The sequence below is a fragment of the Streptomyces sp. WAC05374 genome, from assembly GCF_004353505.1.
Lineage (GTDB): Bacteria > Actinomycetota > Actinomycetes > Streptomycetales > Streptomycetaceae > Streptomyces.
This window is the reverse complement of record NZ_SMNQ01000030.1, coordinates 1-55,005: the sequence shown is the minus strand read 5'-3', so window position 1 is coordinate 55,005 and position 55,005 is coordinate 1. Positions and strand designations below refer to the sequence as shown.

Below are 55,005 nucleotides of genomic sequence, written 5' to 3'. Positions count from 1 at the left end.
GCGCCCGCCGGCCCCAGGGCGGCGACGTGGGCCGCCACCGCCGCGCGCAGGGGGGCCAGCCGGGCGGTCAGCGACGGGTGCGCGGCGAGCACCCGGTCGTACCGGGCCAGCAGCGCCGCGCTCGTCGCGGCCGACCGGCGCCGCAGGGCCGCCTCGGCGCGCGCCGCGCGCTCGGCCGCCGGCACCGCCCCCGTACCGCCCGGGCCGTCCTGCGTGCACGCGCCCAGCGCACCGGCCGCGGCCACCGCGCCGGTGGCCAGGAGCGCGCGTCTGCGTGTCGTTCCCGTACGCCCCACGCGTCACTCCCTCCACCCGGCCCAAGATCACCGCAGGCGAGCGTACCCGCGGCTCGTCGCGAGGTGGACGGCAACACCCCCCGCGACCGGATACCCTTTGATCTGACACGCGACGATCCCACAACAGCACACGCGGCCGAGGAGTCACCCGGATGAGCACCACCCAGAGCGAAAGGCTGCGCGGGCTGCTGGAACCGCTGGTCAGCGCCAAGGACCTGGACCTCGAGGAGATCGAGGTGTCCCGGGCGGGCCGGCGGCGGATGCTGAGGATCATCGTCGACTCGGACGAGGGCGTGGAACTCGACGCCTGTGCCGAGCTGAGCCGCGCCATCTCCGACAAGCTCGACGAGACGGACGCGATGGGCGACGAGGAGTACGTCCTCGAAGTCAGCTCGCCGGGCGCGGACCGCCCGCTGACCGAGCACCGCCACTACGTACGCGCCACCGGCCGCCTGGTGAAGTTCCAGCTCCACGAGGCCGGCGACCTGGTGGCCCGCATCCTCTCCGTGGACGACGAGGGCCTCGATCTCGAGGTGCCGGGCGTGAAGGGGCGCAAGCCCACCGCCCGCCGCGTGACGTTCGGGGACATCGCGAAGGCGCGCGTGGAGATCGAGTTCAACCGCAAGGACAAGAAGGAAGAGGAGGCGTAGCCGTGGACATCGACGTGAAGCTCCTGAGGGGCTTGGCACAGGAGAAGGAGATTCCCTTCGACCTGCTGGTCGAGGCGATCGAGTCGGCCCTCCTCATCGCCTACCACCGCACCGAGGGAGCCCGTCGTCACGCCCGTGTCGTGCTGGACCGGCAGACCGGCCACGTGACGGTGTGGGCGAAGGAGGACCCGGCCGACCTGGAGGAGGGGCAGGAGCCCAAGGAGTTCGACGACACGCCGTCGGACTTCGGCCGCATCGCGGCGAGCACCGCCCGCCAGGTCATCCAGCAGCGGCTGCGGGACGCCGAGAACGACGTCACCTTCGGCGAGTACGCCCGCCGCGAGGGCGACATCGTCGCCGGCATGGTGCAGCAGGGCAAGGACCCCAAGAACGTCCTGGTCAAGCTGGACGACAAGCTCGAAGCGATCCTGCCGGTGCAGGAGCAGGTGCCGGGCGAGGACTACACGCACGGCCTGCGCCTGCGGACCTACGTGGTCCGCGTGGCCAAGGGCGTGCGCGGTCCGTCCGTGACCCTGTCGCGCACCCACCCCAATCTGGTGAAGAAGCTCTTCGCGCTGGAGGTCCCGGAGATCGCCGACGGCTCGGTCGAGATCGCCGCGATCGCCCGCGAGGCCGGCCACCGGACCAAGATCGCGGTGCGGTCCACCCGTTCGGGTCTGAACGCCAAGGGCGCCTGCATCGGCCCGATGGGCAGCCGTGTGCGCAATGTCATGGCCGAGCTGCACGGCGAGAAGATCGACATCGTGGACTGGTCGGACGACCCGGCCGAGATGGTGGCGAACGCCCTGTCCCCGGCCCGCGTCTCCAAGGTGGAGGTCGTCGACCTGGCCGCCCGGTCCGCCCGTGTCACCGTGCCGGACTACCAGCTCTCGCTGGCGATCGGCAAGGAGGGGCAGAACGCCCGTCTGGCCGCGCGGCTCACCGGATGGCGTATCGACATCCGTCCGGACACGGAGCAGCAGCAGCCCGCCGAGCGCGAGGGCTGACGCCGGCCCGCCCGGCCGCCCGGGCGGGGCCCTGCGGCCCCGTCCGGCCCGGGACGGCCCGGGACGGCCCCGCAACGGTGCGGAAACCGGTGCCGGAGGCGGTGCCGTGGCCCGCGACGGGGAATAGAACTCGCCATGGTCACGTTCTGCTATGGCGAGATCACGACAACAACCGTTCGATTCTTGCCCCAAAGGGGTGAGGTCGGTGCGGGGAGGTAGACTTAACCGTGTCTGGCCGGACGCACACCCGCGCCTGCCCTGAGCGAACCTGTGTGGGATGCCGGGAGCGAGCGGCCAAGCGCGATCTGCTGCGCATCGTGGTGATCAAGGGCGACTGCGCCCCCGATCCACGCGGTACGCTGCCCGGCCGGGGTGCTTATGTGCATCCCGCCTTGGTCTGTCTCGACCTGGCGGTCCGCCGCCGGGCGTTCCCGAGGGCCTTCCGGGTCCCGGGGCCGCTCGACACCGCGGGCGTCCGCCAGTACGTCGAGCAGTCGGCACCGTAAGAAGAAGTACGGCACGGAACCCCGTGCGGTCAGGTACCTCGCGAGTTGGAAGTAGGTCGAGATTGCGATGAGCACTCGATGAGTACGCGATGAGTACGCCCATGAAGTAGCGACGGTCCGGCGGTAACCCGGACCTAAAAGGAGCGAAGTGGCTAAGGTCCGGGTATACGAACTCGCCAAGGAGTTCGGTGTGGAGAGCAAGGTCGTCATGGCCAAGCTCCAGGAACTCGGTGAATTCGTCCGTTCGGCGTCTTCGACGATCGAAGCGCCGGTTGTACGCAAGTTGACTGACGCGCTGCAGGGGCCCGGCACCGCCGGCAAGTCCGCAGCCAAGCCCGGCGCGCCCCGCAAGGCCGCGCCTGCCAAGCCGTCCCCCGCGCCCTCCCCGGCGCAGGCGGCCCGTCCCGCTGCCCCGAAGCCCGGCGCCCCCGCGCCGAAGCCCGCGGCGGCCGAGAAGCCCGCGGTGGCGGAGAAGCCGGCCACGCCGGCCCCCGGCCCGCGTCCCACCCCGGGTCCGAAGCCCGCGGCGGCGCCCAAGCCGGCGCCCGCCTCGCCGGCCCCGGCGAACCCGGAGTTCACCGCGCCCCCGTCGGCCCCGGCCGCCGGTCCCCGGCCCGGTGCCACTCCCGGCCCGCGTCCCGCCGGCCGCCCCGGTCAGGGCGAGCGCGGCCAGGGCGGTGCCCGTCCCGGTGCCCCGCGCCCCGGCGGCGAGCGTCAGGCCCCCCGTCCGGGTGCCCCGCGTCCCGCGGGCCCGCGTCCGGGCAACAACCCGTTCACCTCTGGCGGCTCCACCGGCATGGCGCGCCCGCAGGCGCCCCGTCCGGGCGGCGCCCCGCGTCCCGGTGGCCCCGGTGCCCCGGGCGGTCCGCGTCCGCAGGGCGCCGGTCAGGGCGGTCCCCGTCCGCAGGCCGGCCCCGGTGGCCCGCGGCCCACTCCCGGCGGCATGCCCCGTCCCCAGGCCCCGCGCCCGGGCGGCGGCCCCGCCGGTAACCGCCCGAACCCGGGCATGATGCCGCAGCGTCCGGCTGCCGGTCCCCGCCCCGGCGGTGGCCCCGGCGGTGGCCGTGGTCCCGCGGGCGGCGGTCGTCCCGGCGGTGCCGGTGGCGGTCGTCCCGGCTTCGCCGGCCGTCCGGCCGGTCCCGGCGGCGGTGGCGGCGGCTTCGCCGGCCGTCCCGGCGGCGGCGGTGGCGGCGGTCGTCCCGGTGGTCCCGGTGGCGGTGGCGGCGGCTTCGGCGGTCGTCCCGGCTTCGGTGGCCGTCCCGGCGGCCCCGGTGGCCGTGGTGGCACGCAGGGCGCGTTCGGCCGTCCCGGCGGTCCGGCCCGTCGTGGCCGCAAGTCGAAGCGGCAGAGGCGCCAGGAGTACGAGGCCATGCAGGCCCCGTCGGTCGGCGGCGTGATGCTGCCTCGCGGCAACGGCGAGACCGTTCGCCTGTCGCGCGGTGCGTCCCTCACCGACTTCGCGGAGAAGATCAACGCCAACCCGGCGTCGCTCGTCGCGGTCATGATGAACCTCGGCGAGATGGTCACCGCCACGCAGTCCGTCTCCGACGAGACGCTGCAGCTCCTCGGCGACGAGATGAACTACCAGGTTCAGATCGTCAGCCCCGAGGAGGAGGACCGCGAGCTGCTCGAGTCGTTCGACCTCGAGTGGGGCGAGGACGAGGGCGGCGAGGAGAACCTCGAGTCCCGTCCGCCGGTCGTGACCGTCATGGGTCACGTCGACCACGGTAAGACCCGACTGCTGGACGCGATCCGCAAGACGAACGTCGTCGCGGGCGAGGCCGGCGGTATCACGCAGCACATCGGTGCGTACCAGGTCGCCACCGAGGTCAACGGCGAGGACCGCAAGATCACCTTCATCGACACCCCGGGTCACGAGGCGTTCACCGCCATGCGTGCCCGTGGTGCGAAGTCCACCGACATCGCGATCCTCGTGGTCGCGGCCAATGACGGTGTGATGCCCCAGACGATCGAGGCGCTGAACCACGCCAAGGCGGCCGACGTGCCGATCGTGGTCGCGGTCAACAAGATCGACGTCGAGGGTGCCGACCCGGTCAAGGTGCGCGGTCAGCTCACCGAGTACGGCCTGGTGGCCGAGGAGTACGGCGGCGACACCATGTTCGTCGACATCTCCGCCAAGCAGGGCCTGCATATCGACGAGCTGCTGGAGGCCGTGATCCTCACGGCCGACGCCTCGCTCGACCTCCGGGCCAACCCGGAGCAGGACGCGCAGGGTATTGCCATCGAGGCCCACCTGGACAAGGGCCGCGGCGCCGTCGCGACCGTCCTGGTCCAGCGAGGCACCCTGCGGGTCGGCGACACGATGGTCGCGGGCGACGCCTACGGCCGCGTCCGCGCCATGCTCGACGACAAGGGCGAGAACGTGGAGGAGGCGGGTCCCTCGACCCCGGTCCTCGTCCTCGGTCTCACCAACGTCCCGGGCGCCGGCGACAACTTCCTGGTGGTCGACGAGGACCGTACGGCCCGTCAGATCGCTGAGAAGCGTGCCGCCCGTGAGCGCAACGCCGCGTTCGCCAAGCGCGTGCGCCGCGTCTCCCTCGAGGACCTGGACAAGGTGCTCAAGGCCGGCGAGATCCAGCAGCTCAACCTCATCATCAAGGGTGACGCTTCCGGTTCCGTCGAGGCGCTCGAGTCGTCGCTGCTCCAGCTCGACGTCGGCGAAGAGGTCGACATCCGCGTCCTGCACCGCGGTGTCGGTGCGGTCACGGAGTCGGACATCGACCTGGCGATGGGCTCCGACGCCATCGTCATCGGCTTCAACGTCCGCGCGGCCGGCCGTGCCGCGCAGATGGCGGAGCGCGAGGGCGTCGACGTCCGGTACTACTCGGTGATCTACCAGGCCATCGAGGAGATCGAGGCGGCCCTCAAGGGCATGCTCAAGCCCGAGTACGAAGAGGTCGAGCTCGGTACGGCGGAGATCCGCGAGGTCTTCCGCTCGTCCAAGCTGGGCAACATCGCCGGTGTCCTCATCCGCTCCGGCGAGGTCAAGCGCAACACCAAGGCGCGCCTCATCCGCGACGGCAAGGTCATCGCGGAGAACCTCAACATCGAGGGTCTGCGTCGCTTCAAGGACGACGTCACCGAGATCCGCGAAGGCTTCGAGGGCGGTATCAACCTCGGAAACTTCAACGACATCAAGATCGACGACGTCATCGCGACGTACGAGATGCGCGAGAAGCCGCGCGGCTGATCGCGGGTACGGCAGCCGGGGCCGGTCGGCGGAGATATTTCCGTCGATCGGCCCCGGCCGTTCCGTGTACGGTTCTTGGTGTCCCTGCCAAGCGGTTGGCGGGGCACTGAACCCGAACCGGCGGGACATCCGGGCACACATGTATGTGGGGACTCTCTCCTTCGACCTGCTTCTCGGCGACGTACGGTCGTTGAAGGAGAAGCGCTCCGTCGTCCGCCCGATCATCGCGGAGCTGCAACGCAAGTTCGCGGTGAGCGTGGCGGAGACCGGATCCCAGAACCTCCACCGCAGGGCCCAGATCGGCCTCGCGATGGTGTCCGGGGACGTCGGGCACCTGACGGAGGTGCTGGACCGGTGCGAACGCATGGTCGCGGGCCGGCCCGAGGTGGAGCTGCTGTCGGTGCGACGGCGCATGCACACCGATGAAGACTGAACGTGCCGCACGGCGGCAACGTGCCGTACAGCGGTACGACGAACGTAGGACGAAAGAGGAGAAGGACCGGTGGCCGACAACGCGCGGGCCCGCAAGCTGGCCGATCGCATCCAGGTCGTGGTCGCGGAGACCCTGGACCGGCGTATCAAGGATCCGCGACTGGGCTTCGTGACCATCACGGACGCCCGGGTCACCGGTGACCTGCGGGAGGCCACGGTCTTCTACACGGTCTACGGCGACGAGGAGGAGCGGGCGGCGTCCGCGGCGGCCCTGGAGTCCGCCAAGGGCATCCTGCGCTCCGAGGTGGGCCGGCAGACCGGTGTCCGCTTCACGCCCACCCTGACCTTCGTGCCGGACGCCCTGCCGGACAACGCCCGCACCATCGAGGACCTCCTCCACAAGGCGCGGGCCAAGGACGCGGAGGTGCGCGAGGTGTCGACCGGCAAGACCTACGCCGGCGAGGCCGACCCGTACCGCAAGCCCGAGGACGAGGACGAGGGCGAAGCCCCGTAATGACACAGCACAACAAGACGCCCGACGGGCTTGTCATCGTCGACAAGCCGTCGGGCTTCACTTCGCACGACGTCGTCGCCAAGATGCGCGGGATCGCCAGGACCCGCCGCGTCGGACACGCGGGGACGCTCGACCCGATGGCGACCGGCGTGCTGGTCCTCGGCGTCGAGAAGGCCACCAAGCTCCTCGGTCACCTCGCGCTGACCGAGAAGGAGTACGTGGGCACCATCCGCCTCGGGCAGAACACCGTCACCGACGACGCGGAGGGCGACATCACCTCGTCCACCGACGCCTCCGGGGTCACCCGCGAGGCCGTCGACGGGGAGGTCGCCAAGCTCACCGGCGACATCATGCAGGTGCCGTCCAAGGTCAGCGCCATCAAGATCGACGGCAAGCGGTCGTACGCCCGCGTGCGGGGCGGCGAGGAGTTCGACATCCCGGCCCGGCCGGTGACCGTCTCCTCGTTCCAGGTGTACGACATGCGCGACGCCGTCGCCGAGGACGGCACGCCCGTCGTCGACCTGGTCGTCTCGGTCGTCTGCTCCTCCGGTACGTACATCCGCGCCCTCGCCCGCGACGTGGGCGCCGGGCTCGGCGTCGGCGGCCACCTCACGGCGCTGCGCCGCACCCGCGTCGGCCCGTACAAGCTGGACGCGGCCCGGACGCTGGACCAGCTCCAGGAGGACCTCACCGTCATGCCGATCGCCGACGCCGCCGCGGCAGCGTTCCCCCGCTGGGACGTGGACGAGCGCCGGGCCAAGCTGCTGCTGAACGGCGTACGGCTGGACATGCCGGCGTACGACCGGGCGCCCGTGGCGGTCTTCGGGCCGCAGGGGCGGTTCCTGGCGCTCGTCGAGGAGAAGAACGGCAAGGCCAAGAGCCTGGCCGTCTTCGGCTGACGGCCCCCATCGTGGAGCGGGCGGAGCCCGGGCGCCCGCTCCACGATCCCCCTCCCACACGGTCTATCCGCCCCGCACCCGGGATTCACCCGGTTGGCCAGGCGCTCGGAGTGAATGGCGGGGGCACTCGGGGGCGCTTTCGAAACGCGTCCTTCTCGCAGTGATCAACACCGCCCTACCGTCGAACCATGGAACGCGCGGATCGGGCGGATCGGGCGGAGCTGGTACGGATCGGTGATCCGGCGGGCCGGACCCGGGGGGTCGGCTTCGTCGCCGACGACGAGGGAACGGTCGTGACCAGCCACGAAGCCGTGGACGGGCTGGTACGCGTCGTGGTGCGCGCACCCGGCGACGAGCGCGCCTTCGTGGCCGGGGCGGAGGCGATCACCCCGCTGCCCGAGGCCGACCTGGCGCTCGTGCGCACCGAGGGGCTCGGGGTCGCCCCGCTGCCCGTCGCCGCACGCGGGCGGATCGAGCCGGGAACGTACGTACGGATCGCCGCGCACGGCTGGCGCGAGGCGCGGGTGCTCGGCACCGCCCACGTCACCTACACGGCCGCCGACCGGTTCCACCTGCTCGGCGACGCCATCGAACTCGCCATCGGGACGGAGGGCCGCGACGCCCTGCGGCGCGGCGGCGAGGCCGCGGGCGGGCCCGTCGTGGACGCCGCCACCGGCACGGTGCTGGGCGTGCTCGGCACGGCGCTCCACGCGGGGCACCGGGCGGCCGGGCTCGCCGTGCCGCTCACCCGGGTCGCCGCCGCGGCGCCCGACGGGCCGCTGGCCGAACTGCTGCGGCGCAACGCCGCCACCGTCCCCGCCTACGGCGCCGACCTCAACCTCGCGGGCGTGCTCCGGCTCACCGCCACGACCCTCGGCCCCGGCCGGGTCACCGGCCTCGTCGAGCGGCGCGCCGTCACCCGCGAGCTGGCGTCCTTCGCGGCGTCCGACGCCGTGGTCTTCGCCCTCGTCGGCGACCCCGGAACCGGCCGCACCACCGAACTGCGCGCCCACGCCGCCCGCCGCGCCCTCGGCGACGCCCCCGCGCCGACCCTCCGGCTGCGCGGCGCCGACCTGCGCGCGGACGACACGTCCCTGGCCGACGCCATCACCCGGGCCCTCCGTCAGGCCGGCCGGATCGTGGCCTGCGCCGACGGCCTCGGCGACCTCGGCACCGCCACGCCCGAGCGGGTCGCCCGGCTCGCCCACGACTGGGGACGCCCCCTGCACGTCCTCCTCGACGCCCCGGAGGAGATGCCGCCCGCCCTCGCCCACCGGCTGGCCGAGTGGACCACCGGCACCGTCGCCTGGCTGCGCGCCCACCACACCCGGCTCGTCGTCGCCTGCCGGCCCGAGCACTGGGAGCACGCGGGCGCCCTCCACCCCTCCGGAGCGCTGTACCGGCCCGGGCGGCCCGCCTGGCGGCTGCCGGACGCGCTGCGGATCGGCGACCTCTCCGGGCGGGAGGCCAAACGGGCGCGGGAACGGTACGGGCTGCCCGCCGACGCCGTCGCCCCGGACGACGAACGGCACCCGCTGGCCCTGCGGCTCCTCGCCGAAGTACGGGACGCCGTGCCCGGCACCGTGCCGGGGCGGCCCGGCCGGCACGAGATCTTCGCCGCCCACCTGGCCCTCGTCTGCCTGCGGGCCGCCACGCGGATCGCGGCGGGGTCGGGTGGGGGGCCGGGCGCGGCCGGGGGTGGGTCCAGGGCGGTGCCCGGGGTCGCGTCCGGGGCGGTGTCCGGTGTCGCGGCCGGGTTGGTGTCCGGCGGGTCGGGTGGGGGGCCTGGTGCGGTGTCCGGGGGGTCGGGGGCTGCGGCCGGCCCGGTGCCTGCGGCACCCGGTGGCGGGCCTGCCGCGGGGGAGGTCCGGCGTCTCGCGGCCAGGGTCGCGGGCCGCGTGCACGAGGCGGCACGACGCTGCCTGGGGCCCGGGCAGGGAGCACTGGCCCGCGAGTCCTTCGAGGAGCTGTTCCCCTGGACGACCGGCTGGGCGGCGGCCGTCCTGACCGAGGGCCTGCTGGTCCCGGCGGGCGCCGGCTACCGCTTCGCCCACGAGGAGGTCGCCGACTGGCTCCAGGGCACCCACCTCGACCTCGACGCGGCGCTGGACGCGCTGGTCCACCGCGACCCGGCCGAGGACCCCGCGGCCGGCCGGCCCGTGCCCCGCCACCGGCTCGGGCCCGTCGTCCAGGCGCTCCTGCTGCTGGACCGCGTCCGGGGGCCGGCCGCGCTGGCCCGGCGGCTGGAGGCGCTGGTCGACGCCCCGGCCGCGGCGCGCGACGAGGACGCCGCCTGGTGGGGCGCCCGGCTGCTCGGCGAGACACTGCTGCGGCTGCCGGACCTCCGGCCGTACCTCGGCGTGCTGCGGCAGCTCGCCGACCACCTCGCACTGGAGCACGGACCCGTACCCGCCCCCGGTTCCGGCGAGTTCGGGCCCTGGTTCTGGGAGCGGCTGCGGATCGGCGAGGACGACCGCGTCGACCTGCTGCGCCGCCTCGTGCCCGCGGACGCGGCGCCGGGGACCCGGGACGAGCCGCGCTACCTGGACGCCGTCGCCGTACGGCTGGCCGCCGACCCCCGTGGCGTACAGCCGCTGCTGTGCCGCTGGTTCACCGACGAGCGGACGCTGCCCGTCCCGCCCGGCGCCCGGGTGCGGCCCACCGTCGCCGGGGCCGCGCAGGCCCTGCTGTACGCCCACCGCGACCTGGCCGTCGACGACCTGTGCGAGGCGCTCGTCAGCACCGCGCACCGCCGCGCCGACGAACTGCTCGCCACCCTCGCCGAGGACGAGGCGGCCGCGCTGTGCCGGGCCGTCGACCGCTGGGCCCACGACGACACCCGGCCCGGCCGGCGCGTGGCCGCCGCCGCGTACGGCCAGCTCCTCGCCGCGCACGTCACCGAAGCCGCGGACCGCGAGCTGCTCCGGTACGCCGCCCGCGCGCTCCTCGCCCGCCCCGACGACGCCGCCCTGCACGGGCCGGCGCTCGACCTGCTCGTCCGCGACCCGCACAGCCGGAACCAGTACCTGGCCCAGGCCCTCGCGGCCTTCCGGGCCGGCGCCCCCGGGCTGCCCGCGAGCGCGCTCGCCACCGCCCTGCACACCCACCCCGAGCCGGTCCTCGGCGCGTTCCGGGCACGGCTCCTGGACGGCCGCGCCGGACCGGGCGCCGCCGCCGTGCTCGACGCCCTCGCCGGCCTGCGCACGCCCGCGCTCGCCCGCCGCGCCGCCGAACTGGTCCGCGCCTACGTCCACCGCCACCCCGAGGGCGCCGTCCACGCGGCCGCGTACGTCGACCGGCGCCTGGAGCAGGGCCCGGCCGCCCGCGGTGTGCTCTTCCCGCTGGTCACCGGCCTGCTGCGGGGCTGCCCCGTGGAGGTGCGCGGCGCCCTCGCCCCCGTCCTCGCCGCGCCCGGCACGCCCGCGTCGCGCCCCCTGCGCGACGAGCTCCTCGACGTACTCCTGGAGTGCGAGCGGTACGAGAGCCACGACGGCCGTGACCTCGCCGTTCTCGACGCGCTGCTGCGGGCCGCCGCGCTGGGCGCCGGGCGGCGGCCCGAGGAACGCACCCGGGAACTCGTCCACCGCACCGGGCTGCTCCTCGTCCGCACGCCCGAGGGCGCCACCTGCTTCGACCGGCGACTCGTCGAGCTCGCCGGAGAGCTGCCGGGGTTCGCGGCCCTGGTCGCGGGCTGGTTCCGCCAGGCGCCGACGGACTGGGCGTTCGTCGTCGGGCCCAGCGCACGCCTGACCGTCGAGCGCCTGGGCGGACCGGTCCACCCGATGCCGATGCGGGCCGCGAGCCGTGGGCATGGCAGTCTTAGACCTGCGTAAGCGGTCAATGACGTACACGGGTTACACGGGTTCGGGCGAGGAGCGGTCACAGTGCAGCGCTGGCGTGGCTTGGAGGACATCCCCCAGGACTGGGGGCGCAGCGTCGTCACCATCGGCTCCTACGACGGGGTGCACCGCGGTCACCAGCTCATCATCGGGCGTGCCGTCGCCCGCGCCCGGGAACTGGGCATCCCCGCGGTCGTCGTCACCTTCGACCCGCACCCCTCCGAGGTCGTCCGCCCCGGCAGCCACCCGCCGCTGCTCGCCCCGCACCACCGGCGCGCCGAGCTGATGGCCGAGCTGGGCGTCGACGCCGTGCTGGTCCTGCCGTTCACGGCCGAATTCTCGCAGCTCTCGCCGGCCGACTTCATCGTCAAGGTCCTCGTCGACAAGCTGCACGCCCGCGCCGTCATCGAGGGCCCGAACTTCCGCTTCGGCCACAGGGCGGCCGGGAACGTCGACTTCCTGCGGGAGATGGGCGCGACGTACGACTACGAGGTCGAGGTCGTGGACCTGTACGTCCGGGGCGAGGCGGGCGGCGGCGAACCGTTCTCCTCCACCCTGACCCGGCGCCTGGTCGCCGAGGGCGACGTCGCGGGCGCCGCCGAGATCCTGGGCCGGCCCCACCGGGTCGAGGGCGTCGTGGTGCGCGGCGCCCAGCGCGGCCGCGAGCTGGGCTACCCGACGGCGAACGTCGAAACCCTGCCGCACACCGCCGTCCCGGCCGACGGCGTCTACGCCGGCTGGCTCACGGCGGCGGGCGAGCGGATGCCGGCGGCGATCTCCGTCGGCACGAACCCGCAGTTCAACGGCACGGAGCGGACGGTCGAGGCGTACGCCATCGACCGCGTCGGCCTCGACCTGTACGGCCTGCACGTGGCGGTCGACTTCCTGGCGTACGTGCGGGGCCAGGAGAAGTTCGCGTCGATCGAGGCGCTGCTGGAAGCGATCGCGGCGGACGTCAAGCGCTGCCGCGACCTCACCTCCGGCCGGTAGGCCCGGCCCTCCGGGCGACATTGCCCCGCCCCAGAGCGCACCGGGAACAGGCACCGTCCCGTTGTGCCCGCCCGTCCCTCCCCCCAGGACTCGTCCTGGGGGGACCCCCAGGCGGGACGACTGCCCACAACGGGGGGCGACGCCCCCACGGAGAAGCGACGCGCCCCCGCGGCGGCTGTCCGGTGGGTGGGGGCCGCGGCCCCTCCGGGCTCGCCTCCTCGAGGCCGGCGGTTTTGGGTGACGGCAAAGGGAGCCCGGCCTTCGCCGCCGACCTCTGCGGGTGCGACCCTGCACGGCCCCACCCCGGCCGACGCCGGGTGCGGGTCGTGGGTGGTGCGTCAGGGCGGCCCGCCATGCACGTGGCACGCCGCCGCGCGGCCGCGTCCGGCCAGGACCGGCAGGTCCCGCGTACGGCATGCGCCCGCCAGGCCCGCCCGGTCCGCCTCGCCGGACGCCAGCACCTGGCACCGCGCGTGGAAGCGGCACCCGGCCGGGATCCGGGACGGGTCGGGGGGTTCACCCGCGAGGACCACCGGATCGGTGGGGGACTCCGGGAGGACGGAGAGCAGCGCCCGGGTGTACGGGTGACGAGGGGCCGACAGGACCTCTTCGACCGTGCCCGTCTCCACCACGCGCCCCAGGTACATCACCGCCACCCGGTCGGCGATGTTCCACGCCAGCCCCAGGTCGTGCGTCACGACCAGCGCGGACAGGCCGAGTTCGGTACGCAGGCGCAGCAGGAGCGCCAGGACCTCGCCGCGTACCGAGGCGTCCAGGGAGGCGACCGGCTCGTCCGCGACGATGAGTTCGGGTTCGAGGACGAGGGCGCCCGCGATGACGACCCGCTGGCGCTGACCGCCCGACAGTTCGTGCGGGTAGCGCAGGAAGAACCGCTCCGGCGGCCGCAGCCCGGCACGCGAGAGCGCGGAGGCGACCGCGGCACGCTCGTCGCCCGGCACACCGTGGATGCGCAGGCCCTCGGCGACCGCGTCGTACACGGTGTGCCGCGGGTTGAGCGAGCCGCTCGGGTCCTGGAGCACGAGCTGCACGCGCCGCCGGTACGCCTTGAGCTCGGCGCTCCGGTACGTCAGCGGCGCACCGGCGAACGTGACGGAGCCGGACGTGGGGCGGACCAGGCCCAGCAGCGAGCGGGCCAGTGTCGTCTTGCCGCAGCCGGACTCGCCGACGAGCGCGACGATCTCGCCGGCGCCGATGTCCAGGTCGACGCCGTCCACGGCGCGGGCCGGGGGGTCACCGCGCCGGCCGGGGAACGTGACGTGCAGGCCGGTGGCGGACAGCAGGGCGTTCACGTGGGGCTCCCGTTCGTCAGGACGCAGGCCGCGCGGTGTCCGGGCGCCGCCTCCCGTACCGGCGGGTCCTCGGAGGCGCACGAGTCCAGCGCCACCGGGCAGCGCGGGTGGAACGTGCAGCCGGACGGCAGCGCGGCAGGGTCGGGCGGGTCACCGGGCAGGCCGCGCGGGGCGAGCCGGGAGGCCGGGTCGCCGATGCGCGGGAAGGCGGCGGACAGGGCGCGCCCGTAGGGGTGCCGGGCCGCGTCGTACACGTCCCGCGCGGGGCCCTCCTCGACGATCCGGCCCGCGTACATCACCGCCAGCCGGTCGCACGTGTCGGCGAGCACCGCCAGGTCGTGACTGATCATCACCAGGCTGATGCCCTCCTCGCCGACCAGCCGCTCGATCAGCCGGAGGATCTGCGCCTGGATCATCACGTCGAGGGCGGTCGTCGGCTCGTCGGCGACGATCAGGCGGGGGTCGCACGCCAGCGCCATGGCGATCATCACGCGCTGCCGCTGCCCGCCGGACAGCTCGTGCGGGTACGCGGTGGCCCGCGCGGCCGGCAGCCCCACGTGTTCCAGCAGTTCGCCCACGCGCGTGCGGGCCGCCCCGGGGGTGGCCCGACGGTGGACGAGCAGGGGTTCGGCGATCTGGTCGCCGATCCGGTGCACGGCGTTGAGCGAGTGCATGGCGCCCTGGAAGACGATCGACGCGCCCGCCCACCGTACGGCCCTCAGACGGCCCCACCGCATGGTCAGGACGTCCTCGCCGTCCAGCAGGACCTCACCGGTGATCCGCGCGGAGGCGGGCAGCAGCCGCAGCAGCGCCAGCGCCAGCGTCGACTTGCCGCACCCCGACTCGCCCGCCACGCCGAGCTTCTGCCCCGCCCCGACGGTCAGGTCCACCCCGCGTACGGCGGGCACGGCGTCCGGTCCTGATCCGTAGGTGACGTGCAGGTTACTGATCGCGAGGAGGGTCAACGCCCCACCCCCAGCTTCGGGTTGAGTACCGACTCGATCGCCCGCCCGCACAGGGTGAAGGCGAGGGCGACGACGGCGATGGCGATGCCGGGCGGCGCCAGGTACCACCAGTGCCCGGACGAGACCGCACCCGCCTCCCGCGCGTCCTGGAGCATGCCGCCCCAGGAGACGACCGTCGGATCGCCCAGGCCGAGGAAGGCGAGCGTGGCCTCGGTGAGGATGGCGGTGGAGATGCACAGGGTGGTCTGCGCCAGCACCAGGGGCATCACGTTGGGCAGGACGTGGCGGCCCATGATGTGTCCGTGGCCGCCGCCGAGCGCCCGCGCGCGCTCGATGTACGGCCGGGACTCGACCGCGATGGTCTGGGCGCGGACGAGGCGGGCGGTGGTGGGCCAGCTCGCGATCCCGATGGCCAGGACCACCGTCCACATGCTCCGTGACATCACCGTGGCCAGCACGATCGCCAGCACCAGTGACGGCATCACCAGGAACCAGTCGGTGACGCGCATGGACAGCGTGGCGAACCAGCCGCCGAAGTGGCCCGCGACGATGCCGACGAGCGTGCCGATGGCGACCGACAGCGCCGCCGCGAGCAGCCCGACCGTGAGCGAGACACGCGCCCCCCACACCAGCAGACCGAGCAGCGACCTCCCGAACTGATCGGTACCGAGCGGGAACCGGGCGCTCGGCGACTCCAGGGCCGTGCCGGGCGCGCCGGTCACGCTCTGCACGTCGCCGCCGACGAGCCACGGCGCCGTGAGCGCGGCGAGGCCGATCAGGGCGAGGGCACCGAGCCCGTACAGCCCGGCGCGCTGCCTGCGGTACTGGTTCCAGAAGCGCGCCGCCGAGGCGCGTCGCCTGGCCCATGTCAGAGAAGTCATCGGCCCACCCGGGGATCGAGCAGCGGGTACAGGAGGTCCGCGAGCAGGTTCGTCACGATCATCGCGCCCGCGAAGACGACGAACAGGCCCTGGACGAGCGGCAGATCGGGCACGGACAGCGCCTGGTAGAACAGGCCTCCCAGCCCGGGCCAGGAGAACACCGTCTCGACGAGGATCGATCCGGCGGCCACGTGCCCCAGGTTGATGAAGATCATCGTCACGGTCGGCAGCAGGGCGTTCGGCACGGCGTGCCGGCGGCGCACCACGTCGTCCCGCAGCCCCTTCGCCCGCGCGGTGGTCAGGTAGTCGCCGCCCATCTCGTCGAGCAGCGAGGCGCGCATCACCAGCAGCGTCTGCGCGTACCCGACGGCGACCAGCGTGAGGACGGGCAGCACCATGTGGTGGGCGACGTCGAGGACGTACGCGAGGCCCGTCTCGTCACCGGACTGCATGCCGCCCGTCGGGAACATGCCGGGGACCGGTCCGATGCCCACCGAGAAGACGATGATGAGCAGCAGCCCCAGCCAGAACGACGGCACCGACCAGAGTGTGAGCGCGATACCGGTGCTGAGCCGGTCGCCGGGGCTGCCGTGGCGCCAGGCCGAGCGGGTCCCGAGCCACAGCCCGAGCGCCGAGTAGACGACGACGGCGACACCGGTGAGGAGCAGGGTCGCGGGGAACTTGGCGGCGATCAGCTCGCCGACCGGCGCGCGGAACTGGTACGACATGCCGAGGTCGCCGGTCAGCGCCTTGGCGCAGTAGTCCGTGAACTGCTGCCACAGCGGCTGGTCCAGCCCGAACTGGCGTCGCAGCGTGGCCATCTGCTCGGCGGACGTCGGTACGCCGTGCGTCATCGCCCTGACCGGGTCGCCGGGGATGATCCGGAAGAGGAAGAAGCTGGTGACGAGCACGGCGAGGAGGGAGACGGCCGCGCCGCCCAGCTTGCCCGCCAGGTAGCGCGGATACGCGGTGGTGGTGATCCCGCCGGGGCGCTTGGCCACCGCCCCGGCGGTCGTGCCGGCTGTCGTCATGGCTACTCGCGGTCGTCGGCGGTGGAGCGGCGGCGTGCGGCGGTCCACACGCCCACGGCGAGGAGGACGGCCGCGGCGGCGCCCACCCCGATCCACATGCCGGCCGGCGAGCCGGAGTCGTCGTCGGCGCCGCCGTCGGCGGCCGGCCGCGCGGACCACCAGCTCCAGTAGCCGTCCTGGCCGTAGATGTTGCCGCCGTCGGACGGCATGGTGGTGATCGACGCGATGTGGTCGGTGCGGTACGCCTCGACCGCGTTGGGGTACGCCATGACGTTCATGTAACCGGTGTCGTACAGCCGCGACTGCAACTGCCGCACCAGAGCGGCGCGTTGGGCGGTGTCGTACTCGACCGCCTGCTTGGCGTACAGCTCGTCGTACCGCTTGTCGCAGATGAAGTTGTCGGTCGCGCCCGTGTCCTTGGGGGTGGCGGGCAGCGCCGCGCAGGTGTGGATGGACAGGACGAAGTCGGGGTCGGGGTTGACCGACCAGCCGTCGAAGGCGAGGTCGTAGTCACCCTTGAGCCATGGGTCGGAGACGTTGTCGAGGCAGTCGACCTTCAGTCCGATGCCCAGCTCGCCCCACCACTCCTGGAGGTACTTGCCGACCGCCTTGTCGTGGGGGTCCGTGGCGTGGCACAGGATGCGGAAGTCGAGCGGCTTCCCGTCCTTGCCGACGCGCTTGCCGCTGCTGTTCTTGCGGTATCCGGCCCGTTCGAGGATCTGCTCGGCCTTGGAGGGGTCGTAGGCGATCTTCTGCGCGGTCGCCGGCTTCCAGAAGTACGTGTCGAAGCGGGGCGGGATGTAGCCCTCGCCCTCCACGGCGTGGCCCTGGAAGACCTTGTCGACGATCGTCCTGCGGTCGACGGCGTGGAACAGCGCCTTGCGCACCGCCGGGTCGAGCAGCGCCGGGTGGCCGTTGCCGAACTTCCTGCCGTCCTTGGCGCGGGCGCCGGGGTTGGTGGCGAGGGCGAAGAAGCGGCGGCCGGGCGCGTCGTTGACCTTGATGTTCTCGGCGGACTTCAGGGACGCGGCCTGGGCGGGGGTGAGGTTCGGTACGAAGGACACCTCGCCCTTGCGGAGGGCGGCCACGGCGGCGTCACCGTCCTTGTAGTAGCGCAGCACCAGCTCGTCGAACTTCGGCGCCCCGCGCCAGAAGTCCTTGTTCGGCTTGAGCTTCACGTACTGGTCGACCTTGTAGTCGGTGATCACGAAGGGGCCGTTGCCGACGATCGGGAACTGCTTGTCGTTGTTGAACTTCGAGAAGTCCCCGACCTTCTCCCAGACGTGCTTGGGCACGATCGGCACGTCCAGGGCCGTCATGGTGGCCTGGGGCTTCTTCAGCCTGATGACCAGCGTCCTCGGGTCGGGCGCGGTGACCTTCTCGAAGTTGGCGGTGAAGCTGCCGTTGGCGGTGGCCGCGTTCTCGTCCGTCATCATCGTGTTGAAGGTCCAGGCGGCGTCCTCGGCGGTGGCCTGCTTGCCGTCCGACCACATCGAGTCGGACCGGATGGTGTACGTCCACGTCAGCTTGTCCGGCGACGACTTCCACGCGGTGGCGAGACCGGGGACGGTCCGCGCGTCCTTGGCGTCGTAGTTGGTCAAGTACTCGTAGGTGAGCCGGTGGATGCTGGTGGAGACCAGCCGCTGCGCGAGGAAGGGGCTCAGGGAGTCCACGCTCTGCGAGACGGCCACGGTGAGGACGGACGTGCCGTCCGCCTCGTCCGCCTGAGCGGGCCCGCCGATGGCGAGGGGGGCGACGGTGACGACTGAGGCGAGGAGCAGGCGGAGTGAGCGGTGTGGAGCCATGATGACCATGAGGTTGACCTCGCGTTGATCTTGGGGCGCCAGCAGGTGAAGCGAAGGTCTATCAGCGGGGATGTAGCCGAGTCAACGAGTCGTCAAACCGCTTGTGTGCTGCGGAAATACGGCGAGGGCCCGCACCGTGGTCACGGTGTGGGCCCTCATTGGTCCAGTCCTCTGCCGCCTTACTGCTGAGGGGCTGGCGGCGCCTGCGGGGGCTGCTGCTGCGGCCACCCGGGGTGGGGCTGCGGCTGGGCGGGGTGGGGGAGGGGCTGGTTCTGGGGATGGGGCTGGGCGTGGTTCTGGTTCTGGGCGTGGGGCTGCGGCTGGGCCTGGGGGTTCGGCTGGGCTTCGTGGGGGTGGGCGCCGGGGTGGGGCTGGGGCCGGCCCGGGTGCGGGTGAGTGGGCTGCGGCTGACCGGCGTGGGGCTGCGGCTGGGCCTGGGGCGGGTACGGCTGCTGCGCCGGGGGCATGGGCTGCCCCGGCTGCGGTTGCGGCTGCCAGCCCTGCGGCGGGTAGGGCTGCTGGCCGGGCATGGGCTGCCCGGGGACCGGCGGGGCCATCTGGGGCGGCATGGAGCCCTGGCCGTCGCCGGTCCACAGCCCCTGCGCCTGCTGCGCCCGTACGAAGTCCTCGGCGACCATCGCGGAGAGGTTGAAGTACGCCTCCCGCGTCTTCGGCCGCATCATGTCCAGGTCCACCTCGGCGCCCGCCGCCAGGTGCTCGTCGAACGGCACCACGACGACCCCGCGGCAGCGCGTCTCGAAGTGCTGCACGATGTCGTCGACCTTGATCATCTTGCCGGTCTCGCGGACACCCGAGATCACCGTGATCGACCGCTGCACCAGGTCGGCGTACCCGTGCGCGGAGAGCCAGTCGAGCGTCGTCGACGCACTGGACGCACCGTCGACGGACGGGGTGGAGATGATGATGAGCTGGTCCGCGAGGTCCAGCACGCCGCGCATCGCGCTGTAGAGCAGGCCCGTGCCCGAGTCCGTGAGGATGATCGGGTACTGCTTGCCCAGGACGTCGATCGCCCGCCGGTAGTCCTCGTCGTTGAACGTCGTCGAGACGGCCGGGTCCACGTCGTTGGCGATGATCTCCAGACCGGAGGGCGCCTGCGAGGTGAAGCGGCGGATGTCCATGTACGAGTTGAGGTACGGGATCGCCTGGACCAGGTCCCGGATGGTCGCCCCGGTCTCGCGGCGCACGCGCCGGCCGAGCGTACCGGCGTCCGGGTTGGCGTCGATCGCCAGGATCTTGTCCTGCCGCTCGGTCGCCAGGGTGGCACCGAGCGCGGTGGTCGTCGTGGTCTTGCCGACACCGCCCTTGAGGGAGATGACCGCGATCCGGTAGCAGGACAGCACCGGCGTACGGATCAGCTCCAGCTTCCGCTGCCGCTCCGCCTCCTCCTTCTTGCCGCCCAGCTTGAACCGCGCGGCGGCGGAGGGATTGCGGCTGGACTTGGCCTTCTGCTTGTTGTTGCGCAGCAGGCGGTCGGAGGACAACTCGACGGCCGCCGTGTAACCGAGCGGCGCGCCGGGCACGGACCGCTCGCGCTGGTCGTGCGTGACGGACGTGGGCCACGCCTGGCCGGTCCGCGGGTCCACGGGCGGCTGCTGCGCGGGCGGCTGCGGCTGCTGCGGCGGTTGCTGGCCGGGCTGCGGCTGCTGGCCGGGGTGCGGGAAGCCGTACCCGCCCTGGGGCGCGGGGGCCTGCTGGGGGAACCCGTACCCACCCTGCTGCGGCGCGGGCGGCTGCGGCGCGGGCGGCTGCAGGGGCTGGGGCTGCCCGGGCTGGGGCTGGGGCTGGCCGGGCTGGGGCTGTGCCGCATAGGGCTGGCCGGGCTGGGGGAAGCCGTACCCGCCCTGCTGCGGCACGGGCGGCTGCTGCGCGGGCTGGGGCTGGGGCTGGCCGGGGTGCGGGAAGCCGTACCCGCCCTGGGGCGCGGGCGCCTGCGGCGGCAGCGGCGCGGCGGGGGCGGGGGCCTGGGCGGGGGGAGCCGGCTGCTCCTGGGGCGGCGCCGACTGCGCGGGCCACTGCGGGGCACCGGTCGGCGCACCCGTGGGCGTGGCCGGCTGGAACGCGGGCGGCAGCGGCGGCAGTCCGGCGCCCTGCTGGCCCGGTACGGGAGACCACGGCTGGGCCTGCTCGGGCGCGGGCGGGACGGCGGCGTCCTGCGGCGCGGCGGCGTGCGGCGGGGCGTCCTGGGGCGGGGTGTCGTGAGGTGCGGTGTCGTGAGGTGCGGTGTCCTGCGGGGCGGCGTCCTGGGGTGCGGCCTCGGCGGCCTCAGGGGCCCGGGGGGCCTCCGCGGCGGCCTCCGCCACCGGTGCCTCGGCTTCGGCGGTCCCGGCCGGGCCGTCCACCGGAGCGGTCTCCTCGGCGGCCTCGGTCCCGGTCCCGGCGTCTTCCGCCTCCGGCTCGCCCGACTTCGCCGCCTCCCGCTCGGCGATCTCCGCCATCTCGCGCTTCAGGGCAGCGGGGGAGAAGCGCATGGTGGCGCCGCTCTCCACATCACCGCCCCCGAACGGCTGCGGTGCCTCGTCCTCCCGCTGCTCGGCCGCCACGGGGGGCGCCGCCTCAGCGGGAGCGGGCGCGGGAGCAGGCGCCGGAGCGGCCGGAGCCTCCGGCACCGGAGGCACGACGGGTGCCGGCGCCGCTCCGGGCGCCCAGTCCGGCTCGTACCCGCCCGGCGGCGGCACCGCCACCGGGGTCGCCCCGCTCGGCGGCGGGGGAGGTGTCACGGGAGGCGTCACCGGCGGTGTGGCCGACGCCCCGCCACCCGACGACGTGTCGCCCGCGTTCTGCGTGTACCAGGCAGGCGGCGTGTAGTCGATGGTGAACTCACCCGTCATCTCGGCGGGATCCGCGTCGGACTCCTCGACGGGAATGTTCCAGCTCCCGTGGATGTCGTCCCGATCGCCGTTCACTTTGCCTCCTGGTGTGGTCGAGCACCCTTGTGCCGTCGTGGGTGGGGGCCACCGTTTTCCGATCGGCCCGGCTCTCCCCCGGGGACGTGGCGGCATGACCGCAAACCCGCGCCGCGCCCTCACCCACCCTAATCGCCAACACCACTCGCCCGGCAGGCCCGCCCGGTGGTCTCCCGCCGTCCCGCGCTTCCCGCCCCGCCCACAGGTCGCGCCGGTGCGGCGGAGTGTGAGAAATGCGGCCGTGCGAACCGGGGCGATCAGGAGCAAGTCGGGCGCCGCTGCCCTCCGGTGGGGGTTCTCAACGATCGGGTCTCGACATCACGCGGCATCAACCGGCCGCCCGGCCCCTCACCGCAGGTCGAACTCCCCGTCACGCGCGCCGAGCACGAACGCGCGCCATTCGGCCTCCGTGTACCGCAGGACGGTGTCCGGGTCCAGGGACGAGCGCATGGCCACGGCACCGCCCGGAAGGTGGGCGATCTCCACGCGCTCCTCGTCCGCGCTCGTACCGGGGGCGCCCTGCCACTCGACGTCGGAAATGTCGAGCGCGTACAGCGCGTCCTTCTCCTCTGCGCTCCCCATCACGGTTCCCTTCGGTCACGGCCGGCCGGACGCATGTGGCAAACACCCGGTGACGGCACGTAGTTGGACGGTGGCTCTGACGTCGCCACGGGCATCCTAGGCCAGCCCGGGCCGGCGGGAACGGATGCTCGGGCGGATCGGTACGCGGTTGTGCGGCCGTACCCGCCTCCACCGCCCGCGTACCTCACCCGGGAGGGTGAGGGGGCCGGGTCAGTCCATCCGGCGGGCCGTGCCCAGGAGACCGGTCTCCGCGTCCGTCGGGGTGGTCATCACCCAGTGCCGCTCGCTTCCCGCGCACCAGAGGGTCACGCCGTCCGCCAGGGTCGGCAGCGCCTCCGTCTCGGTGCGGTGCAGCCCCAGTATCCGCCCGATCTGCTGGGCCTCCTGGGGCGAGACGCGCTGCACGCCCACGAGCGTGGACGTCCGCATCAACCGGGGCGCCACCGGGCTCAGATAGGGCAGCAGGGTCAGCACGGACTGCCACGGCGAGGACACCACACGCCCGCGGGGCGGCCGCATGCCGCAGTCGCGCACCACGACGACCGGACTGCCCACCGTGGCGCCCATGGGCGGAACGCGGCCGACGTCGTGCAGCGTGATGCACTCCAGGCCGGCACCGGCGGACTGCGCCAGGGTGGTCCACTCCTGCGCGCGTCCCGTCTCCACCGCGACGCGCGCCCCGGTGCCCGCCGCGCGCAGCGCCAGCACCTGCGCGGTCCACAGGCCGCCGATCAGGAGAACGTCGTACGGCGTCGAGCGGTGGAACCCGACGAGCTGGGGGTGGCCCTCCGCGTCGTCGCCGATCACCACCCCGTCGTCCCCGACCGGCAGGGACAGGGCCCCCAGGTGGTCGGTGACCACGCTGTGGCCCGCGTGACGCGGGCCGAACAACCCGCGGACGCCCCGTACGGACGAAGCGGCCATCACCGCGCACCTCCCAGCGGCAGCGTCGCCAGCACGCCGGGCAACTGCTCGCGGTCGAGTCTCAGCAGGCCGACCTTCGCCGAACGCGCGGCCTGCTCCAGGGCCCGGCGGACGCCGACCAGCTCGGTGTCGGAGCCGCCGGTGATACGGACGTGACTGAGGACGTTCATCGTTCCCTGGCGCGTTCCGCGGCGCAGGGTGAAGCTCACGGTCGTGGCGTACGCCGGGACGGAGGTGAGCAGCGACACCAACTGGGGCAGCGGGGCCGCCCCCCGGCCCAGTTCGGGCCACCGTCCGACCGCGTACGTGGTGTGCCAGCGGTCGTCGCACCGCCAGACCCGCGAGGTCTCGGCCGTACGCCGCTGCGCCGCCGCACCGGGCTGCGCCGCCCGTGCCGCCAGGCGGGGATTGGCGCAAGCGGCGGTCGCCACCGTGGAGTTGAGCTCCTCCTGGTCCAGGACCACGGCCTGGAAGCCCACACCGGTCAGCCGGCTCGCCACGTGGTCCGCCGCGCGCACCAGGCAGCGCTGCGCGCCCTCGAGACCTCCGCCGCGTGCCGTGACGGCCTCCCGGCACAGCTCCGGATCGAGCTTCACGGCCACCCACGTCATACGCAGCGCCGGCGCCCCGGTCCGCTCGTGCAGGGGGGCGTACGACAGCCGCGCCACGGCCTGCTGGGGCAGGTGGGGCGCGGGGGCCGGGCGTACCTGCTGGAGCAGTTGCACCGACTCCAGGACGATGTCGTCGACCTTGAGGGCGTCGCCCAGGACGGACAGCGGCAGCGCGCGGGCGCCGGAGGCGGGACGCAGGGCGGTCCCCTGGGACTCCACCCGTACGACCGCCGTCAGGAAGGTGCCGTCGCCGAGCATCCCGACGGTACGGCGGTTGCGGTCGACGTACGGGAAGGGGCGGAAGCCCGGCGCGCTCTCCGCGACGGCGGCCAGCGACGCGTCGGTGTCCGCACCCGCCGGTGCGGCGCCGCGCCTGCGGGCGCGCAGGGCCAGTGCCGTCGCAAGCCAGTCCTGAAGTGCCTGGCCACGGCGCCGGATCACGGCCAGGAGCAGCAGCAGGCATGCCACGGTGCACGTGGGGATGAGCCAGAGGCCGCCGAGCGCGACCCCGACCGCGGCGAGGGCCAGCGCCATCTCCACGAGCACCAACTGCCGCGTCTGGAACGGGCCGAGGCGGCCGGTACGGGCGAGCGGGCGCAGGACGGTCGTCGTGGGGGTCCCCTGAGCAGCAGTAGCCGTACGGCCGTTACTGCGTTGCCGTCGGGAAGTATCAGGGGCTCGTCCGGGTGTCCGCCCACTTCGCGCGCGCGTCGCCGTACCCATCGCCGCGTTGCCCCCTCGTGTCCGCAAGTGCCACATTCGCATGGGCGTTGACCGGGCGATCACCCTACCTGAGCGGGGAGATGCGGGCGTCGGCAGGCATAGTAGTGGGCGGCGCGACGGCAGGCGTTCCGATGCGTGTGGGAACCTGAGCGCCCAGAGGGGATGAGGGGCAGCGGACAAATGGCATCACGACGGGACGAACTCAACGCCTACACCTTCGCAAAGCGGAGGCTGATTGCGCAGTTCGTGCAGCCGAACACCACGGGCTCCGAGGAGGGCGCGCCGCGCCCGCTCCGCGCGGTGGTGCCGGGAGCCATCGTCGGTGTGGTGGTCCTGGCGGTCTTCGGTGCCTGGGGGATGTTCAAGCCGGTGGCGCCCCAGAAGTGGGACACCCCGGGCGAGAACGTCATCATCGCCAGCAAGTCCACGACCCGCTACGTGGTGCTGAAGACCGGCGACAAGAAGCAGCTCCACCCGGTGCTGAACATGTCGTCGGCGAAGCTCCTTCTCAACCCCGACAAGGGCAAGGTCATCAACGTCGACGAGTCGGTGCTCGACAGCGGCAAGATCCCGCACGGCGCCACCCTCGGCATCCCCTACGCCCCGGACCGGCTCCCCGACCCCAAGGAGGCCGGCGCCGCGAAGCGCTGGGCCGTCTGCGAGCGGCCGGGCGAGGGAGGCCGGGCGATCCAGAAGGCGGCGTTCGTCCTCGCCGAACGCGAGGAGAGCAGGACCGAGGGCGCGGACCGCCTGCGCGGCGGGGAACTGCTCTACGTGGAGGGTCCCGACAAGACCCGTTACGTCGTGGACGCGGGCGGCACGGCGTACCCGCTGGAGAAGGACGAGCTGCTCCTGCGTCAGCTCGTCGGTCAGGGCCGTGCGGCGCAGCGCGTGTCCGCCGCCTGGCTGGACACCCTCCACAAGGGCGACACCATCACCTTCCCCACCGTGCCCGGGCAGCCGGGGGAGCCCGCCGGGGTGGACGGGCTGCTCGAGCCCGAGGACAACAAGGTGGGCATGGTCCTCACCGCCACGGACGGGACCAGGAAGCAGCAGTACGTCGTCCTCGAGGGGCGCGTCGCCCCCGTGTCCGACTTCATGGCGAAGCTCCTGCTCAACAGCCGGGAACTGATCGGCCTGGGACAGGCGGGCCAGGCCAAGTCCGTGAGCGCCGGAGCCTTCCAGCCGGGCGAGGCGTTCGGCAAGGACAAGAAGTGGCCCCAGTACGCGCCGAAGCCCGTGAACGACGCCGCGATCGCCGAGAACAGCCGTAACACCGTCTGCAACGTCCTGCGCAAGGTGGACGGCGACGACGGTTCCACCACCCTCAGCACCTGGGCGGGCAGCGACTTCCCCGCCCCCCTGCCGACCGGCTCCAGCAGCGCCTACGTCACCCCGGGGTCCGGGCAGCTCTTCCGCCAGTTCAAGGGGTCCGAGACCGGCACCGGGTTCCTCTTCCTCGTCACCGACACCGGCCTGCGCTACGCCATGCAGTCCAACGGCGACAGCGCCACCGACGACGCCGGCATCGGGTCCTCCGGGTCCAAGGAGGAGAAGCGGGCACGGCAGCAGGAGGCACAGCAGGCCCAGAACCGGCTCGGCTACAAGGACGTGGACCCCGTGCCCGTCCCCGCGGCCTGGTCGACCTTCCTGCCGACCGGCCCCCGCCTGTCCACCGGCGCGGCCCGCCAGCCGCAGGGTTCCTGAGGGCCGGGGCGCACATGACCTCCACGTACCGACGCCTGCTGGCCGTCGCCGCCGTCACCACCCTTGTCGCCGTTCCCGCGAGCCCCGCCGTGGCGGAGGACAGCACCCAGTGCACCTTCCCCGGCAAGATGTACGAAGGCCGCCCCTGGTCCCTCCAGCGGGTGCTGCTGGACGAGCTGTGGAAGCAGTCCACCGGCAAGGGCGTGCGGGTCGCCGTCATCGACACCGGTGTCGACGTCAAGAACCCCCAGCTCAAGAAGGCCGTCGACACCGGCAGCGGTGTCAACCTGCTCCCCAAGGACCTCAAGGACGACAACGGCAACGAGATCGAGCGCGGCAAGGAGGACGGCACCACGGACACCGTGGGCCACGGCACCAAGGTCGCCGGCATCATCGCCGCCCGCCCCGCCAAGGGCACCGGCTTCGTCGGCCTGGCCCCGGACGCCACGATCATCCCCATCCAGCAGAACGACGCCGAAGGCCACGGCACCGCCGAGACCCTGGCGACCGCCATCCAGCACGCCATCGACGAGGACGCCGACGTCATCAACATCTCCCAGGACACCGCCAAGGCGGTGGAACCGGCCCCCGCCCTGAAGCAGGCCGTGGACGAGGCCTTGGCCCAGGAGATCGTGGTCGTCGCCTCGGCGGGCAACGACGGCCTCGGCGGCAACGTCAAGAAGACCTACCCCGCCTCGTACGACGGCGTCCTCGCCGTCGCCTCCTCGGACCGCAACAACGAGCGCGCCCCCTTCTCCCAGTCCGGCGACTTCGTCGGCATCGCGGCACCGGGCGTGGACATGGTCTCGACCGTCCCGGGCGGCGGCCACTGCGCGGACAACGGCACCAGCTTCTCCGCCCCGTACGTGGCGGGCCTCGCGGCCCTCATCAAGGCCAAGCACAAGGACTGGACGCGCAAGCAGATCGTCGCCCAGATCCAGCAGACCGCCGAGCGCTCCGTGGCCGGCCACGACCGTCTCGTCGGCTGGGGCGTCGTCGACCCGGTCCGCGCCCTGACGGAGGACGACAAGCCCATCGAAGCCCCGGTCGCCCACGAGGGCGTCACCCGCGCCGAGGCCCCGACCCCGGCCGAGCTCCACCTCGGCGAAACCCCCGACCAGCGCAACGCCCGCCTCGCGACGTACGTGGTGGTCGGCGGCGGCGTCCTGGTGGCGATGATCACAGGAGTCGCCGTCGCACTCCGCGACTCCCGCCGCCGGACCCGCCGCATCGCACGGTTGCAACCGCACGGGAGGGAAGTGGCGTGACGGGTAAGGCGCTTGGGGCTGTCATGGCCAGTGACTAGAGTGACTCCGGCACTGCGTGTCAGCTCAAGCAAACGGGGAGGTCTGAGCATCGTGCTCGAGGCAGTTGGTTACGGGGGCGGCCATGGCGGGTGACCTCGAGCGCGGAGTGGGCGCGCTGAAGAAGTTCCGGAGCCGGGTCGACACACTGCTGACGGAGCTGGAAGGCGGGGCGGGCGGCAGTCGTCAGGTCGCCCTGGACCGTGTGACCCGCGGCTCTCTGGGAGTCGGCCTTCAGTTCGCGGAGGCGGACGACTTCTTCACCCAGTACAACCGCGTGCACACGGCTCTCGTCCAGCTTTCCAAGTCGCTCGGCGACCAGATCGAACTCCTGCACATCGCCGTGCACGCGGCGGACGTCGGATACGACAACGTCGACGAGGGGGCACGGCGGCGCTTCCACGAGATCCGCACCCGTCTGGCCAAGGAGTACGACGAGGCGGAGCGGGCGAAGGCCAAGGCGCAGGACAAGGGCGCCCAGCCGGAGCGCCAGGATGCCACCAGCGGCACGACGGACCTGGGGTGATCAGCGATGAGTGAAGAGAAGCAGCCGAAGCCGCTGACGCCCGAGCAGCAGGCGAAGAGCTTCGAACAGGCGCAGCAGGAGGCGCAGAAGAACATCCATGGTCAGTTCGCCGCCACGGACTTCATGGAGCGGGCCACCGACCTCATGGACGGCTTCTTCCGCGGCGGCCGGGCGGGAGACAGCGTCTTCGGCAAGACCAGCTTCGAGAACGCGAAGCTGAACGCGATGCTCGACTTCCTGGACAGCGCCAATCCGGCCGACCTGGAGAACGCGTCCGCGACCCTCAAGAAGGCCACGAACGCCCTCAACGACGCGGCGAAGGATCTGGCCGCCGCTGTCGCCGCACCGGACTGGAAGGGCGAGGGCGCCGAGGCTTTCCGGTCGTACGGCGCCCAGATCGTCAGTTACACCTACAAGCTGAGCAACTTCGCCAACGTGGTGGGCGCGCAAATGGAGGTCGCCAGCACCGGCCTGGCCTCGGTGCGCAACTCCAAGCCGCCGCGGGACGGCCGCTTGATTCAGAAGAGCCCCGAGGAATTCGCCCTACCGGAGCGCACGGAGGACAACCAGGAGTACCAGAAGGCCCTTGCGGTGGAGAAGGACCGCCAAGAGGCCATCAACCAGATGAACCGCCTGGCGTCCTTCTACGCGGTCTCGCACAGCACACTGGCCGCCCAGGACCCCCCACCACCGCCGAAGCCGCTGAACGCGGCGGTGCCGGCACCGCTGGGGCAGTTCGACGCACGATCATCCGGTACGGGTTCCGAGCCGGCGCGCCTCTCGGAGGCCTCCTCACCACAACCGGGCGGAAGATCAGAAGCCGGCACAGGTGGCGGCTCAGCGCGCGCGGAGGTCTTGGGCAGGCCCGGGGAGATCGCGGGTCCGCACACCTCGGTGCAGATCGACAGCGTGCTGACCCCGACCGCCCCCACCGCGCCCACCAACACCCCGCCGCTTCCCTCGCAGCCGACCACCCCCGGGCCGACCCCCGGCACCCCTCCGCCGGTGCTGACGAATCTCGGCCCTTCTCGGCCCAACCCCGCACGCGCGCAGGGAATGCCGGGCACGCCCCGAACCGGTGCGGGAAAGACGGGCCCGGTGGGCCGCCCCAGCACCACGGGGTACGGAAACGCCCAGCCGACGGGGCGAAATGCTCCAGCCGTTGGGCGGCCCGCGCCTACGAGCGGTCCGGCCACGTCAACGGGGCGCTCCGGCCCGCCCGTTGGCCGTCCGGGGACGCCGGGTACCGGACCGACCGTTGGCCGCCCGGGGACGCCGGGTACCGGACCGGCCGTTGGGCGTCCGGGGACGCCGGGCACCGGCCCCGGCACGGGCCGTGCGGGTGTGCCGGGTGGCAACGGGCCGGTGACCGGTAGGCCCGGCGTGCCCGGACAGGTGACACCCGGTCGCCAGAACACCTCGAGCACCCCGCGGGCCGGTCACTCGAACGGGATCGTCGGTGGCACGCCTCAGCGCGGCGCGCAGGGCGCGAATGGCACTGCTGGATCACGCCTGCCGAGGGCGACGGTCATCGGTGGGGAAGGCCCGGCGACAGGCCGCCCCCCGGTGGCGAAGCCCAGCCACTCAGGTGTCATCGGTGCCGGCCAGGGCAGTGGCACCCGCGCCACAGGGAGAGGTACTCCCAGCGCCAACGGCGTAGTGGGGATGCCACGTGGCACGACGGCGAGCCCCGGCCGCGCAGGACAGCGTCAGAACCGCGACGAGGAACAGGACCAGACCGGTTCGGCACGCCCCGGTCACCTGACAGAGGATGAAGAGACGTGGGCCGGCAGGCGGCGAGGCGCCGTACCGCCGGTGATCGGCTAGGCACTCGGAAGATTCGGAAGTCAGGATGACGCCAGTAATGAGCCAGCTCTTCAAGCGCAGGGTGCCGCTCTGTGCTGTGGCTGTGGCCGGAGCTTGGACAGTGGCCTTCGGCGGGACCGCCACGGCTGCGACCATCACCGATCCGCAGTCGAAGCAGTGGTACCTGGACGCCATGAACGCCGATGACATCTGGAAATCGGTCACCGGTGAGGGCGTCACGGTCGCGGTCATCGACAGCGGCGTCAACCCCTCTACGCCGTCGCTCAAAGGTCAAGTTCTCAAAGGCGTGGACTTCACCGGAGTGAAGGGCGAGGCCTGGGACGATTTCGACGGCCACGGAACCTCGATGGCCGAGCTGATCGCGGGCACTGGGAAAGGCGGAGGGCTCAAAGGGCTGGCGCCGGGAGCGAAGATCATCCCGTTCCGTGTGTCGGACACTGAGCTGCAGAACAAGGAGAAGGTGAATGCCTTCGACCTCGAACAGGCCATCAAGGCGGCTGCGGACAGTGAAGCCAAGATCATCAATGTCTCGATGGGTAGTGAGTACTACAGCTCTGAGGTGCGCGACGCCGTTGAGTACGCGCAGAGCAAGGGGAAGCTCCTGTTCGCCGGTGCCGGTAACAACGGCACGAAGGGAAACAAGCTCCAATACCCTGCCAGTTACCCCGAAGCGATTGCTGTGGCCGGGTCGGGACCTGACGGCAAGGTGTCCGAGTACTCGCAGCACGGGGAGTCCATCGACATCGCGGCGCCCGCCGACGACATTCCCGGGTGGTGCGACCCGAACTTCACGAGCTACTGCGACGGCGATGGCGGCACCAGCTCCGCCACTGCCCTCGCCTCCGCATCCGCCGCACTGATCTGGTCCAAGCACCCCGACTGGACCGCCAACCAGGTCTTGCGGGTCATGTTCGAGTCCGCCGGCCGGGGTGAGGGCTGGAAGCCCGGCACCGTCAGCAACTACCTCGGCCACGGCATCGTCCGCCCCGGCGCCCACATCAACCGGGGTCTCGGCAAGCCCGGCGACCCGAACATCAGCCCCCTCACCAACAAGCAGGTGGGCGGCAACGCAGGAAGCTCACCCGCCCCCTCTGCACCAGCTTCGTCACAGGCTCCCACGGGCAAGCCCGGCTCCGACGCAGTCGTGGCAGGCTCGGGCGAGGAGACCCGGAAGGCAGAAGGCGGCAGCAATGCGGGCCTCATCGTCGGGGCAGCCGCCGGTGTCGTCGTCCTCGCCGGAGGGGCCTACGCGCTCGCACGCCGACGCCGCAGCGCGTGACCGGACCCCGCGTGCATCGGACTTCACCTCCCAGCAGCACCTGGTGAAGCACAACCCAGCAAGTCACAACAAGCAGTTCAGAAGGGAACGTCACCGTGTCACAGGGCCAGCGGCTTTCAGACAGCCAAGTCATCGCGCTCGAAAGGCACCTGCTCGAGAAGTTCAACTCGATCAAGGGCCAGCTCACCCAGATTCAGGGCACGATCGACAGCCTTGAGGGCCAGTGGAAGGGTATCGGCGCCGGGGCATTCAACTCGAAGCAGCAGGAGATCAACACCTCCATGGTGCGTCTCGGCAACATCCTGGCGAAGTTCCTCGACGGGCTGAGCGCGTCCAGGAAGATCAAGGACGGCACGGAGGACGAAGTCCTCGCCGCCGTGCAGAGCATCAACGTGGATCTCGGTGTCGGCACCAGCGCCGTTCCGAAGTCGAGCATCAGCAACCTCTAGAACCGCTGACGCACGCCGAACGACCACAACACGCGAGATGAGGGAACCATGGGCATGAACTCCGGTGACGAGCTCGTCGTCAAGTACGACGGCCTCGACATTGCCGCGACGAACCTCGGCAACCAGGCCAAGAAGCTGGAGGAGGACCTCCGGGAGATCAAGACGGCCATGGCCACGGTCGCCGCCGGCTGGGAGGGCGAGGCACACGCCGCCTACGTCCAGGAGCAGACGAAGTGGGACAAGGAAGCCGCTGACATCCACCAGGCCCTGATGCAGATCGGCCAGGTCGTCGCACGGGCCGGCGGTGACTACATGGGCGGCGACAAGAAGGCCGCCAGCTACTTCGCGTAAGCAGCGCACACGGACGGATGAACGGGGTGGGTACGCGCGAGGGGTACCCACCCGCTCCGGAGCCGGGTGAGACGACGGACTCCCGGGAACCGCAGTGGCGGTTGCCGGGAGTCCGTCGTCGCTCAGCGACGAGAGCCGCGGCCCGATCTCACGGCGTCGGCCCCTTGCAGGCCGCCGAGTCGGCGACGGACTGCGCGTAGGCGAGCAGCAGGTTCTTCGCCGCGTCGGCGTCCGAGAACTTCTCGTCGTGGAAGAGGACCCTGACGAAGAGCTGGTTGCGGTCCGGGTGCTCCTTGGCGGCCACCGGGCACGGGGCGCGGCGCACGCCTCCCTTGCCGGACCACATGTACGTCCCGTCCGCGCTGGTGTGCTCGTCGATGTCGATGTACGGGTTGATGCGGGCCGCCTTCCGTACGGAGGGGTCCACCCGCCACTCGGAGATGGCGCTGAACACCGTCGTGCCGTCGACGGAGACACGGCAGTGGGTGGCTCCCACGGTGCGTGACGCGGCGTGCGCCTTGAGCGTCCTGCCGCTGCTCGGCAGGACCGCGTCGACGGCGGCGGCGGGCACCGGGGTGCCGCAGAGGTCCGAGGGCACGGTGAAGGACCGCTCCGGCTCCGGTTTCGAACAGGCGGCGAGCGCCAGGGCCAACTGGGCGGCCGCGGCGACAGCGGTGAGGTGCCGCTGTACCCGCCGCCGGCGTGGAGCCGTCAGCGAGGCGTCCTCGGCCCGTCCGCTGCCCGTTTTCATTCGGGTGCGTGTCATGCGGCAGGCACCTCCGTGGTGAGGTGATCCGCCATGCCCCGCGCATTGGTGGCGGCGTCGCTGAAGCCGTTGTCGCGCCCCGTCAGGGCCCAGTCCGCCGTCTGTTCGGGCTGGGGGAGCTCATGCTTCTTCGCCGCGTTGATGGCTGCCAACTGGCCATGTTCCGCGCTCAGGTCCCGGCTCTTCTCCCACAGGTCGCTGGCGCTCCTGCTGGCCCCCGTCAGGACGTCGGTCTCCGACTGCTGGAAGATGTGCTCGAGTACCATGCCGCTGACGGTACCGGCGACACCACCGGCCACCGCGCCTCCCACCGGTGTGGCGATGAAGCTCACGCCGACGCCGATGCCCGTCCCGATCGCTCCGGACCACGCGTTCTTCTGTTGCGCGACCGAGTCGGAGAACTCCTTGGCCTCCTTGGCGGCCGGGCCCAGGAGAGCCTCCTGCATGCCGATGGCCAGAGATCCGCTGACCTCTCCGGAACGCCGCGTGATGGTCTCGATCGTCTCCTGCGCCGAGTGGGGATAGCGCTTGTCCGCGGGCAGGTCCGGGTCGAGGTGGTAATCCATGAGACTCGCCATGTACGCCTTCTGCCCCACCTCGACGGCCGCGTAGCCGTCCGGGTTCTGGCCCACGGTGATCAGGAAGGCGGTGACGTCCTTGTGGTCCAGCTTGGCCTGCGCGCCGGCCAGGGGGAAGAGCCGATCGGTGTTCCCGCGCGGGTCGTCGGCGAGCGCGCGGTTGATGTCAGGCAAGTACTCCGAGGCGATCTGGCCCATGCTGTCGGACATGTGTGCGTGGTCCGTCAGCCGCTTGGGGTCCTCCTCGACCGAGGCGACGATGGCCGACATCAACGTGGCCTGCGCTTCCGAGTGCGGGGCCAGGTCGGGCGTCGGCATCTCCCCCGCCCGGTGCCCTGTCGTAGCGGCCTCCAGGGCAAGAGCAAGGTTGTTGCGACCCTCGATGCTGTCCTCGCCCTCGCTGTTGCGCTCCTGCGGCCAGTCACGTTCCTCGAAGAGGTAGTCGAAGTTGGAGAGCGCGTCCTTGACTTCGTTGCCGTCCTTGTCCTTCGTCTTGAACTCGTGGTCCTCGTCCTTCGAAAGGAAGGGGGCACTGAAGAAGTCCGTCGCGGCGTCCGGACTGTTCGACAGTGCCTTCAGGAAGCCCACCATGGGGTCGGATCCGGAGTCGGTACCCGTCCGGTTCAGGTACGGCTCCATGTCCATGTGCTGCCAGGCCAAGGGAACGTGCTGACCGTTACTGCTCAGCTTCTTCTCGGTCTTGATCAGCTCAGTGCCGTAGGACGTGAGGAACTGGTCGTCGTAGTCACCCCAACGCATCAGGTTGCTCATGACCTGGAAGCCCATGGTGGTGCCGTTCCTGGCAAGCGACTGGCTGCCGAGACTCGTCATCTCGTGCTTCCAGTTCGCCATTTCCGGAGTGTCCGCCCGAGTGGCCGTGGCAAGCGTCAGGCTGAGGTGCTTCTGCAGGTCGTCGAACTGGTCGACGCGCTTGTGGCCCACCTGGTAGGCGCTGCGCGGGTCACTGACCCCTGCCCAGAAGTCGAGTGTGCCCCGTGCACCCAACTGCTCGGCCAGCCGTTCGGCGAACAGCTCGTCGCCCGCGTACTTCTTGAGGCCGGCGTGGAGAGCGTCGAAGTCCTCGACGGTGAGGTCCTCCGGCTTCTTCCTCGCCAGGGCGGCCAGGCGCTCGGCCTCTTTCAGCGCGTTTGCCGCTGTGTCACGGTCCTTGTACGCGGCGTCCGAGAAGCCGTGGTCGGCGAGGTCCACGAGGGCCTTGAGTGATGTCGAGGCGGTGTTGTCGATTTCCGTCGCCTTGTTCAGGATGGACTGCAGCTCATCACGCAGGGCGTCGACGTCGCTCTGTCCACCCGGCGCCTTCTTGTCCGGGTTCTCCCGTACGGTGAAGCCACCGCCGTTCGCGGACACCGTCAGGTTCCTGCCCCGGCCGCGTTCGATGGCCTCCTGGAGCAGTCGCTGCTGCGTCTTCAGCTCGTCCCGGGTGTCCCGCATGATGTTGCGGATCGACGTGGCCTGGATGACGGCGTCGCCGAACTCGCCGGCGGTCTTGCCGATGAACTCACGGGACACGGTGGCGTTGTAGCCGGCCCAGTCGGCCTTCTTCGCCCGGCCGTACAGTCCTTCCTCAGCGTCCCTCTTCAGCGTCTCCAGCTTGGTGAGCATGCTCGTCCAGTCGCTGACCGTGTCGTCGAGCAGTGTGAAGTTGGCCGAGTGCAGAGCTTCGAAATCCATGCGGCGTCAGTCCTTGTCCTTCTTGTCCTTCGCCCCATAGATCTCGTTCTTCCTGCCCGCCTGCGCCCAGTTCTCGTCGAACCCCGCGTCGAGCGCGTGGATGCTGCTCACATGCCGCTCGATGAAGACCTCGTCGCCGGCGTGCGCGTTCTTGGTGAAGTCCATGTGGTTCGAGATCAGCGCGCAGGCATCCATGACCGACCCCAGTTGCTTGTCCCAGCGGGTCGAGACGTGCTGCAGCGCCTTGCCGAGGGCGAACCCCTGACCGGCCAGGTCCGTTCCGGCGGCGTCCGTGGTGGTGACGCGTGCTTCCTTCCACAGCCGGTTGTACAGCTTGAAGGCATGGTCACCGATCGCTGCAAGGTCCTTCTGGTGCACCTGGAGGTCACCTTGCGGGTTGCCGGCGTTGGGTCTGTCCTCGGGAGGCAGCCCGTTCAGGTGCATCCGCGCCGGCCCCTTCTCGGCCGCCGACGCCTTTAACTGCTCCCACTCGTCCCAAGCCATCCGCAGGGCTCCTCCCCGTGTACCGGCAAACGGTTGCGTAGTGCAACAACCTATTGACGTACCGCGACCGGGTGCAAGGCCGGCCTTGGAGCTGCAAAAGGCGTACGCCATCCCCGATCACCTGGATCGGGGATGGCGCACGGCCCCCACTGCTCCTACACGCCGGCCATCCGCGACAAGCTGATGACGTGCCGTCCCGGAACCGTCAGACGCGGATGCCGGTCAGCCACCATTGGTGGAAGGCGACGGCACCGGGGTCTCCGCGGACCAGAAGGGTGACTTGATGTACGGCAGCCCCTTCGCCTCCGGAGAGTTCGGGTCGAGAGGCTTCCTCGGGGGTTCGGTGACCTCGGATTCCGTCACGCAGGGCGACGAGGCGCTGAAGAAGGCCTGCCCCTCGGCACCGATCTTCACGGTGACCTCGAAGCCCTCCTGCGTACGGGCGAAGATCGCCGGCCGCTCCTTGCTCGGGCGCACCGTGGTGATCTCGTAGCCCTTCTTCTTCCAGTGGCGCTCGACGACGCCCATGAAGCTGCCGCGCCGCTCCGCGGAGATCACGGTCATGACGTGCCGACGACGAATGACCTGACCGGTCCCCGTGCTGTCGTTCTTGAAGTCGGTGCACAGGGGGTCGCCGGACGGTCCCCGCTGTGCCTCCACCTTGGGGACGATCGCGGTGAAGGTGTCGTCGAGGATCTTCTCCGCCAGGTCGCCTGCCTGCTGCATGTTCACGTTCTGCGCCTTTCCCTTCGGGCCGGACCCGGCGTCGTCGCCGATCAGGCCGCAGCCGGACACGGTGAGTACGGCGAGGACAACGGCCAGAGTTCGGTGTTTCATCGATGCTTCTCCGGGGTGATGTCTTCGGGATGGCCCGAGACGACCGCTGCGATGTTCTCGGCCGACACGCGATCCTTTTCGGGGTTGAAGTAGTTCGAGTGCGCGGGGGTCGGGCCCTCGCCGTCAATGAGCGGCCGGGGACCGTCGTCGACCTTGAAGCGGTTGGCGCCGAACGCCTCGCTGGCCGGGTCCTTGCCGAACCAGATGTCGTCGTCGCCCTGGTCGGCGATGTCGCCCGCCAGGTAGGACAACAGGGGGCCACCACCTATGAAGGCGCCCGCCGCGGCGACCTCCTTCTTGGAGGGAAGCATCGTGACCGGGTCGTTCTCGGCCGCGCCCACGAACACGTGCTCCTTACCGACCCCCAGGTCCTCCGCCTTGTCCACGCCGACTCCGGGACTGCCGAGCAGCACGATGTCGTCCGCGCCGGGGATGCCACCCGCTTCCTGGGTGGCGGCACCGACCACGCGTGAGCCGTAGGAGTGCCCGATGGCCGTCATGTGGGGGTCGTCGTGGTCGTTGGTGGCGGCCAGTCCGCTCATGAAGGAGTTGTAGGCGGGAGCGCCCTTCTCGGCCCGCTCGGCCGACATCACCTCGGTGTTGGACAGCAGCGTCTCGGCGTCCACGCCGCCGAGCTGCGGCGGATCGTAGCCGAGCCACACGATGGCGGCGCTGGACGGATCGCTCTCCCTGGAAAGAACGGCGGTGTCGCGGGCACGCTTGACGTCGTTCTTGGCGAAGTCCGAGTCCAGCGCCGTACCGAGGCCGGGGACGTACGCCGCGACGTTCTTCGACGTGTCGGGGTTGCCGAAGGCCACAGCGGCGCGGCCGGTCCCCTCGTCGCCGATGCTGAGCAGCAGCATCGGCGGTTCCTTCGGGTTCTTGAGCTGCTCCGCGGCATTGAGCTCGAGCTGCGTCCGGATCTCCTTCAGGCCGCCCAGCCGGGCCTCCGCCGTCTCGCCGTCCTTGCCCTCGAACTTGGCGATCAGCAGGTCCAGGTTCTCCCGGTTGGCCTCGTCCCGCACCACCGCCGGGATGCCGTCCAGGTTGCCGAGCACGTCGGGGTAGCTGGCGAGGAACTCCTGGCGCTGCTCGTCGCTCAGCTTGTCCCACCATTCCTTGCGCTCGGCGGGCGACTTGTCGAGCGGGATCTCGCGCTTCATGAACTCGTGCGACGCGTCGCGCACGGCGTCCATGTCCGCCGCGGCGTCCGCCCACGTCTTGCTGTCGACGGTGAGGCCGTCCGCCGCCTTGAGCTTGCTCAGCACCCGCTGGTAGCGGCCGTCCATCTCGCGGGCGTCGCGCACCGCCATGGAGATGCGGTCGGCGATGTCCTGCGCCTTGGCGTGGTGCGGATTGGGGTTGATCAGACCATGGCTGCCCGGCCCGTACAGGCCGTTGTTGCCGGGGCCCGTCCAGCGGTCGCTGCCGGGGACGAACATCCCGTTGTTGCCGATGGCCTTGCCGCCCGGAATCGGCTGCTTGGTGAGCTCGTTCTTGCCGCCGGCCGGGTAGTCGACACTGCCGTCCTCGTTGACGGTGTACGAGTTGGCCGCCGCGTCGGCGAGCGCCTCCTTCAGGCGCCGCTGCGGCGAGGCCAGCTCGGTGGAGAGCCCGGTGACGGCCGTACGGATGAGACCGCACTCGGTCTTGATGTACTCGTAGTTGCTGCTCAGACGCTTGAACCTGCCGACGGCGGCCTTGGCGGACTCGCTCTCCTGCGTCTTCGACAGGGCACCGCCCATGTCGCCGTCGACCCGGGTCTGCGCCGCGTCGGCGTGCCGGGATGCCGCTCCCCAACTGTCGGCGGCGTCGTCCAGTTCCGTCAGCTTCAGATCGCGTAGCTGCTGCCACGTCAGGGAGGAGGTCACTTCGCCTCACCGCCGTTCGGCGTCTTCACACTGTCCGCCTTCGCACCGGTCGCGGTGTCCACTCCACCCAGAGTCTTCGGTACCTGCCGCAGCGCGGGGTCCAATGCGTCGCACTCGTCACCCACGGCCTTGAGCCGCGTCTCCCACGATGTGAGGACGCTCTTCAGCTCGGCGAGGCTCGCGAGTCCCTCCAGACCGCCCGCCATGCCCGCGTGCCCGTTCGTCAGGCTCGTCTTGGAGGCGCCGGTACTGACCCCGAGTTCCTTGGCCGTCGTGGCGGCGCGGTTCCAGGGTGCGGCGGAATGCTTCAGCCCCGTGCCGCCGGCCGGTGTACCGGTGCCTCCCTGATCAGCCGGTATCTGGTTGAGCTGCATCCGCGCCGACTCCTTCTCGGCCGCCGATGCCTTCAACTGCTCCCATTCGTCCCATGCCATCCGCTGGGTCCTTCCCCCGTGAGTTCTGCTGGACGATTCGCTTCCGCATCAACGTAGGTGATGCGCTCTCATTCCTCGCAAGGGCCACTGGTCATGTCCGGACCACCGCCGCGCTCACCCGTACACCTCCGCCGGCATCAGACCCGTCTGCACCAGCGGGTTGCCGCGCTGGCGCGAGACGAAGACACCGCGGCCCGCCGGCATCGGGCGCATGCGTACGCCGCCGAGGACGTCACCCTCCTGCGGGTCACCGGAGAGGAGGACGCCCTGGGCGCCGAGCTCCATCATCCGCTGCATGAACGGCTCGTACGAGGACCGGCTCGCCCCCGCCGCACTGCGGGCGATGACGAACCGGACGCCCACGTCACGCGCGAACGGCAGATGCTCCGTGAGCTTGGCCAGCGGGTTGCCGCTCGATGTGGACACCAGGTCGTAGTCGTCGACCACCACGTACACCGACGGGCCGCGCCACCAGCTCCGGTCGCGCAGTTGCTGGGCCGTGACGTCCGGGGACGGGGCGCGGCGCTGCATCAGGTCCGCGAGGGCGTCCACGTGGTGGTCCATGCTGTTGGACATCGGGACGTACTCCGCGAGGTGCGACGCCGGGGTGACGTCCAGCAGGCCGCGCCGGTTGTCGATCACGAAGAACTTGGCGGAGTCCCCGTCGTACCGCTCGCACACCTGCTTGATCAGGAGCTTCAGCAGGTTGGTCTTGCCCGACTCGCTCTCGCCGAACACCAGGAAGAACGGGTCGCGCTCGAAGTTGACGAAGACCGGTTCCAGGTTGTTCTCGTCGATGGCGAACGCCACTCCGCGCCGCGGCTCGGCGAACCCGGCGGGCAGGTTCTGCGCCGGCAGCTCGCGGGGCAGCAGACGGACCTTCGGGGCGGCCGGGCCGGTCCAGTGACGGCCGATCTCCCGCGTCATGGCGGCCGTGGCCTCGGCCAGGTCGCTGTCGGAGTTGATGCCGTCGATGCGCGGCACGGCGGCCATGAAGTGGAGCTTCTCCGGGATGAGACCACGGCCCGGCACTCCGCTGGGCACGTTGACGGCGAGCTTGCGGTCCACCTCCGAGTCCATGGTGTCGCCCAGCCGCAGTTCGAGCCGGTTCATCAGGTGGTCCTTGATGTTGGAGCGCACCTCCATCGACCGTGACGCCGTGAGGATCACGTGGATGCCGTAACCGAGACCGCGTGCCGCCATGTCCAGGACGGCCGGCTCGAGGCCCTCGTAGTCCGAGCGGAAGCTGCCCCAGCCGTCGATGACGAGGAAGACGTCACCGAACGGCTGGTCGGTGATCTCCCCGCGGGCGCGGAGCCTGCGGTACGTGGCGATGGAGTCGATCCCCGCACTGCGGAAGTACTCCTCGCGCCGCGACAGGATGCCGTACACCTCGGCGACCGTACGCCGCACCTTCTCGGGGTCGAGACGCGACGCCACCCCGCCGACGTGCGGCAGCTCGGCGACCGACGACAGGCCGCCACCGCCGAAGTCGAGGCCGTAGAACTGCACCTCCTGCGGTGTGTGGGTCAGTGCGAAGCCCGCGATGAGGGTGCGCAGCAGCGTCGACTTGCCCGACTGCGGGCCACCGATGATCTGCATGTGCCCCGCCGCCCCGGAGAAGTCCCGGTACAGCGTGTCGCGGCGCTGCTCGAACGGCTTGTCCACCACACCCAGCGGTACGACGAGCCGGCCGGCGCCCTCGAACCCGGGCTGCGTCAGCCCGCGCCCCTGCACGCCGGCGAGGCCGGGCAGCAGTTCGTCGAGGGTCGGCGGGTTGTCCAGCGGCGGCAGCCACACCTGGTGGGCCTCCGCGCCGCGCCCTTCGAGCCGCCGCACGATCACGTCGAGCACCGAGTCGGCCAGCGCGTCGTCCTCGGCGGCGCGCGCCTCCGGCACCCGTGCCTGAGCGGCCGGCTCGACGTACCGCACGGGCACGGGCGCGGCGGTGAACGGCACCGGACGGCGGTCCACCGGCAGCGGACCGCCCGGCAGCGCGTCCTGCCGGCCGGAGCGGTAGACGCCGGAGACGTACGCGGCCTTGAAGCGCACCATCTCGTCCGTACCGAACTTCAGGTAGCCGGAGCCGGGGACGTTCGGCAGCGTATAGGCGTCGGGGACACCGATCGCCGCACGGGACTCGGCGGCGGAGAAGGTGCGCAGACCGATGCGGTACGACAGGTACGTCTCCAGACCGCGCAGGCGGCCCTCCTCCAGGCGCTGGGACGCCAGCAGCAGGTGCACGCCCAGCGACCGGCCGATACGGCCGATCTGCACGAACATCTCGATGAAGTCCGGCATGGCGGTGAGGAGTTCGCTGAACTCGTCGATGACCAGGACGAGGGAGGGGATCGGCTGGAGCGGGGCCCCGGCGGCGCGCGCCTTCTCGTAGTCGTGGATGTTGGCGTAGTTGCCCGCGTCGCGCAGCATCTCCTGGCGCCGGTTCAGCTCGCCGCGGATGGAGTCGCCCATGCGGTCGACGAGGGTCAGGTCGTCCGCGAGGTTGGTGATCACGGCGGCGACGTGCGGCATCTGGGACATACCGGCGAAGGTGGCGCCGCCCTTGAAGTCCGCGAGGACGAAGTTCAGGGTCTCGGAGGAGTGGGTGACCGCGAGACCCAGCACGAGCGTGCGCAGCAGCTCGGACTTGCCGGAACCGGTGGCGCCCACGCACAGGCCGTGCGGGCCCATGCCCTCCTGCGCGGCCTCCTTCAGGTCCAGCATCACCGGGGAGCCGTCCTCGCCGACTCCGATCGGCACCCGCAGCCGCTCCGACTGGGACCGCGGCCGCCAGGTGCGGCTGACGTCGACCGACGCGGCGTCGCCGAGGTTCAGCAGGTCGGTGAAGTCCAGGTTCGCGAGGAGCGGTTCGTCGTCGTCCGAACCGGACCCGGCGCGCAGCGGCGCGAGCTGGCGGGCCAGCGCCTCGGCGGCCTCGAGGCTCAGCCGGTCCGGTACGCCGTCGTACACCAGGCCGTGGCTCGACTCCAGGCGCAGGGCGTCGCGGTGCACGGTCACGGACAGGCCGCCGCGGAGCCCCTGCGGCTCCCCGGGTACGAGCTCGATGATCGTCACGCCCTGCAGGCCCTCGGGCGTGGCGAGCGCCGACATCGGCGGGACGGACTGGCCGTCGAGGACGACCACGATGTGCGGCTGGTCCAGGAGCGGTTGCCCGCCGAAGCGGGGGCGGCCTTCGAGGCGCGCGGCGAGCATGTCCTGGAGGTCCCGGGCGTCCGTGGTGATCAGGCGCCGGCTGCCCGCGCCGTCACCGGGCCCGGGCGCCTGGACGTGCGGCAGCCACTTGGCCCACTCCCACTCCCCGGCCGTTCCGCTCCCGGCGGCCACGGCGATGACCAGGTCCTCCGGGGAGTGCAGCGCCGCCAGCGAGCCGACCATGGCGCGGGTCGCCGACCGGGCGGGCTCCGCCTCGCCGCTCACGGTCAGGTGGTAGAACGCCCGCAGGGACACGGCCATGGGCAGGCCGTCCAGCGTGCCGTGGGCCGCGAGGAACTGGCGCATCGCCCCGGCCGTCAGCGGCTCCAGCTCGTCGACGGGGGCGGTTTCGGGGGCCATGAGCGGGGTGGCGAGCTGCTGGCTGCCGAGGCCGACGCGTACCTGGCCGAAGTCGTCGTCGCCGGTGCGCCGTTCCCACACCCGGCTCCCCTCGGCGACCAGGGCCCACAACTGCTCGGGGGACGGGTGGAGGTAGAACTGGGCGTCACGCTGGAGACGTGCGGTACGCAGCACCGCGCGCCTGGTCTGCGTCAGGTACTTGAGGTAGTCGCGCCGCAGGTCGGCGAGCTGCCCCTGGGTCCCGCGCCGGTAGCGCACCATCATCGCGATGGCCATCGCCACGGTGGACGCGATCATCACCATGCCCATGATGCGCATGACGGGGTTCGGGGTCATGAAGAAGAAGACCACCGAGCCGGCCATGCCGAGCGTGGGCAACAACTGCATCAGAACGCCTTCTTGCTGTCCCCTGGGCAGCTCGGGCGGCGGTTGCAGGTGCACCGGATCGCCCGGTACCTCGGAGGGCAGGGCCCGTGGTGGGCGCTTGACGACGATCTGACTCACAGCTCACCAATTCCCTTGCCGGACGGAAATGTTCCTATCGGCGCCCCCGTGGCGACGGGCTCCATCCGCAGTGGGGGATCCTACTGGCGGAGGGGGTGACGGGTGGGCGGTAGGGTGGCGCGACGTCCTGGCTTGGGCCCGGACCCGTGCGTGAACCAACGCAAATAACGGTCGGGGGACTTGGCAGCGGGTTCCGCGGCGCGGCAGCGGCTTGCGGGCGCGTACCGAGGCGTCGCACCGGCACCCGCGCGCCACCACGGGTCTCCCGGCCGCACCAGGCACCAGGCGCAGGCACCAGGCACCAGGCGCAGGCACCAAGCACCATGCACCAGGCGCCGGCACCGAGCAGCAGGTGCAGGCACCAGGCGCCAGGCCGACGATCCACGGACAACACCACGAGGGGAAGCAGCAGGTGAGTATGACGGCCCCAGCCGCGGCCACCGGAACAGGCCACCCGGCTCCCGCGACTCCGTCCGCCGGCGGAACCGGCTTCTGCCGTGTCACCGTCGTCGCACCGGACGGCCGCGTCGACGTCGCACTGCCCGAGGACATCCCCGTCGCGGACCTGTACCCGGAGATCCTCCGGCTGTCCGGGCAGAGCCCCGCGCCCGGCGCCCCGGTCGGCTATCACCTGGTACGCCGCGACGGCACCGTCCTCGACGGCGCGCGCTCCCTCACCGCGCAGCGCATCCTCGACGGCGAGCTGCTGTCGCTGCGGCCCTTCGCCGAATCGCTGCCGCCCGCGGTCTTCGACGACGTCTCCGACGCCGTGGCCTCCGCCGTCGCCCGTGACCGCACGCTGTGGACCGACGACCTGATGCGCGGCGCCGGCCTCTTCGGCGGCTCGGTCCTGCTGGTCCTGCTCGCCTTCGTCCTGTGGACGGCCGCCCCGCGGCACGACATGCACGGCCTGCCGGGCATCCTGGCCGCCGTCGGCGGTGTGCTGCTGCTCGCGCTCTCGGCGGTACGGGCACGGGTGTACGACGACCGCGGCTCCTCCGTCGCCCTGGGGGTCGGCGCCATGGCGAACGCCGCCGTCGCCGGTGCGGGGCTCCTGGCGCCGGCCGCCGGGCAGGGCAACGGCAAGCTCCAGTTCCTGCTCGCCTGCGCCGCCGTACTCGTCGTCTCCGTCGTCCTGACGCTCGTCGCCCCGAGCGGGGACGGGCCCTTCGTCGCGTTCGTCCTCGCGTCCGGTACCGGCGTCCTGGTGACCTTCGTGGCCATCCTCACCGCCATGACCCCGGCCGAGACCGCCGCCGTGTGCGCCCCGCTCGCCGTGGGGGCGCTGGCCTTCCTCCCGGGCCTGTCCACGCGCTTCGCCCGCCTCCCCATCGGCTTCGAGCCGCCCCGTACGACCGTCGGCGGGTACGGGGACGACACGGAGCCCCAGGGGCCGGTGGACGCCGAACGCATCACCGCCCAGGTCCGGCGGGGCCACGAGCTGCTGGTCGGCCTCGTCGGCGGCTGCGCGCTGCTGGCGGTGGGCTCCGCCGCGGTGCTCGGGTTCTCCGACGGCGTGTGGGGGCAGCTCCTGGCCCTGGCCACCGGCGTCGCCATGATCATGCGCGCCCACCTCTTCCGCTACACCGCCCAGGTCGGCTGCTCCCTGGCCGCGGGCCTCGGCGCCCTGGTCCTGCTGGGCCTGGGCCTGTGCCTGAACCCGCCGGCGGGGCTGTGGCGCGACGCCACGGCGCTGGACATCCGTACGGTGTGGCTGGCCGCCGCGGTCGCCGGCGTCGCCGCGGTGATCATCGCCATCGGCCTGATCGTGCCGCGCAAGGGCGTCACCCCCTTCTGGGGGCGCTTCCTGGAGATCGCCGAGACCTTCGTCCTCCTGACGCTCATCCCGCTGTGCCTCGCCGTCTTCGACGTCTACCACGCGATCCGCGCCATGACGTCCTGAACGGCCACAGGCACGCCCCACCCGTCACCCCCCACCCCTGACCCACGCACGCCCCACCCGTCACCCCCCACTCCCCACCCACGCCCGCCCCGCCCGCACCACCGCGTCAGCGCCGCTGCCTCGGCCTGGTACGCTGTGTGACGGCCGTTTGTGTACGCGCTCCCGGAGCATCTGGAAGCAGCGCTCATCGGACCTTCGCCTCCGAGTCACGGAAGCTCCCCTGAGACCAAGACCAGGGGCACTCGCGGGCGCATCGAACACCAAGAGGAGTACCGAGTGTCTCTCGACGCCGCTACGAAGAAGCAGATCATGGCCGAGTTCGGCACCAAGGAGGGCGACACCGGCTCCCCCGAGGTCCAGGTCGCCATGCTCTCCCGCCGCATCTCGGACCTGACCGAGCACCTCAAGACCCACAAGCACGACCACCACTCCCGTCGTGGTCTGCTGATCCTGGTCGGCCAGCGCCGCCGCCTGCTGCAGTACCTGGCCAAGAAGGACATCCAGCGCTTCCGTACGCTGGTCGACCGCCTCGGCATCCGCCGCGGTGCGGCCGGCGGCGCCAAGTAAGACGCCGTGAAGGGAGCGGTTCCCACCATCAGGGGGCCGCTCCCTTTGCTGTACGTGCGGACTGTGACCACCCCTTTGTAGGCTGGTCGCACAACGCCATAACGAAAATTCCATAAGAGGCACAGGAGAGGCGCCCTCGCCGCCGCCGGTCCTCGGTAGTGGCCCCCGGGAGACACACCCCGGGTGCTTCGATCGAAGACCGGCCCGCACACAAGGCGCGCTTCTCCGCCCCCGTCCCTCCGCCACACGGGCGCCGGGACCAAAGACGACAAGTAATGGAGAACCCGCTAGTGGAGAACGAGACCCACTACGCCGAAGCCGTCATCGACAACGGCTCCTTCGGCACCCGCACCATCCGCTTCGAGACGGGCCGCCTGGCCAAGCAGGCCGCCGGCTCCGCCGTGGCGTACCTGGACGACGACACCATGGTGCTGTCGGCCACCACCGCTTCCAAGAAGCCCAAGGACCAGCTCGACTTCTTCCCCCTGACGGTGGACGTCGAGGAGCGGATGTACGCGGCCGGCAAGATCCCCGGCTCCTTCTTCCGCCGGGAGGGCCGTCCCTCCGAGGACGCCGTCCTCACCTGCCGCCTGATCGACCGGCCACTGCGCCCCTCCTTCAAGAAGGGCCTGCGCAACGAGATCCAGATCGTCGAGACGATCATGGCGCTCAACCCCGACCACCTGTACGACGTGGTCGCCATCAACGCCGCCTCCTGCTCCACGCAGCTCGCCGGCCTGCCCTTCTCCGGCCCGATCGGCGGCACCCGTGTCGCCCTGATCAACGGCCAGTGGGTCGCGTTCCCGACGCACACCGAGCTCGAGGACGCCGTCTTCGACATGGTCGTCGCCGGTCGCGTCCTGGAGGACGGCGACGTCGCGATCATGATGGTCGAGGCCGAGGCCACCGAGAAGACCATCCAGCTCGTCAAGGGCGGCGCCGAGGCCCCCACCGAGGAGGTCGTCGCCGCCGGTCTCGAGGCCGCGAAGCCCTTCATCAAGGTCCTCTGCAAGGCCCAGTCGGACCTCGCCGCCAAGGCCGCCAAGCCGGTCGGCGAGTTCCCGGTGTTCCTCGACTACCAGGACGACGTCCTGGAGGCGCTGACCGCCGCGGTCAAGACCGAGCTGGCCCAGGCGCTCACCATCGCCGGCAAGCAGGAGCGCGAGAACGAGCTGGACCGCGTCAAGGAGATCGCCGCCGAGAAGCTGCTCCCGCAGTTCGAGGGCCGCGAGAAGGAGATCTCCGCCGCGTACCGCGCGCTGACCAAGAAGCTGGTCCGCGAGCGCGTCATCAAGGACAAGGTCCGCATCGACGGCCGTGGCCTGACGGACATCCGTACGCTCGCCGCCGAGGTCGAGGCCATCCCGCGCGTGCACGGCTCCGCCCTGTTCGAGCGTGGCGAGACCCAGATCCTGGGCGTCACCACCCTGAACATGCTCCGCATGGAGCAGCAGCTCGACACCCTCTCCCCGGTGACGCGCAAGCGCTACATGCACAACTACAACTTCCCGCCGTACTCCGTCGGTGAGACCGGCCGCGTGGGCTCGCCCAAGCGCCGCGAGATCGGCCACGGCGCGCTCGCCGAGCGCGCCATCGTGCCGGTGCTGCCGACGCGCGAGGAGTTCCCCTACGCGATCCGCCAGGTGTCCGAGGCCCTCGGCTCCAACGGCTCGACGTCCATGGGCTCCGTCTGCGCCTCCACCATGTCGCTGCTGAACGCCGGTGTGCCGCTGAAGGCCCCCGTCGCCGGTATCGCCATGGGCCTGATCTCCGAGGAGGTCGACGGCAAGACGCACTACGTCGCGCTCACCGACATCCTCGGTGCGGAGGACGCCTTCGGCGACATGGACTTCAAGGTCGCCGGTACGAAGGACTTCGTCACCGCCCTGCAGCTCGACACCAAGCTGGACGGCATCCCGGCCTCCGTCCTGGCCGCGGCCCTCAAGCAGGCCCGCGACGCCCGCCTCCACATCCTCGACGTGATGATGGAAGCGATCGACACGCCGGACGAGATGTCCCCCAACGCCCCGCGGATCATCACCGTCAAGATCCCCGTGGACAAGATCGGTGAGGTCATCGGCCCCAAGGGCAAGATGATCAACCAGATCCAGGAGGACACCGGCGCCGAGATCACGATCGAGGACGACGGCACCATCTACATCGGTGCCGCCGACGGCCCGGCCGCCGAGGCCGCCCGCGCCACGATCAACGGCATCGCCAACCCGACCATGCCGGAGGTCGGCGAGCGCTACCTGGGTACGGTCGTCAAGACCACCACCTTCGGCGCGTTCGTCTCCCTGCTCCCGGGCAAGGACGGCCTGCTGCACATCTCGCAGATCCGCAAGCTCGCCGGTGGCAAGCGCGTGGAGAACGTCGAGGACGTGCTCGCGGTCGGCTCCAAGGTCCAGGTCGAGATCGCCGAGATCGACCAGCGCGGCAAGCTCTCCCTGATCCCCGTGATCGCGGACGAGGACGCCGCCGAGGGCGAGACGAAGGACGACACCGACCAGTGACGTCCCGTAGTTCGAAGGCGACGGCCCGCACCTCCCCGGAGGCGCGGGCCGTCGCCCGTACCCAAACGCTTCTCAAGGGCAAGGACGGCATCGGCACCGTCCGCCGGACCACCCTCCCCGGCGGTCTGCGCATCGTCACCGAGACCCTGCCCTCCGTACGCTCCGCCACCTTCGGCATCTGGGCGCACGTCGGCTCCCGCGACGAGACGCCCGCCCTCAACGGCGCCACGCACTACCTGGAGCACCTCCTCTTCAAGGGCACGCACCGGCGCAGCGCCCTGGACATCTCCTCCGCCATCGACGCGGTCGGCGGCGAGATGAACGCCTTCACGGCGAAGGAGTACACCTGCTACTACGCGCGCGTGCTGGACACCGACCTGCCGCTCGCCATCGACGTCGTGTGCGACATGCTCACCGGCTCGCTGATCCTCCAGGAGGACGTCGACGCCGAGCGGGGCGTGATCCTCGAAGAGATCGCGATGACCGAGGACGACCCGGGCGACGTCGTCCACGACCTGTTCGCGAAGACGATGTTCGGCGACACCCCGCTGGGACGCCCCGTCCTCGGCAGCGTCGAGACCGTCGAGGGCCTGTCCGCGGACCGCATCCGCCGCTTCTACAAGAAGCACTACGACCCCACCCACCTGGTCGTCGCCGCCGCGGGCAACGTCGACCACGCCACGGTGGTACGCCAGGTCCGCCGCGCCTTCGAGAAGGCCGGCGCGCTCACCCGCACCGACGCCGTCCCCCTCGCCCCCCGCGACGGCCGGCGCACCATCCGGACGGCGGGCCGCGTCGAGGTGCTCGGCCGCCGCACCGAGCAGGCCCACGTGGTCCTCGGCGTACCGGGCCTCGCCCGCACCGACGACCGCCGCTGGGCCCTGGGCGTGCTGAACACGGCCCTCGGCGGCGGCATGTCCTCGCGCCTCTTCCAGGAGGTACGCGAGAAGCGCGGCCTGGCCTACAGCGTCTACTCGTACACGTCCGGCTTCGCCGACTGCGGCCTGTTCGGGGTGTACGCGGGCTGCCGGCCGAGCCAGGTCCACGACGTGCTGAAGATCTGCCGCGACGAGCTCGACCGGGTCGCGCACGAGGGCCTGACCGACGACGAGATCGAGCGGGCGATCGGCCAGCTCAAGGGCTCCACCGTCCTCGGCCTGGAGGACACCGGCGCGCTGATGAACCGCATCGGCAAGAGCGAGCTGTGCTGGGGCGACCAGATGTCGGTCGACGACATGCTCGCCCACATGGCGGCCGTCACCCCCGACGACGTACGGGACGTGGCCGCCGAGATCCTCGGCCAGCGCCCGTCGCTGTCGGTCATCGGCCCCCTGAAGGACAAGCAGGCAGACCGCCTCCACGAAGCGGTCGCGTAACGTCAATCCGTGACGGAACCGAAGGAAGTACGAGCATGAGCAGCAAGCTGCGGGTCGCGGTCATCGGCGCCCAGGGACGCATCGGCTCCGAGGCCGTACGCGCCGTCGAGGCCGCCGACGACATGGAACTGGTCGCGGCCCTCGGCCGGGGCGACAAGCTGGAGACGCTCGCCGAGACCGGTACGCAGGTGGCGGTGGAGCTCACCACCCCCGCCTCCGTCATGGGCAACCTCGACTTCTGCGTACGCCACGGCATCCACGCCGTCGTCGGCACGACCGGCTGGACCGAGGAGCGCCTCACCCAGCTCGGCGGCTGGCTGGAGGCCTCCCCGGACACCGGCGTCCTGATCGCGCCGAACTTCTCCATCGGCGCGGTCCTCACCATGAAGTTCGCGCAGATCGCGGCGCCGTACTTCGAGTCGGTCGAGGTCGTCGAGCTGCACCACCCCAACAAGGTGGACGCCCCCTCCGGCACCGCCACCCGCACCGCCCAGCTCATCGCCGCCGCCCGCGCGGAGGCCGGGTGCCCCCCGCAGCCCGACGCGACGGTGACGGCCCTGGACGGCGCGCGCGGCGCCGACGTGGACGGGGTACCGGTCCACGCCGTACGCCTGCGGGGCCTGCTCGCCCACCAGGAGGTGCTGCTCGGCGGCGAGGGCGAGACCCTGACCGTCCGGCACGACTCGCTGCACCACAGCAGCTTCATGCCGGGCATCCTGCTCGGCGCGCGCCGCGTGGTGACGACGCCGGGCCTCACCTTCGGCCTGGAACACTTCCTGGACCTGGGCTGAGGCTTTCATGCGAGCGAAGCTCACCTACGCCGTCACGGCAGCCGTCCTGGTCGTCTACTTCGTCCTGGTCGGCAGCCGTGGCGTGATGCTGATCCAGCAGGGCACCGCGCTCACCGTCGCCTTCGGCTGCGCGGTGCTCGTCCTGCCGGTCATCGGCGTCTGGTTCCTGTGGCAGAACACCCGGTTCGTGACCAAGGCCAACCGGCTGGCCGCCGAACTGGAGGCCGAGGGCGGGCTGCCGGTCGACGAGCTGAAGCGCACGCCCGGCGGCCGCATCGACCGCGACTCCGCCGACGCCGTCTTCGCCAGGCGGCGCGAGGAGACCGAGGACTCGCCGGACGACTGGCGCTGCTGGTTCCGGCTCGCGGTCGCCTACCACGACGCCCGTGACACCCCGCGCGCCCGCAAGGCGATGCAGCGCGCGATCGCGCTGCGCGAGGGCCGGTACGCGACCGGTGGCCCGGTCAGGAACTGACCGCGTACTCCGCGCTCCACGCCTCGACGGCGTCGGCCGCCCGGTCGAACGCCTCGACCCGCGCCAGGAAGTCCGCGTTGTGATCGGTGAGCAGCGCCAGCCGCTCACCCCCCTGGCGTACGACGACGAGGGCCTGCCCCTGCACGGTCCGCGGCAGCCCGAGCAGCCGCACGGGCTGCTGCACCGTCCGTACGTCCGACACGCGCGCCCACGGCACGGTCTCGGTGCGGAAGAACGCGACGCGCCGCACACCGTGCCGGCTCACCCACGCCCCGACCCGCAGCAGGCGCAGCGCACCCAGGATCACCAGGGCCGCCAGGCCGAGGCACACGGCCGCGCCCGGCAGCGCCCCGGCAAAGGCGATGATCATGGTGGCCAGCAGCATGAACGAGGCGAGCAGCAGGGCCAGCGCCGCCGCCCCCACCCGCCAGGGCCCCGGGCGGTACGGGCGGCGCCACTGGTCGTGGTCGTCGAACGGCAGAGCGACGTCCTCGACGGTGTCGAAACCACGGTCGGCCGTCAGAAAGGGCAGGGGCACGGCTGATCCTCACTCATACGCACGCTCGATGGGGCTGTGCCGGGTGAGGCTACCCAGCGGTCCGACGACCGGCCACCCCAGGGTGGCCGTACGGGGCGGTGCCGGCGTCAGCGCCCGTGGGACGCCTCGGACTGCTGACCGTGCCCGGTGGTGGCGGGACCCGACTCCATGGCCGGAAGGCCGAAGAGCAGCGACCCGACCAGACCGGCCACGACGGTCAGCCCGAACAGCGTACGACCGGTCATCTCGGAAATGCCGGGACGCTGCCGAGCCGGGGGAGTGACGTTACTGCGGAAGCGGTCGGCCTCGGCGACGAACGCGAACGGGACTGCCTCACGCCGGCGGAACATGTGAGAACCCTCCTGGGAAACTCGTGGTGGACGCTGCTACAGGGTCAGACGCGCGAAGCAGCGGTTTGGTGCCCCTCTCGGTGCCCGAATTCAAGGGATTCATGTGCCGTCAGTGCCGGGCCGTAGAGTGGTCGCCGCCCGAGCGATGCAAATGGAAGGACCGCGTCGGTGACCGACACCCCCGCCGAAGACCTCAAGCCCAGCTTCCGCAGCGATGTGACCGTCGAGCTGGTCAAGCACAGCGCCGCCGACTCCGACGTCCTGTGGGCGGCCCGCGTCTCCACGGCCGGCGAGCAGTCCCTCGACGAGCTGAAGAAGGACCCCGAGCGGTCCAAGGGCCTGATCAACTACCTGATGCGCGACCGGCACGGCAGCCCCTTCGAGCACAACTCGATGACGTTCTTCATCAGCGCCCCGATCTTCGTCTTCCGCGAGTTCATGCGGCACCGCGTGGGCTGGTCGTACAACGAGGAGTCCGGCCGCTACCGGGAGCTCGAGCCGGTCTTCTACGTCCCGGACGCCTCCCGCAAGCTCGTCCAGGAGGGCCGCCCCGGGAAGTACGTCTTCGTCGAGGGCACCGAGGAGCAGCAGGCGCTCGTCGAGCGCTCGATGGAGGCCTCCTACGTCCAGGCGTACGAGGCGTACCAGGAGATGCTCGCCGCCGGCGTCGCCCGCGAGGTCGCCCGCTCGGTGCTGCCGGTCGGTCTGTTCTCCTCGATGTACGCCACGTGCAACGCGCGCTCGCTGATGCACTTCCTCGGTCTGCGCACCCAGCACGAGCTCGCGAAGGTCCCGTCCTTCCCACAGCGTGAGATCGAGATGGTCGGCGAGAAGATGGAGCAGGAGTGGGCCCGGCTGATGCCGCTCACGTACGCGGCCTTCAACGCCAACGGCCGCGTCGCTCCGTAGTCGTCGCAGCTCAGAGCGCGGTACAGATGTACGGATCATCCGCCCGAAGTGTCCGTATTGCGGCGTTTCGAGAAGTTCATCTAGGCTGATCAAACGGACCCGGCACTGCTTGAACCCCCGAGCAGGCAGTGCCGGGCTCCACTCCCACCGTCCCCCGAGGGGGCCCAGCGGACAGAGCAGCGAGTAGCGTGTTACCCATGGCTCCGATCTCCACTCCGCAGACCCCCTTCGGGCGGGTCCTCACCGCCATGGTCACGCCCTTCACGGCGGACGGCGCACTCGACCTCGACGGCGCGCAGCGGCTCGCCGCCCACCTGGTCGACGCAGGCAACGACGGCCTCGTCATCAACGGCACCACCGGCGAGTCCCCGACCACCAGCGACGCGGAGAAAGACCAGCTCGTACGAGCGGTCCTGGAGGCCGTCGGCGACCGGGCCCACGTCGTCGCCGGCATCGGGACAAACGACACCCACCACTCGGTCGAACTCGCCCGCGCCGCCGAGCGCGCCGGCGCACACGGCCTGCTCGCCGTCACGCCGTACTACAACAAGCCCCCGCAAGAGGGCCTCTTCCGCCACTTCACGGCCATCGCCGACGCCACCGGCCTGCCCGTGATGCTGTACGACATCCCCGGCCGCAGCGGCGTCCCGATCGACACCGAGACGATCGTCCGCCTCGCCGCCCACCCGCGCATCGTCGCCAACAAGGACGCCAAGGGCGACCTCGGCCGCGCGAGCTGGGCCATCGCCCGCAGCGGCCTCGCCTGGTACTCCGGCGACGACATGCTCAACCTGCCGCTGCTCTCCGTCGGCGCCTGCGGCTTCGTCTCCGTCGTCGGCCACGTCGTCACCCCGGAGCTCCGCGCCCTCCTCGACGCCCACCTCACCGGCGACGTCCAGAAGGCCACCGAGATCCACCAGCAGCTCCTCCCGGTCTTCACCGGCATGTTCCGCACCCAGGGCGTGATCACCACCAAGGCCGCCCTCGCCCTCCAGGGCCTCCCCGCAGGCCCCCTGCGCCTGCCGCTGGTGGAGCTCTCACCGGAGGAAACCGCTCAGCTCAAGATCGACCTCGCCGCCGGCGGGGTACAGCTTTAACCACAGACTTCACAACTGAATACCTAAGCAACATCCGACAACAGCAAGTGCACGAATGTCACACGCGCCACGTGCCTCACTGGTACGTGGCGCGTGTGGTGAGGAGAGTCTTTTGAGTCATCCGCATCCTGAACTGGGCGCGCCCCCGAAGCTGCCCAAGGGCGGCCTGCGCGTCACCCCGCTCGGTGGTCTCGGCGAGATCGGCCGGAACATGACCGTGTTCGAGTACGACGGCCGCCTGCTGATCGTCGACTGCGGCGTGCTCTTCCCCGAGGAGGAGCAGCCCGGCATCGACCTGATCCTTCCGGACTTCACCAGCATCAAGGACCGCCTCGACGACGTCGAGGGCATCGTGCTCACACACGGCCACGAGGACCACATCGGTGGCGTCCCCTTCCTGCTCCGGCTGAAGCCCGACATCCCGCTCATCGGTTCGAAGCTGACGCTCGCCCTCATCGAGGCCAAGCTCCAGGAGCACCGGATCCGTCCGTACACCCTGGAGGTCTCGGAGGGCGACCGCGAGCAGCTCGGTCCCTTCGACTGCGAGTTCGTGGCGGTCAACCACTCCATCCCGGACGCCCTGGCCGTAGCCATCCGCACCCCCGCGGGCATGGTCGTCCACACCGGTGACTTCAAGATGGACCAGCTCCCGCTGGACAACCGTCTCACCGACCTGCACGCCTTCGCGCGCCTCAGCGAGGAGGGCATCGACCTCCTCCTGTCGGACTCCACCAACGCCGAGGTGCCGGGCTTCACCCCGCACGAGCGCGACATCTCCAATGTCATGCGCTCGGTCTTCGCGAGCGCCCAGAAGCGGATCATCGTGGCCAGCTTCGCCAGCCACGTCCACCGCATCCAGCAGATCCTGGACGCCGCCCACGAGTACGGCAGGCGGGTCGCCTTCGTCGGACGTTCGATGGTCCGCAACATGGGCATCGCCCGGGACCTGGGCTACCTCCGCGTCCCGGCCGGCCTGGTCGTCGACGTCAAGACCCTGGACGACCTGCCGGACCACGAGGTCGTCCTCGTCTGCACCGGCTCGCAGGGCGAGCCGATGGCGGCGTTGTCCCGCATGGCCAACCGGGACCACCAGATCCGCATCGTCCAGGGCGACACCGTGATCCTGGCGTCCTCGCTGATCCCGGGCAATGAGAACGCGGTCTACCGCGTGATCAACGGCCTCACCCGCTGGGGCGCGAACGTCGTCCACAAGGGCAACGCCAAGGTCCACGTCTCGGGCCACGCCTCGGCCGGCGAGCTGCTGTACTTCTACAACATCTGCAAGCCGAAGAACCTGATGCCCGTCCACGGCGAATGGCGCCACCTCCGCGCCAACGCCGAGCTGGGCGCCCTGACGGGCGTCCCCAAGGACCGCATCGTCATCGCCGAGGACGGCGTCGTGGTCGACCTCGTCGACCGCAAGGCCAAGATCGTCGGCAAGGTCCAGGCGGGGTACGTGTACGTGGACGGCCTCTCGGTCGGCGACGTCACCGAGGTGCACCTGAAGGACCGCCGCATCCTCGGCGAGGAGGGCATCATCTCGGTCTTCGTGGTCGTCGACTCCACGACCGGCAAGATCACCGGTGGCCCGAACATCCATGCCCGCGGCTCCGGCATCGAGGACGCCGCGTTCGACGCGGTCATCCCGAAGGTCGAGGAGGCACTGGCCCGCTCGGCCGCCGACGGCGTCGCCGAGCCGCACCAGCTCCAGCAGCTCATCCGGCGCACGATCGGCAAGTGGGTCTCGGACACCTACCGCCGCCGGCCGATGATCCTCCCGGTGGTCGTCGAGGTCTGACGCCCCACCAGCTCGCTTGCGGAGCGGGGCGCCTCGATTTGCATCGGGGCGCCCCGCTCCAGTACGTTTACGGCTCCACCTGATCGGGAACCCGGCACATCTCTGTGCCTCGTAGGGCTTCCGGGAAGGACCGGAAATTCCGACTCAGAATCTCTGATAAAGTCGGAGCAGCCGAAAGGCAAAGGCCCTCCAACGGCCACCGGAAACTGAATCCGAAACCGGAAACGGAACGGAAAAAGAATCTGGTAGGGTTGGAAACACCGAAGGGAAGCGCCCGGAGGAAAGCCCGAGAGGGTGAGTACGAAGGAAGCGTCCGTTCCTTGAGAACTCAACAGCGTGCCAAAAATCAGCGCCAGATTAGTTGATACCCCGTCTCCATCACGGAG

43 protein-coding genes and 1 pseudogene are annotated in these 55,005 nt (G+C 71.3%); 25 read left to right on the top strand and 19 right to left on the bottom strand.

Annotated elements, in window-relative coordinates:
- Positions 1-296 (bottom strand): annotated as a pseudogene (locus E2B92_RS31785) (hypothetical protein); the annotation flags it as partial.
- A 152-nt stretch (positions 297-448) separates the two neighbouring features.
- Here E2B92_RS31785 and rimP point away from each other — a divergent pair.
- The 9 genes from rimP (at position 449) to E2B92_RS31740 (ending at position 12,344) form a co-directional block, all read left to right on the top strand.
- Entirely contained in the window at positions 449-946 is a 498-nt protein-coding gene (rimP, locus tag E2B92_RS31780; RefSeq protein WP_126887138.1) for a ribosome maturation factor RimP, read from the top strand.
- 2 nt (positions 947-948) lie between these two features.
- Positions 949-1,953, top strand: a complete 1,005-nt coding sequence (gene nusA, locus E2B92_RS31775) for a transcription termination factor NusA (RefSeq protein WP_126887139.1) — start codon at positions 949-951, stop codon at positions 1,951-1,953.
- Positions 1,954-2,180: 227 nt separating this feature from the next.
- Complete coding sequence (locus E2B92_RS31770; protein ID WP_126887140.1) at positions 2,181-2,459, top strand: YlxR family protein; 279 nt, start codon at positions 2,181-2,183, stop codon at positions 2,457-2,459.
- A 148-nt stretch (positions 2,460-2,607) separates the two neighbouring features.
- Positions 2,608-5,670: a translation initiation factor IF-2 gene (infB, locus tag E2B92_RS31765; RefSeq protein ID WP_133087786.1), complete on the top strand. Its 3,063-nt coding sequence runs from the start codon at positions 2,608-2,610 to the stop codon at positions 5,668-5,670.
- 139 nt (positions 5,671-5,809) lie between these two features.
- Positions 5,810-6,103: a DUF503 domain-containing protein gene (locus E2B92_RS31760; protein ID WP_126889193.1), complete on the top strand. Its 294-nt coding sequence runs from the start codon at positions 5,810-5,812 to the stop codon at positions 6,101-6,103.
- Positions 6,104-6,172: 69 nt separating this feature from the next.
- Positions 6,173-6,616 carry a 30S ribosome-binding factor RbfA gene (rbfA, locus tag E2B92_RS31755; protein ID WP_126889192.1) on the top strand — a complete coding sequence of 148 codons (444 nt, stop codon included), beginning with the start codon at positions 6,173-6,175 and terminating at the stop codon, positions 6,614-6,616.
- A complete protein-coding gene (gene truB / locus E2B92_RS31750; RefSeq protein ID WP_126889191.1) occupies positions 6,616-7,515 on the top strand; it encodes a tRNA pseudouridine(55) synthase TruB in 900 nt (299 codons plus the stop codon). Before rbfA ends, truB begins: the two co-directional genes overlap by 1 nt.
- Before the next feature lie 188 nt (positions 7,516-7,703).
- Positions 7,704-11,348: a S1 family peptidase gene (locus E2B92_RS31745; RefSeq protein WP_133087785.1), complete on the top strand. Its 3,645-nt coding sequence runs from the start codon at positions 7,704-7,706 to the stop codon at positions 11,346-11,348.
- A gap of 51 nt (positions 11,349-11,399) precedes the next feature.
- Positions 11,400-12,344, top strand: coding sequence for a bifunctional riboflavin kinase/FAD synthetase (locus tag E2B92_RS31740; RefSeq protein WP_126888757.1), 945 nt, complete (start codon positions 11,400-11,402; stop codon positions 12,342-12,344).
- Between the two features lie 338 nt (positions 12,345-12,682).
- Here the strand turns inward: E2B92_RS31740 and E2B92_RS31735 are convergent, their stop codons facing one another.
- From E2B92_RS31735 to eccE, 9 genes are all read right to left on the bottom strand, one after another.
- Entirely contained in the window at positions 12,683-13,681 is a 999-nt protein-coding gene (locus E2B92_RS31735) for an ABC transporter ATP-binding protein (protein WP_185923753.1), read from the bottom strand.
- Positions 13,651-14,619: an ABC transporter ATP-binding protein gene (locus E2B92_RS31730; RefSeq protein ID WP_235024070.1), complete on the bottom strand. Its 969-nt coding sequence runs from the start codon at positions 14,617-14,619 to the stop codon at positions 13,651-13,653. Before E2B92_RS31730 ends, E2B92_RS31735 begins: the two co-directional genes overlap by 31 nt.
- Positions 14,616-15,500 carry an ABC transporter permease gene (locus tag E2B92_RS31725; protein ID WP_126888754.1) on the bottom strand — a complete coding sequence of 295 codons (885 nt, stop codon included), beginning with the start codon at positions 15,498-15,500 and terminating at the stop codon, positions 14,616-14,618. The genes E2B92_RS31730 and E2B92_RS31725 overlap by 4 nt, the downstream gene beginning before the upstream one ends.
- Entirely contained in the window at positions 15,497-16,531 is a 1,035-nt protein-coding gene (locus tag E2B92_RS31720; RefSeq protein ID WP_126888753.1) for an ABC transporter permease, read from the bottom strand. The genes E2B92_RS31725 and E2B92_RS31720 overlap by 4 nt, the downstream gene beginning before the upstream one ends.
- Positions 16,532-16,533: 2 nt before the next feature.
- Positions 16,534-18,345: an ABC transporter substrate-binding protein gene (locus tag E2B92_RS31715; RefSeq protein ID WP_126888752.1), complete on the bottom strand. Its 1,812-nt coding sequence runs from the start codon at positions 18,343-18,345 to the stop codon at positions 16,534-16,536.
- 170 nt (positions 18,346-18,515) lie between these two features.
- Positions 18,516-21,260, bottom strand: coding sequence for an SCO5717 family growth-regulating ATPase (locus E2B92_RS31710; protein WP_133087784.1), 2,745 nt, complete (start codon positions 21,258-21,260; stop codon positions 18,516-18,518).
- 348 nt (positions 21,261-21,608) lie between these two features.
- The gene (locus E2B92_RS31705; protein WP_126889064.1) at positions 21,609-21,842 is read right to left on the bottom strand and encodes a DUF397 domain-containing protein; all 234 of its coding nucleotides are present in this window, start codon (positions 21,840-21,842) and stop codon (positions 21,609-21,611) included.
- A gap of 210 nt (positions 21,843-22,052) precedes the next feature.
- Positions 22,053-22,766 carry a hypothetical protein gene (locus E2B92_RS31700; RefSeq protein ID WP_126889063.1) on the bottom strand — a complete coding sequence of 238 codons (714 nt, stop codon included), beginning with the start codon at positions 22,764-22,766 and terminating at the stop codon, positions 22,053-22,055.
- On the bottom strand, positions 22,766-24,100 hold the full coding sequence (eccE, locus tag E2B92_RS31695; protein ID WP_126889062.1) for a type VII secretion protein EccE: 1,335 nt from the start codon (positions 24,098-24,100) through the stop codon (positions 22,766-22,768). The genes E2B92_RS31700 and eccE overlap by 1 nt, the downstream gene beginning before the upstream one ends.
- Positions 24,101-24,280: 180 nt before the next feature.
- Between eccE and eccB the strand changes: the two genes are divergently transcribed.
- The 7 genes from eccB (at position 24,281) to E2B92_RS31660 (ending at position 31,543) form a co-directional block, all read left to right on the top strand.
- Positions 24,281-25,807: a type VII secretion protein EccB gene (gene eccB, locus E2B92_RS31690; RefSeq protein WP_126889061.1), complete on the top strand. Its 1,527-nt coding sequence runs from the start codon at positions 24,281-24,283 to the stop codon at positions 25,805-25,807.
- Positions 25,808-25,821: 14 nt separating this feature from the next.
- Entirely contained in the window at positions 25,822-27,075 is a 1,254-nt protein-coding gene (gene mycP / locus E2B92_RS31685) for a type VII secretion-associated serine protease mycosin (RefSeq protein ID WP_126889060.1), read from the top strand.
- Between the two features lie 121 nt (positions 27,076-27,196).
- Positions 27,197-27,637, top strand: coding sequence for a hypothetical protein (locus E2B92_RS31680; protein ID WP_126889059.1), 441 nt, complete (start codon positions 27,197-27,199; stop codon positions 27,635-27,637).
- 6 nt (positions 27,638-27,643) lie between these two features.
- A complete protein-coding gene (locus E2B92_RS31675; protein WP_133087783.1) occupies positions 27,644-29,464 on the top strand; it encodes a hypothetical protein in 1,821 nt (606 codons plus the stop codon).
- Positions 29,465-29,501: 37 nt separating this feature from the next.
- Complete coding sequence (locus tag E2B92_RS31670) at positions 29,502-30,743, top strand: S8 family serine peptidase (RefSeq protein WP_235024068.1); 1,242 nt, start codon at positions 29,502-29,504, stop codon at positions 30,741-30,743.
- Positions 30,744-30,838: 95 nt separating this feature from the next.
- Positions 30,839-31,192 carry a WXG100 family type VII secretion target gene (locus tag E2B92_RS31665; protein ID WP_126887920.1) on the top strand — a complete coding sequence of 118 codons (354 nt, stop codon included), beginning with the start codon at positions 30,839-30,841 and terminating at the stop codon, positions 31,190-31,192.
- A 48-nt stretch (positions 31,193-31,240) separates the two neighbouring features.
- Positions 31,241-31,543 carry a WXG100 family type VII secretion target gene (locus E2B92_RS31660; RefSeq protein WP_126887919.1) on the top strand — a complete coding sequence of 101 codons (303 nt, stop codon included), beginning with the start codon at positions 31,241-31,243 and terminating at the stop codon, positions 31,541-31,543.
- A 148-nt stretch (positions 31,544-31,691) separates the two neighbouring features.
- Here E2B92_RS31660 and E2B92_RS31655 read toward each other — a convergent pair whose 3' ends face one another.
- From E2B92_RS31655 to eccCa, 7 genes are all read right to left on the bottom strand, one after another.
- Positions 31,692-32,309, bottom strand: coding sequence for a hypothetical protein (locus E2B92_RS31655; protein WP_126887918.1), 618 nt, complete (start codon positions 32,307-32,309; stop codon positions 31,692-31,694).
- Positions 32,306-34,579 carry a DUF6571 family protein gene (locus E2B92_RS31650; protein WP_126887917.1) on the bottom strand — a complete coding sequence of 758 codons (2,274 nt, stop codon included), beginning with the start codon at positions 34,577-34,579 and terminating at the stop codon, positions 32,306-32,308. Before E2B92_RS31650 ends, E2B92_RS31655 begins: the two co-directional genes overlap by 4 nt.
- 6 nt (positions 34,580-34,585) lie before the next feature.
- The gene (locus tag E2B92_RS31645; RefSeq protein WP_126887916.1) at positions 34,586-35,083 is read right to left on the bottom strand and encodes a hypothetical protein; all 498 of its coding nucleotides are present in this window, start codon (positions 35,081-35,083) and stop codon (positions 34,586-34,588) included.
- A 222-nt stretch (positions 35,084-35,305) separates the two neighbouring features.
- Complete coding sequence (locus tag E2B92_RS31640; RefSeq protein WP_235024067.1) at positions 35,306-35,920, bottom strand: hypothetical protein; 615 nt, start codon at positions 35,918-35,920, stop codon at positions 35,306-35,308.
- A complete protein-coding gene (locus E2B92_RS31635; protein WP_126887915.1) occupies positions 35,917-37,791 on the bottom strand; it encodes an alpha/beta hydrolase in 1,875 nt (624 codons plus the stop codon). Before E2B92_RS31635 ends, E2B92_RS31640 begins: the two co-directional genes overlap by 4 nt.
- On the bottom strand, positions 37,788-38,225 hold the full coding sequence (locus E2B92_RS31630) for an amino acid ABC transporter permease (RefSeq protein WP_126887914.1): 438 nt from the start codon (positions 38,223-38,225) through the stop codon (positions 37,788-37,790). Before E2B92_RS31630 ends, E2B92_RS31635 begins: the two co-directional genes overlap by 4 nt.
- 114 nt (positions 38,226-38,339) lie before the next feature.
- Positions 38,340-42,302 carry a type VII secretion protein EccCa gene (eccCa, locus tag E2B92_RS31625; RefSeq protein WP_126887913.1) on the bottom strand — a complete coding sequence of 1,321 codons (3,963 nt, stop codon included), beginning with the start codon at positions 42,300-42,302 and terminating at the stop codon, positions 38,340-38,342.
- Between the two features lie 418 nt (positions 42,303-42,720).
- Here eccCa and eccD point away from each other — a divergent pair, with 418 nt between their 5' ends.
- The 6 genes from eccD to E2B92_RS31595 all read left to right on the top strand — a co-directional run bounded on the left by eccD (position 42,721) and on the right by E2B92_RS31595 (position 49,927).
- Positions 42,721-44,205, top strand: a complete 1,485-nt coding sequence (eccD, locus tag E2B92_RS31620) for a type VII secretion integral membrane protein EccD (RefSeq protein WP_126887912.1) — start codon at positions 42,721-42,723, stop codon at positions 44,203-44,205.
- A 276-nt stretch (positions 44,206-44,481) separates the two neighbouring features.
- Complete coding sequence (rpsO, locus tag E2B92_RS31615; RefSeq protein WP_006346214.1) at positions 44,482-44,772, top strand: 30S ribosomal protein S15; 291 nt, start codon at positions 44,482-44,484, stop codon at positions 44,770-44,772.
- A gap of 290 nt (positions 44,773-45,062) precedes the next feature.
- A complete protein-coding gene (locus tag E2B92_RS31610) occupies positions 45,063-47,285 on the top strand; it encodes a polyribonucleotide nucleotidyltransferase (protein WP_126888604.1) in 2,223 nt (740 codons plus the stop codon).
- Positions 47,282-48,661 (top strand): M16 family metallopeptidase, encoded by a 1,380-nt coding sequence (locus tag E2B92_RS31605; RefSeq protein ID WP_126888596.1) that lies wholly within the window; start codon positions 47,282-47,284, stop codon positions 48,659-48,661. Before E2B92_RS31610 ends, E2B92_RS31605 begins: the two co-directional genes overlap by 4 nt.
- Positions 48,662-48,696: 35 nt before the next feature.
- A complete protein-coding gene (dapB, locus tag E2B92_RS31600) occupies positions 48,697-49,452 on the top strand; it encodes a 4-hydroxy-tetrahydrodipicolinate reductase (RefSeq protein WP_126888597.1) in 756 nt (251 codons plus the stop codon).
- 7 nt (positions 49,453-49,459) lie between these two features.
- Positions 49,460-49,927 (top strand): tetratricopeptide repeat protein, encoded by a 468-nt coding sequence (locus tag E2B92_RS31595; RefSeq protein ID WP_126888598.1) that lies wholly within the window; start codon positions 49,460-49,462, stop codon positions 49,925-49,927.
- On the opposite strand, the gene E2B92_RS31590 is transcribed toward E2B92_RS31595, so the two are convergent.
- Complete coding sequence (locus E2B92_RS31590; protein ID WP_126888599.1) at positions 49,917-50,465, bottom strand: hypothetical protein; 549 nt, start codon at positions 50,463-50,465, stop codon at positions 49,917-49,919. The genes E2B92_RS31595 and E2B92_RS31590 overlap by 11 nt on opposite strands.
- 107 nt (positions 50,466-50,572) lie before the next feature.
- Complete coding sequence (locus tag E2B92_RS31585) at positions 50,573-50,815, bottom strand: hypothetical protein (protein ID WP_126888600.1); 243 nt, start codon at positions 50,813-50,815, stop codon at positions 50,573-50,575.
- 168 nt (positions 50,816-50,983) lie between these two features.
- On the opposite strand from E2B92_RS31585, the gene thyX reads away from it, so the two are divergent.
- From thyX to E2B92_RS31570, 3 genes are all read left to right on the top strand, one after another.
- Positions 50,984-51,724, top strand: coding sequence for an FAD-dependent thymidylate synthase (gene thyX, locus E2B92_RS31580; RefSeq protein ID WP_126888601.1), 741 nt, complete (start codon positions 50,984-50,986; stop codon positions 51,722-51,724).
- A 197-nt stretch (positions 51,725-51,921) separates the two neighbouring features.
- Positions 51,922-52,821, top strand: a complete 900-nt coding sequence (dapA, locus tag E2B92_RS31575; RefSeq protein WP_126888602.1) for a 4-hydroxy-tetrahydrodipicolinate synthase — start codon at positions 51,922-51,924, stop codon at positions 52,819-52,821.
- A 112-nt stretch (positions 52,822-52,933) separates the two neighbouring features.
- Entirely contained in the window at positions 52,934-54,619 is a 1,686-nt protein-coding gene (locus E2B92_RS31570; RefSeq protein ID WP_126888603.1) for a ribonuclease J, read from the top strand.
- Positions 54,620-55,005: the final 386 nt, after the last annotated feature.

Bases quoted from the DNA above. Each gene is read 5' to 3' on its own strand.
- E2B92_RS31655 (WP_126887918.1), bottom strand. From the start codon at position 32,309: ATGACACGCACCCGAATGAAAACGGGCAGCGGACGGGCCGAGGACGCC.
- eccD (WP_126887912.1), top strand. From the start codon at position 42,721: ATGACGGCCCCAGCCGCGGCCACCGGAACAGGCCACCCGGCTCCCGCG.
- rimP (WP_126887138.1), top strand. From the start codon at position 449: ATGAGCACCACCCAGAGCGAAAGGCTGCGCGGGCTGCTGGAACCGCTG.
- dapB (WP_126888597.1), top strand. From the start codon at position 48,697: ATGAGCAGCAAGCTGCGGGTCGCGGTCATCGGCGCCCAGGGACGCATC.
- E2B92_RS31680 (WP_126889059.1), top strand. From the start codon at position 27,197: ATGGCGGGTGACCTCGAGCGCGGAGTGGGCGCGCTGAAGAAGTTCCGG.
- E2B92_RS31720 (WP_126888753.1), bottom strand. From the start codon at position 16,531: ATGACGACAGCCGGCACGACCGCCGGGGCGGTGGCCAAGCGCCCCGGC.
- E2B92_RS31645 (WP_126887916.1), bottom strand. From the start codon at position 35,083: ATGGCTTGGGACGAGTGGGAGCAGTTAAAGGCGTCGGCGGCCGAGAAG.
- E2B92_RS31650 (WP_126887917.1), bottom strand. From the start codon at position 34,579: ATGGATTTCGAAGCTCTGCACTCGGCCAACTTCACACTGCTCGACGAC.
- dapA (WP_126888602.1), top strand. From the start codon at position 51,922: ATGGCTCCGATCTCCACTCCGCAGACCCCCTTCGGGCGGGTCCTCACC.
- E2B92_RS31660 (WP_126887919.1), top strand. From the start codon at position 31,241: ATGGGCATGAACTCCGGTGACGAGCTCGTCGTCAAGTACGACGGCCTC.
- E2B92_RS31745 (WP_133087785.1), top strand. From the start codon at position 7,704: ATGGAACGCGCGGATCGGGCGGATCGGGCGGAGCTGGTACGGATCGGT.
- eccB (WP_126889061.1), top strand. From the start codon at position 24,281: ATGGCATCACGACGGGACGAACTCAACGCCTACACCTTCGCAAAGCGG.
- E2B92_RS31630 (WP_126887914.1), bottom strand. From the start codon at position 38,225: ATGGCATGGGACGAATGGGAGCAGTTGAAGGCATCGGCGGCCGAGAAG.
- eccE (WP_126889062.1), bottom strand. From the start codon at position 24,100: ATGGGTACGGCGACGCGCGCGCGAAGTGGGCGGACACCCGGACGAGCC.
- E2B92_RS31705 (WP_126889064.1), bottom strand. From the start codon at position 21,842: ATGGGGAGCGCAGAGGAGAAGGACGCGCTGTACGCGCTCGACATTTCC.
- E2B92_RS31675 (WP_133087783.1), top strand. From the start codon at position 27,644: ATGAGTGAAGAGAAGCAGCCGAAGCCGCTGACGCCCGAGCAGCAGGCG.
- E2B92_RS31700 (WP_126889063.1), bottom strand. From the start codon at position 22,766: ATGGCCGCTTCGTCCGTACGGGGCGTCCGCGGGTTGTTCGGCCCGCGT.
- E2B92_RS31725 (WP_126888754.1), bottom strand. From the start codon at position 15,500: ATGACTTCTCTGACATGGGCCAGGCGACGCGCCTCGGCGGCGCGCTTC.
- truB (WP_126889191.1), top strand. From the start codon at position 6,616: ATGACACAGCACAACAAGACGCCCGACGGGCTTGTCATCGTCGACAAG.
- E2B92_RS31640 (WP_235024067.1), bottom strand. From the start codon at position 35,920: ATGAAACACCGAACTCTGGCCGTTGTCCTCGCCGTACTCACCGTGTCC.
- E2B92_RS31595 (WP_126888598.1), top strand. From the start codon at position 49,460: ATGCGAGCGAAGCTCACCTACGCCGTCACGGCAGCCGTCCTGGTCGTC.
- mycP (WP_126889060.1), top strand. From the start codon at position 25,822: ATGACCTCCACGTACCGACGCCTGCTGGCCGTCGCCGCCGTCACCACC.
- E2B92_RS31715 (WP_126888752.1), bottom strand. From the start codon at position 18,345: ATGGTCATCATGGCTCCACACCGCTCACTCCGCCTGCTCCTCGCCTCA.
- E2B92_RS31585 (WP_126888600.1), bottom strand. From the start codon at position 50,815: ATGTTCCGCCGGCGTGAGGCAGTCCCGTTCGCGTTCGTCGCCGAGGCC.
- E2B92_RS31760 (WP_126889193.1), top strand. From the start codon at position 5,810: ATGTATGTGGGGACTCTCTCCTTCGACCTGCTTCTCGGCGACGTACGG.
- E2B92_RS31670 (WP_235024068.1), top strand. From the start codon at position 29,502: ATGAGCCAGCTCTTCAAGCGCAGGGTGCCGCTCTGTGCTGTGGCTGTG.